General features: G+C 71.6%; 50 protein-coding genes, 1 tRNA gene and 2 pseudogenes (1 of these 53 only partly in view). 31 read left to right on the forward strand and 22 right to left on the reverse strand.

Annotated elements, in window-relative coordinates; translation table 11 throughout:
* A partial coding sequence (locus E0H26_RS02990; protein ID WP_131300554.1) for a metallophosphoesterase occupies window positions 1-1,781 on the reverse strand: 1,781 nt, incomplete at its 3' end.
* 125 nt (window positions 1,782-1,906) lie between these two features.
* Here E0H26_RS02990 and E0H26_RS02995 point away from each other — a divergent pair.
* A tRNA-Thr gene (locus tag E0H26_RS02995) sits at window positions 1,907-1,982 on the forward strand.
* 277 nt (window positions 1,983-2,259) lie between these two features.
* Window positions 2,260-2,382, forward strand: coding sequence for a hypothetical protein (locus tag E0H26_RS30260; RefSeq protein WP_276320374.1), 123 nt, complete (start codon window positions 2,260-2,262; stop codon window positions 2,380-2,382).
* Between the two features lie 82 nt (window positions 2,383-2,464).
* Here E0H26_RS30260 and E0H26_RS03000 read toward each other — a convergent pair whose 3' ends face one another.
* Window positions 2,465-4,669: a trypsin-like serine protease gene (locus E0H26_RS03000; RefSeq protein ID WP_131300556.1), complete on the reverse strand. Its 2,205-nt coding sequence runs from the start codon at window positions 4,667-4,669 to the stop codon at window positions 2,465-2,467.
* A gap of 161 nt (window positions 4,670-4,830) precedes the next feature.
* Window positions 4,831-6,357, reverse strand: a complete 1,527-nt coding sequence (locus E0H26_RS03005; RefSeq protein ID WP_131300558.1) for an FAD-binding protein — start codon at window positions 6,355-6,357, stop codon at window positions 4,831-4,833.
* A gap of 367 nt (window positions 6,358-6,724) precedes the next feature.
* Here E0H26_RS03005 and E0H26_RS03010 point away from each other — a divergent pair, with 367 nt between their 5' ends.
* The 3 genes from E0H26_RS03010 to E0H26_RS03020 are packed head-to-tail and all read left to right on the forward strand — an operon-like array spanning window position 6,725 to window position 8,872.
* A complete protein-coding gene (locus E0H26_RS03010) occupies window positions 6,725-7,228 on the forward strand; it encodes a DUF2231 domain-containing protein (protein WP_131300560.1) in 504 nt (167 codons plus the stop codon).
* Window positions 7,225-7,758: an Hsp20/alpha crystallin family protein gene (locus E0H26_RS03015; RefSeq protein ID WP_131300562.1), complete on the forward strand. Its 534-nt coding sequence runs from the start codon at window positions 7,225-7,227 to the stop codon at window positions 7,756-7,758. The genes E0H26_RS03010 and E0H26_RS03015 overlap by 4 nt, the downstream gene beginning before the upstream one ends.
* Before the next feature lie 7 nt (window positions 7,759-7,765).
* Complete coding sequence (locus E0H26_RS03020; RefSeq protein ID WP_131300564.1) at window positions 7,766-8,872, forward strand: glycosyltransferase family 9 protein; 1,107 nt, start codon at window positions 7,766-7,768, stop codon at window positions 8,870-8,872.
* Window positions 8,873-8,917: 45 nt separating this feature from the next.
* Here E0H26_RS03020 and E0H26_RS03025 read toward each other — a convergent pair whose 3' ends face one another.
* Both E0H26_RS03025 and rfaE2 read right to left on the reverse strand, forming a co-directional pair.
* A complete protein-coding gene (locus tag E0H26_RS03025) occupies window positions 8,918-9,793 on the reverse strand; it encodes a glycosyltransferase family 2 protein (protein ID WP_131300567.1) in 876 nt (291 codons plus the stop codon).
* A complete protein-coding gene (gene rfaE2, locus E0H26_RS03030) occupies window positions 9,790-11,685 on the reverse strand; it encodes a D-glycero-beta-D-manno-heptose 1-phosphate adenylyltransferase (RefSeq protein ID WP_131300569.1) in 1,896 nt (631 codons plus the stop codon). Before rfaE2 ends, E0H26_RS03025 begins: the two co-directional genes overlap by 4 nt.
* Before the next feature lie 176 nt (window positions 11,686-11,861).
* Here rfaE2 and E0H26_RS03035 point away from each other — a divergent pair, with 176 nt between their 5' ends.
* The gene (locus tag E0H26_RS03035) at window positions 11,862-12,410 is read left to right on the forward strand and encodes a type 1 glutamine amidotransferase domain-containing protein (RefSeq protein WP_131300571.1); all 549 of its coding nucleotides are present in this window, start codon (window positions 11,862-11,864) and stop codon (window positions 12,408-12,410) included.
* 119 nt (window positions 12,411-12,529) lie between these two features.
* Window positions 12,530-14,206, forward strand: coding sequence for an MDR family MFS transporter (locus tag E0H26_RS03040; RefSeq protein WP_131300573.1), 1,677 nt, complete (start codon window positions 12,530-12,532; stop codon window positions 14,204-14,206).
* 39 nt (window positions 14,207-14,245) lie between these two features.
* Here the strand turns inward: E0H26_RS03040 and E0H26_RS03045 are convergent, their stop codons facing one another.
* The 7 genes from E0H26_RS03045 to ku all read right to left on the reverse strand — a co-directional run bounded on the left by E0H26_RS03045 (window position 14,246) and on the right by ku (window position 21,239).
* On the reverse strand, window positions 14,246-14,737 hold the full coding sequence (locus E0H26_RS03045; protein WP_131300575.1) for an NUDIX domain-containing protein: 492 nt from the start codon (window positions 14,735-14,737) through the stop codon (window positions 14,246-14,248).
* A 287-nt stretch (window positions 14,738-15,024) separates the two neighbouring features.
* Window positions 15,025-16,035 (reverse strand): NADPH:quinone reductase, encoded by a 1,011-nt coding sequence (locus E0H26_RS03050; protein WP_131300577.1) that lies wholly within the window; start codon window positions 16,033-16,035, stop codon window positions 15,025-15,027.
* An 81-nt stretch (window positions 16,036-16,116) separates the two neighbouring features.
* Window positions 16,117-16,770, reverse strand: a complete 654-nt coding sequence (locus tag E0H26_RS03055) for an HAD family hydrolase (RefSeq protein ID WP_131301408.1) — start codon at window positions 16,768-16,770, stop codon at window positions 16,117-16,119.
* 119 nt (window positions 16,771-16,889) lie between these two features.
* Window positions 16,890-17,765 carry an SCO6745 family protein gene (locus tag E0H26_RS03060; RefSeq protein WP_206024882.1) on the reverse strand — a complete coding sequence of 292 codons (876 nt, stop codon included), beginning with the start codon at window positions 17,763-17,765 and terminating at the stop codon, window positions 16,890-16,892.
* Window positions 17,766-17,783: 18 nt separating this feature from the next.
* On the reverse strand, window positions 17,784-18,428 hold the full coding sequence (locus E0H26_RS03065) for an FKBP-type peptidyl-prolyl cis-trans isomerase (protein ID WP_131300581.1): 645 nt from the start codon (window positions 18,426-18,428) through the stop codon (window positions 17,784-17,786).
* A 214-nt stretch (window positions 18,429-18,642) separates the two neighbouring features.
* Entirely contained in the window at window positions 18,643-20,067 is a 1,425-nt protein-coding gene (locus E0H26_RS03070) for a M1 family metallopeptidase (RefSeq protein ID WP_131300583.1), read from the reverse strand.
* 161 nt (window positions 20,068-20,228) lie between these two features.
* A complete protein-coding gene (gene ku / locus E0H26_RS03075) occupies window positions 20,229-21,239 on the reverse strand; it encodes a non-homologous end joining protein Ku (protein WP_131300585.1) in 1,011 nt (336 codons plus the stop codon).
* Window positions 21,240-21,324: 85 nt separating this feature from the next.
* On the opposite strand from ku, the gene ligD (E0H26_RS03080) reads away from it, so the two are divergent.
* The 3 genes from ligD (E0H26_RS03080) (at window position 21,325) to E0H26_RS03090 (ending at window position 24,293) form a co-directional block, all read left to right on the forward strand.
* Complete coding sequence (gene ligD, locus E0H26_RS03080) at window positions 21,325-22,266, forward strand: non-homologous end-joining DNA ligase (protein ID WP_131300587.1); 942 nt, start codon at window positions 21,325-21,327, stop codon at window positions 22,264-22,266.
* Entirely contained in the window at window positions 22,256-23,170 is a 915-nt protein-coding gene (gene ligD, locus E0H26_RS03085; protein WP_131300589.1) for a non-homologous end-joining DNA ligase, read from the forward strand. The genes ligD (E0H26_RS03080) and ligD (E0H26_RS03085) overlap by 11 nt, the downstream gene beginning before the upstream one ends.
* Window positions 23,171-23,540: 370 nt before the next feature.
* A complete protein-coding gene (locus tag E0H26_RS03090; protein ID WP_131300591.1) occupies window positions 23,541-24,293 on the forward strand; it encodes a TIGR03089 family protein in 753 nt (250 codons plus the stop codon).
* Between the two features lie 101 nt (window positions 24,294-24,394).
* On the opposite strand, the gene E0H26_RS03095 is transcribed toward E0H26_RS03090, so the two are convergent.
* Complete coding sequence (locus E0H26_RS03095) at window positions 24,395-26,074, reverse strand: DNA repair helicase XPB (RefSeq protein WP_131300593.1); 1,680 nt, start codon at window positions 26,072-26,074, stop codon at window positions 24,395-24,397.
* Between the two features lie 431 nt (window positions 26,075-26,505).
* Here E0H26_RS03095 and E0H26_RS03100 point away from each other — a divergent pair, with 431 nt between their 5' ends.
* Window positions 26,506-26,745 carry a hypothetical protein gene (locus E0H26_RS03100; protein WP_131300595.1) on the forward strand — a complete coding sequence of 80 codons (240 nt, stop codon included), beginning with the start codon at window positions 26,506-26,508 and terminating at the stop codon, window positions 26,743-26,745.
* 10 nt (window positions 26,746-26,755) lie between these two features.
* Here the strand turns inward: E0H26_RS03100 and E0H26_RS03105 are convergent, their stop codons facing one another.
* Window positions 26,756-29,227, reverse strand: a complete 2,472-nt coding sequence (locus tag E0H26_RS03105; RefSeq protein ID WP_131300597.1) for a helicase-associated domain-containing protein — start codon at window positions 29,225-29,227, stop codon at window positions 26,756-26,758.
* 86 nt (window positions 29,228-29,313) lie between these two features.
* Here E0H26_RS03105 and E0H26_RS03110 point away from each other — a divergent pair, with 86 nt between their 5' ends.
* Together E0H26_RS03110 and E0H26_RS03115 are read left to right on the forward strand one after the other, a co-directional pair.
* The gene (locus E0H26_RS03110) at window positions 29,314-29,937 is read left to right on the forward strand and encodes an HAD family hydrolase (protein WP_131300599.1); all 624 of its coding nucleotides are present in this window, start codon (window positions 29,314-29,316) and stop codon (window positions 29,935-29,937) included.
* Window positions 29,938-29,965: 28 nt separating this feature from the next.
* A complete protein-coding gene (locus tag E0H26_RS03115) occupies window positions 29,966-30,352 on the forward strand; it encodes a cold-shock protein (RefSeq protein WP_013731110.1) in 387 nt (128 codons plus the stop codon).
* Here the strand turns inward: E0H26_RS03115 and E0H26_RS03120 are convergent.
* Complete coding sequence (locus tag E0H26_RS03120; protein ID WP_131300601.1) at window positions 30,313-31,161, reverse strand: 1,4-dihydroxy-6-naphtoate synthase; 849 nt, start codon at window positions 31,159-31,161, stop codon at window positions 30,313-30,315. The genes E0H26_RS03115 and E0H26_RS03120 overlap by 40 nt on opposite strands.
* Window positions 31,162-31,798: 637 nt before the next feature.
* Here E0H26_RS03120 and E0H26_RS03125 point away from each other — a divergent pair.
* Window positions 31,799-32,638 carry a GNAT family N-acetyltransferase gene (locus tag E0H26_RS03125; protein WP_240741993.1) on the forward strand — a complete coding sequence of 280 codons (840 nt, stop codon included), beginning with the start codon at window positions 31,799-31,801 and terminating at the stop codon, window positions 32,636-32,638.
* 11 nt (window positions 32,639-32,649) lie between these two features.
* On the opposite strand, the gene E0H26_RS03130 is transcribed toward E0H26_RS03125, so the two are convergent.
* Complete coding sequence (locus tag E0H26_RS03130) at window positions 32,650-33,300, reverse strand: futalosine hydrolase (RefSeq protein WP_131300603.1); 651 nt, start codon at window positions 33,298-33,300, stop codon at window positions 32,650-32,652.
* The gene (locus tag E0H26_RS03135) at window positions 33,297-34,934 is read right to left on the reverse strand and encodes an MFS transporter (protein WP_131300605.1); all 1,638 of its coding nucleotides are present in this window, start codon (window positions 34,932-34,934) and stop codon (window positions 33,297-33,299) included. Before E0H26_RS03135 ends, E0H26_RS03130 begins: the two co-directional genes overlap by 4 nt.
* An 87-nt stretch (window positions 34,935-35,021) precedes the next feature.
* Here E0H26_RS03135 and E0H26_RS03140 point away from each other — a divergent pair, with 87 nt between their 5' ends.
* Complete coding sequence (locus tag E0H26_RS03140) at window positions 35,022-35,858, forward strand: DUF3027 domain-containing protein (protein WP_131300607.1); 837 nt, start codon at window positions 35,022-35,024, stop codon at window positions 35,856-35,858.
* Window positions 35,859-35,887: 29 nt separating this feature from the next.
* On the opposite strand, the gene E0H26_RS03145 is transcribed toward E0H26_RS03140, so the two are convergent.
* Window positions 35,888-36,133: a DUF2530 domain-containing protein gene (locus E0H26_RS03145; RefSeq protein WP_206024860.1), complete on the reverse strand. Its 246-nt coding sequence runs from the start codon at window positions 36,131-36,133 to the stop codon at window positions 35,888-35,890.
* Between the two features lie 88 nt (window positions 36,134-36,221).
* Here E0H26_RS03145 and E0H26_RS03150 point away from each other — a divergent pair, with 88 nt between their 5' ends.
* The 5 genes from E0H26_RS03150 (at window position 36,222) to thpR (ending at window position 40,813) form a co-directional block, all read left to right on the forward strand.
* Window positions 36,222-37,700: an NCS2 family permease gene (locus tag E0H26_RS03150; RefSeq protein WP_131300609.1), complete on the forward strand. Its 1,479-nt coding sequence runs from the start codon at window positions 36,222-36,224 to the stop codon at window positions 37,698-37,700.
* A 130-nt stretch (window positions 37,701-37,830) separates the two neighbouring features.
* Window positions 37,831-38,280, forward strand: a complete 450-nt coding sequence (locus E0H26_RS03155) for a MarR family winged helix-turn-helix transcriptional regulator (RefSeq protein ID WP_131300611.1) — start codon at window positions 37,831-37,833, stop codon at window positions 38,278-38,280.
* A 77-nt stretch (window positions 38,281-38,357) separates the two neighbouring features.
* Window positions 38,358-39,635: an MFS transporter gene (locus E0H26_RS03160; RefSeq protein WP_131300613.1), complete on the forward strand. Its 1,278-nt coding sequence runs from the start codon at window positions 38,358-38,360 to the stop codon at window positions 39,633-39,635.
* A gap of 93 nt (window positions 39,636-39,728) precedes the next feature.
* Entirely contained in the window at window positions 39,729-40,226 is a 498-nt protein-coding gene (locus E0H26_RS03165; RefSeq protein ID WP_131300614.1) for a hypothetical protein, read from the forward strand.
* Between the two features lie 17 nt (window positions 40,227-40,243).
* Window positions 40,244-40,813, forward strand: a complete 570-nt coding sequence (gene thpR, locus E0H26_RS03170) for an RNA 2',3'-cyclic phosphodiesterase (protein WP_131300616.1) — start codon at window positions 40,244-40,246, stop codon at window positions 40,811-40,813.
* A 173-nt stretch (window positions 40,814-40,986) separates the two neighbouring features.
* On the opposite strand, the gene sepH is transcribed toward thpR, so the two are convergent.
* The 3 genes from sepH to E0H26_RS03185 form a co-directional block, all read right to left on the reverse strand.
* Window positions 40,987-42,069, reverse strand: a complete 1,083-nt coding sequence (gene sepH, locus E0H26_RS03175) for a septation protein SepH (protein ID WP_131300618.1) — start codon at window positions 42,067-42,069, stop codon at window positions 40,987-40,989.
* A gap of 304 nt (window positions 42,070-42,373) precedes the next feature.
* The gene (serC, locus tag E0H26_RS03180) at window positions 42,374-43,501 is read right to left on the reverse strand and encodes a phosphoserine transaminase (RefSeq protein ID WP_131300620.1); all 1,128 of its coding nucleotides are present in this window, start codon (window positions 43,499-43,501) and stop codon (window positions 42,374-42,376) included.
* 333 nt (window positions 43,502-43,834) lie between these two features.
* The gene (locus E0H26_RS03185) at window positions 43,835-44,941 is read right to left on the reverse strand and encodes a citrate synthase 2 (RefSeq protein ID WP_131300622.1); all 1,107 of its coding nucleotides are present in this window, start codon (window positions 44,939-44,941) and stop codon (window positions 43,835-43,837) included.
* Window positions 44,942-45,219: 278 nt separating this feature from the next.
* Here E0H26_RS03185 and pdxH point away from each other — a divergent pair, with 278 nt between their 5' ends.
* The 7 genes and pseudogenes from pdxH (at window position 45,220) to E0H26_RS03225 (ending at window position 51,402) form a co-directional block, all read left to right on the forward strand.
* Window positions 45,220-45,846, forward strand: coding sequence for a pyridoxamine 5'-phosphate oxidase (gene pdxH / locus E0H26_RS03190; protein ID WP_131301413.1), 627 nt, complete (start codon window positions 45,220-45,222; stop codon window positions 45,844-45,846).
* A pseudogene (locus E0H26_RS03195) lies at window positions 45,843-47,126 on the forward strand (MFS transporter); the annotation flags it as partial. The gene pdxH and the pseudogene E0H26_RS03195, both read left to right, overlap by 4 nt.
* Window positions 47,127-47,293: 167 nt before the next feature.
* Entirely contained in the window at window positions 47,294-48,223 is a 930-nt protein-coding gene (locus tag E0H26_RS03205) for an aldose 1-epimerase family protein (RefSeq protein WP_131300624.1), read from the forward strand.
* 22 nt (window positions 48,224-48,245) lie between these two features.
* Entirely contained in the window at window positions 48,246-48,848 is a 603-nt protein-coding gene (locus E0H26_RS03210; protein ID WP_131300626.1) for a nitroreductase family protein, read from the forward strand.
* A 189-nt stretch (window positions 48,849-49,037) separates the two neighbouring features.
* Entirely contained in the window at window positions 49,038-49,343 is a 306-nt protein-coding gene (locus E0H26_RS03215; protein ID WP_093404142.1) for a type II toxin-antitoxin system VapB family antitoxin, read from the forward strand.
* A gap of 37 nt (window positions 49,344-49,380) precedes the next feature.
* Window positions 49,381-50,541: an acyl-CoA dehydrogenase family protein gene (locus E0H26_RS03220; protein ID WP_131300628.1), complete on the forward strand. Its 1,161-nt coding sequence runs from the start codon at window positions 49,381-49,383 to the stop codon at window positions 50,539-50,541.
* Between the two features lie 117 nt (window positions 50,542-50,658).
* Window positions 50,659-51,402 carry a DUF4230 domain-containing protein gene (locus E0H26_RS03225; RefSeq protein WP_131300630.1) on the forward strand — a complete coding sequence of 248 codons (744 nt, stop codon included), beginning with the start codon at window positions 50,659-50,661 and terminating at the stop codon, window positions 51,400-51,402.
* A 96-nt stretch (window positions 51,403-51,498) separates the two neighbouring features.
* Here E0H26_RS03225 and E0H26_RS03230 read toward each other — a convergent pair whose 3' ends face one another.
* The gene (locus tag E0H26_RS03230; RefSeq protein ID WP_131300632.1) at window positions 51,499-51,705 is read right to left on the reverse strand and encodes a PspC domain-containing protein; all 207 of its coding nucleotides are present in this window, start codon (window positions 51,703-51,705) and stop codon (window positions 51,499-51,501) included.
* Between the two features lie 541 nt (window positions 51,706-52,246).
* Between E0H26_RS03230 and E0H26_RS03235 the strand changes: the two genes are divergently transcribed.
* From E0H26_RS03235 to E0H26_RS03250, 4 genes and pseudogenes are all read left to right on the forward strand, one after another.
* Complete coding sequence (locus tag E0H26_RS03235; RefSeq protein ID WP_131300634.1) at window positions 52,247-53,923, forward strand: L-serine ammonia-lyase; 1,677 nt, start codon at window positions 52,247-52,249, stop codon at window positions 53,921-53,923.
* 69 nt (window positions 53,924-53,992) lie between these two features.
* A complete protein-coding gene (locus E0H26_RS03240) occupies window positions 53,993-54,820 on the forward strand; it encodes an ABC transporter permease (protein WP_131300636.1) in 828 nt (275 codons plus the stop codon).
* Window positions 54,821-54,960: 140 nt separating this feature from the next.
* Window positions 54,961-55,566, forward strand: a pseudogene (locus E0H26_RS03245) (ABC transporter ATP-binding protein); the annotation flags it as partial.
* A protein-coding gene (locus E0H26_RS03250) for a DUF5941 domain-containing protein (protein ID WP_131300640.1) crosses the window boundary here: on the forward strand, window positions 55,563-57,051 show its 5' portion. It continues 503 nt past the right edge of the window; 1,489 of the gene's 1,992 nt are visible here — the first part of the coding sequence; it begins with the start codon at window positions 55,563-55,565; the stop codon falls past the right edge of the window. The pseudogene E0H26_RS03245 and the gene E0H26_RS03250, both read left to right, overlap by 4 nt.

Consider the following 57,051-nt stretch of genomic DNA (forward strand, 5'->3'; position numbering starts at 1 on the left):
GGGGTCAGCCAGGAGGCTTCGGGGGAGGAGTCGGGGTTGACCTGCCAACGGCGGGCCACCCGATCGACGACGATGGGATAGATGGTGAGAGTGCCGTCGGGGTCGATGCGCAGGCGTAGGAAACCCTTCGCGTCCTCGATGCCCTGACCGGCGAACAACTCGTTGACGTTGACCCCGAACGAGCTGGCGATCAGCAGGTACGTGGCCACCAGTTGACTGGCCACCAGGCCGATCACCGGCAGGTAGACCGCCACCGCGGCGGCCGCCGGCAGCGGCCACGGCCAGTCGTGGAAGGGCAGGGCCAGCCAGGCCCAGGTGCCGGCGGCGCCCAGCCCGACGTGGGCCAGGCCGTGCCCGACGCCGAGAATCCAGTGTCTTGCGTGCCGCTTGCCGGTGGAACTGGGTGGCTTGGCGAACAGCGCCGCCGCGAGCACGGTGACCAGCACCATCATCACCAGGGGCACGCTGAACAGCCGCTGCTCGGACGCCTCGGCCCGGAAGTCGGTCACGCCGGCCATGGAGAGCATCAGCAGGGTGTGCAGGATGCCGAGCAACGTCGCGAAGCCTGGGTTGCGCCGGGGTAGTCGGCTGAAGATTCCCCAGCCGTAGCGGCGGGAGCGGGCCGCGTCGGGGTAACGGCCGGCCAGCTCGTACGTGCGGGACGGGCTGGAGCGCCGGGCGAGGGTGTCCCGTGGGGGTACCTCGATCCGTTCGGGCAGCTTGTGCGTCGGATAGAGGTACGCGCCACCGCTGCCGCAGGTGATCAACTGGCGGTCGTCGGGGCCGGTGTAGCGGGCGTAATGGTGCAGGTCCCCGGAGATCAGCAGGCGGACCCGGGCCCCGGTGGGCGCGATGATGGTCCGGATGAAGTAGTCGATCGAGTCGTACGCCGAGGGTTCGTCGACGGCCTTGACCCAGGCCGGCGCCGGCACCGCCAGGATCACCTTGCTCTGCGGCCCCAACTGCTTGGCCACCGTGTCGAAGTAGGTCAACTGCGGGTCGTCGACGTACGAGCCGGACTGGTCGTCGAGGCCGAGCAGCCACCAGTCGGCGGGCAACTCGGCGGCGAAGTACGAGCGGGACTGGCCGGTCCGCCACCCGCCGAAGTGACGGTCGCGGGTCCGCACGAACAGCCGCAGGAAGGCGGTCAGCCCGTCGTACCAGTCGTGGTTGCCGGGGACCGCGAAGATCGTCGGCTGCTCCGCCGGGGTGGCCGGCAGCGCGGCCTGGTACGGGCCCTTGCACCGGTCCTCGTACGCCTCGTAGGCGGCCGACGGATACACCTGGTCCCCGCCCATCACCAGGGTCTGCGCCCGGGGCAGCCGGTGCCCGTCCACCGTCAGCTCCCGCTGGGCGAGCAGATAGGCCACCGAGTACGTAGCGTTGAAGCCATCACCCAGGTCGGCCACATAGTCGAGCCAGAGCCCACCGTCGGGCCCGACCTGCTTGGCGACCTCCGAGTCGAGCGCCTTCTGCAACTCCCGCTTGTCCAGGTACGCCCCGAACAACACCGCCAGCAGCGTACGCAGACCGGTGCTGATCAGCAGGAACGGCGCGAGCCACGGCACCGGCTTACGCGGCGTGAAGCCCAACTCCAGCGGATCGGTGCTGCGCGGCCGCCGCGACGCCCGCCCACCGGCCGCCTCATCGGCGTACGGGCCCAGGGGCGCGGCCCGGCCGGCGGCGGCCGGGTCGACCGGTGCCCCGTCGGACGAGGGCGGCAGCGTGCCGTCCGGCGGGCTATCGACCGGTTCGTCGCGAGGGATGTGATCGTCAGCCATCCATCGCAGCGTAGCGGGCAAGGAATCGAACCCGCCGAGCCGGAAGGGCCGGGCTGTCCGGCTTGCCGACTCGGGGAATCCCGCTCCGCCCGATGTCGCCGCGTGGCGTACACTTGGCGATCGTTGCCGCCTTAGCTCAGTCGGCAGAGCGACGCACTCGTAATGCGTAGGTCGACGGTTCGATTCCGTCAGGCGGCTCCAGATGAGCCCCTGAACAGCAGAAATGCTGGTCAGGGGCTCATATTCATCTATAAGGGCGGCTCGACGGCATCGCTTGACCGACCCGGCCCCGGGTGGCCACGAGCGGGACAGGCCACGGTTCCGGCTCGCGGCGCACCGGTCGCCGGAAGATTCGAGAAACTTCTGGCTGGCGGTAGCCTGCGGGCGGTGGATCGCATGTACCCGGATGTACGCAACGATCGCCACGATCCATAGGGGTCCGGAAATGTCTGCTCTCGGCCGTGATGGAGGAGGCCTGATGACCGACAACCTCGGACCGCTGCGTCAGGCCATGTCCGATCTGAGCGAGCACGGCGGCAGCGTCGACCTGTACGAGCGGTCCCTGCGCAAGTCACGGCAATCCAATCTGCGGGCAGGATGATGGGGACGCGCACCGCACCTGGCAATCCTCGCCCGTCCACGCCGGCCGGCGCCGCCGTGCCGGCTGTTTCTGATGCCGTCGGCTATCGACGTCGGCTGGAGTCGGGCCAGGAGTCGTACGGCTGGGCTGACAGGAGCGGATCCCAGCCGCTGCTGGCGGTGCCGGTCGGGGTGTACGCGGTCAGGTCGGCGCCGCTGCCGTCGAACGGGGAGGCGTCCAGGAACCCGGTCACCTCGCCGTTGCTGTTGCGTCGGTAGTAGAGACCCCCGCCGGGGGAGAAGAGCGAGGTGCTGCCCGCCCAGCCGGTGGAGGCCAGGTCGGTACGGCTCCAGTCGCCTGCGCCGACGGCCGTGTAGGCGATCAGCTTGCCGTCGGTGTGCGCCGCCAGCAGGTGACCCTTGCCGGTGGCGGCGAGCGTGGGCAGGCTGAAGCCACTGCTGACGATCTCGGTGCGGTTGATCAGGTCGGTGGCCGGGTCGACCGGCTTGGCCTTGGTCACCGTGTATCGCAGGAGCCTTGCGCCGGCCCGGCCGAAGAGCGAGCCGAACCCGTCGTACACCAGCAGGTCGTGTGTCCAGCCGCCACCGAGACGTTGGTCGGTGCGGGTGAAGGTGAGCGGTTGGGTGCCGGTGATGTCGACCCGGTAGAGGCTGCCGTCGGTGTTCGTCACCAGGAGGGTGTCGGAGTTGAGGGTGGCCAGTGCCCGCGGGGTGAAGCCGAGAGTCTGGGTCGACACCGTGCTGACCACCTTCTCCCCGCTCACCGGGTCGAGCGCGGTGTAGGAGATCCGGCCGTCGGGCTTGGCCCCGTAGACCGAGACGAGCCCGGTCCACGGACGCGCGGAGAGCAGCACCTGGTTCCAGCCGCTGGTGCTCACCGGGTCGTTCGGGAAGCTCTGGATGTCGGTGCCGCTGCCGTCGAAGGGGTTGACGTCGCGGTATCGGTCCAGCCGCCCGGTCGAACTGCGCGCGTAGTAGTGGCCACCGCCGGGCGAGAGCAGGTGCGTGGGCCCGGACCAGCCGGTGGTGGCCAGCACCCCGACGGACCAGCCCTCCGGACCACTTCCGTTGATCTTGTATGACAGTAGGCGGCCGTCGGTGACGTTGCCGAGGATCCGACCCGCGCCGGGCGACGTGATGGATTTCAGGCCGAAGCCGGTGGCGATCGTAGTGGCGCGCGAGAGGTGGGCGGAGCTGCTCGGCTTCTCGGTGGTCAACGTCCGTCGGTAGAGCTGGTTGTTGGTGGACACGATGCCGTACAGCGACCCGTATCCGTCATAGGTCAACCGGTCGTACGGGGACCAGCCCGTCATCACCACCGTGGTGGTGAAGGTCAGCGGGTCGAAGCCGGTGACGTCGACGCGGTGCATCGTGCCGTCGGTGGCGGTGACCAGAATCGTGTCCTCGTTCAACGTGGCCATCGCCTTCGGCGCGAAACCGAGACTGGTCGCCGACTGGCGGTTGGCCTGCAGGTCGCCGGTGGCCGAGTCGATCGCGCTGTAGGTCAGCCGACCATCGGCCAGGATGCCGAAGATCTGCACGTCGGCAGTCTGCTCGCGGATCCAACTGCCGAGGTCGTCCACCCGGGTGGCGGTGGCACCGTCGCGGGTCTCCGTCTCACCCAGGCAGCCCTTCTGCCAGGAGGTGTTGTTGATCGCGACCAGGCTCGGCGTGCCGGCGACATCGCGGAAGGCCGGGCCCCCGGCGTCGCCCTTGCAGATGGTTGCGCCGGCTGACACACCCGCCAGGTCGACGGTGGCCGGGTCGACACCCTGGATGGTGAGGGACGCGGCATGCAGCCGGTTAGGCACCCACTCGGTGGCCGTCCGGCCGTATCCGGCGACCCGCAGGGTCTCGTTCGCTGCCGGTGGCGCGCTGGCCAGCGCGATCGGCGTGATCGTGGTTACCGGCGTGGCGAGCCGCAGCAGCGCGAGGTTGCGGTCAGGGTGCGGCACGACGGAGACGCCCGCCCGCTCCTGCCCTGTCGTCCCGGTCAGCTCGGTGCGACCGACGAGCACCCGGGTGGGCTGGCCCGGCGCGCCCGCTGCGCTCGGCGTAGTGCCGTCACTCAGACAGTTCTTCGCCGTCACCACCCAGTCCGGGGCGATCAGCGCGCCCGTGCAGGCCCGCAGATCACCGAACTCGACCTTGGCGGTGAAGGCGTGCGTGCCGTCCGGGACCGGCTCGGCTCCGGCCACCGCGCGAGCCTCACCACCACCCAGCAGACCAGCCGCGAGCACTGCCCCGAGTAGGCCCGCTCCCCATCGCCGCAACCCGTGGACTGACACGACATCCCCCGTATTGCCCCCAAGCGAACCGGCGAGAACCGGATCGACCGTGCCTGATGTTATCCAGGGTCGGGTCCGCGCCGCGGCCCACGGGGGCGTACCAGCACAGGAGGGATGTAACGGATATCCGGCTGACTGCTGGGCTGGTCAGGCCGCTGGGGTCAGCACGACGCGGGCGGGATGCTCTGCTCGTACTGGAAGACGTTGCGCGGGTCGTACTTCGCCTTGATCTTGCGCAGTCGGTCGAAGTTGGCTCCCCAGTAGGCGGTCTCCCATTCCTGCATGCCGATGTTCGGGACGTTGACGTACGCGCCGTGTACGTAGGGTCGCAGCGCCTGGCTGAACTCGGCGATCCAGGCTTGGGCGACCGGGGTGAGCGGATCGCCGCTGTCCGGCACGCCACGGGTGCCCCAACCGGCGCCCGGCTCGGAGTAGAAGAGCACGTCGCGGTGCGGGAACGCCGAGCCGCCGGGTGGTTCCTGCGCTTGCGCCCCGGTGCCGAACGCCTGGGCGAAGAAGTTGCTGTCCTCGGTGGGTGCGTCCGCCATGAACGTACGGATCAGGCTGATCGCCTTCCGGGGGAACGGCTTGCGGGTGAATTGCGAGAAGAACTTCCAGTTCGCCGGCTCGTCCTCGGTCGGTATCTGGAATCCGGCGTAGATCTCGCCCCAGCCTCCGGTCTGCACGGTGATCTCGGGACTGCCGATCGACAGGATCGGTGCCAGCAGCTTGCGGGTCGCTGCCTCCGAGCCCTCGGCGAGTACCCCGAACAGCAGGATCTGAGACTTGTGGATCTCAAGCTGGGTACCGAGCCGGAAGTCGGTGAAGGGCGCCGTGCGCTGCCAGGTGTCGAAGATCCCATGCAGGTCGTCAAGGCCCGACCAGGTCGCCTGTAGGTAGGTGACCTTCCGCAGTCGAGCCACCTTGTAGGTGAGCGAGGTGACGATCCCGAAGTTACCGTTTCCCGCGCCGCGAAGCGCCCACAGCAGGTCCGGGTGGTCGTTCCGGTTCACCTGGATCGCCCGCGCGCCGTCGACCCCCGCCGGGACGACCACTTCGGCCCCGATCAGGTTGTCGCAGGCCATGCCGAGGTAACGGGTGAGGAAGCCGAAGCCGCCACCGAGGGTGGCGCCGGACAGGCCCACGCTTCCCTCCGTTCCGGTCGTCGCCGCGAGGTCCTGCTGCCCGAGCGTGGTCACCGCCTCCAACTGGTTGAGCCCGGCGCCGACCTTCGCGGTGAGGGTGGCGGCGTCGATGTCGGTCGACTTCAGCTCACTGACGTCGATCACGATGCCGTTGTCGACGTTCGACCAGCCCTCAAGGCTGTGCCGGCCGCTGCGCACCCGCAGCGCGACGTTGTGCTGCCGGGCCCAGGTGAGGGCGTTGACCACGTCGCTGGTCTCCTGGGCGAAGACGATGACCAGGGGATAGTGGACGAACAACTCGTCCCAGCCGAGGCTGGCCGTCGGGTAGTCGGGGTCTCCGGGCCGGACGACGCGTCCGGTGAGCTCGGCAGGTGGACTTTCCGCCCCTGGGTACGGCTCCTGACCGCCGTCGGGATGCGGTTGCGGGCGACCGTCGGCCGCAGCGCTCTGGGCGGCAGCGCCGACCAGGCCGGAGGCCAGAAGCGAACCGGCGCCCACGGCTGCCGTGGCCTTGAGCAGTTCGCGGCGAGAAACGTCGTGCATGGTCGTAGCCTCTCGGTCGGTTACGCCAGCAGTTCGACGAAAGGGAGGTAGGACTCCCACCTGGCGCGCGACCCACGGTAGATCCGAACAATTCGTCGGCTATCAAGAAACTTTGTCGCGAAACCCGCTCGGGTGACGCTGCTCCTTCTTTAGGACGATTCAGGTCGGACAAGCCCAAACGGGAGATCCGGTGATCTCCAGCGTCACTGGGGGCCTTCGGGTGATGTTGACCGTGGTGACGGACTGGGTGGAACTCCGGCGCGACTGGCGAATTGTGCCTACCGTCAGGTTTGTCCCACGGTGAGCCGGGTACCGCCTTCAGGCGCCCGAAGGTGCGCCGACGAGCTAGATGCAGTGGAGGACCGAGATGGAGAGTCGACTCAAGGTTCTGGGTCACCCCGTCCATCCCATGCTGGTGATGTTCCCGGTCGCCCTGTTCGTCACGGCGGTGCTGTTCGACATCATCGACACCGTCGGCGGCCCGGACTTCCTCGGCGAGGTGGCGTACTGGAACATCACCGTCGGGCTGGTCGGCGGTCTGCTGGCCGCGGCCGCCGGGCTGTTCGACCTGCTGGCCATCCCGGCCGGTACGCGGGCCAAGCGGGTCGGAGTCACCCACGCCGCCGCGAACCTGGCGGTGATCCTGCTCTTCGCCGCGGTCTGGGTGGTCCGGCTCAACGCCGAGTACCGCACCGCAGGTGGTGCGCTGATCGCCATCGAGGTGGTGGCGGTCGCCATCCTCGGCGTCAGTGCCTGGCTGGGTGGGGAGTTGGTCGACCGGCTCGGTGTCGGGGTCGATCGTGATGCCAACCTCGACGCGCCGAGTTCCCTGCGGGCATCGAGCAGCCATCGGACGGGAGGCCCGCGATGACCGGACCGGGACGGGGCTGGCGCGGCGGACAGCAGGGCTGGGACCCGCTGGGCGAGTTGCAGTCGCTGCGCGCCGAACTGAGCCGGCTGGTCGGCGGCCGGCCAGGGCCACCCGAGGTGGAGTTGGGCGAGACCGCCGACGGCTGGGAGGTGATCGTCCGGCTGCCCGGTGTCGCGCCCGAGGAGGTCGCGGTGGAGTTGGACGACCGTGAGCTGTGCGTACGCGCCCGGACGGAGGCCGAGGTCAACGCCGATCACGGCATCTCCGGTGGCTTCGAGACCCGGGGATTCGAGTATCGCGTGCAGTTGCCGGCGCGGGTGGACCCGGACGCGATCGACGCGGTGATGGATCACGGTCTGCTCCGGGTGCGGTTGCCGCGGCCGAGCCACCCCACCCCCCGCATCATCACCGTCGGCCGTACCGGGCCGCACCACACCGGCTCGGTCGAACACACGTCGAGAAGCATCGACCCGGCCGCCGACCGGGAACTGCACCAGCCGGACGTGGCCACCGGCGAACCCGGCCGGTAGCCGGACCGTGGTCGCCCCGGCCCTGCTCACCCCGGCCGCCGGGCGGGTACCCGACGTGGCCCGGATCGCCGTGCTGCGCGCCAACGCGCTCGGTGACTTCATCTTCGTCCTGCCGGCGTTGGACGCGCTGCGCTCCGCGTACCCACAGGCGGAGGTCGTGCTGCTCGGTGCGCCGTGGCACGCGCAGCTGTGGCGCGACCGGCCCGGCCCGGTGGACCGGGTGCTGGTGGTACCGGCGGCACCGGGGATCCGTGCGGCCGGCTCCGGCGAACCCGAGGCGAGCATGGTCGACTTCCTGGCCGCCGCCCGCGCCGAGCGTTTCGACCTGGCGTTGCAACTGCATGGCGGTGGCGCCAACTCCAACCCGCTGGTCGCCGCGCTCGGTGCCCGGGTCAGCGCCGGCCTGCGGGCCGAGGACGCCCCACCGCTGGACCGCTGGCTGCGCTACGTCTACTACCAGCCCGAGGTGATCCGCTACCTGGAGGCGGTGGCGCTGGTCGGCGCCCCGGCGACCACGATCACCCCGACGTTGGCGGTCACCGAGGCGGACCGGGCCGAGGCGGCAGCGGTGTTGGGCGAGCCGACCCGACCACGGGTGGCCCTGCACCCGGGAGCCACCGACACCCGCCGCCGGTGGCCCGCCGAACGCTTCGCCGAGGTGGCCCGCACGCTGCACGCTGACGGGTACGAGGTGCTGGTCACCGGCACCCCCGCCGAGCAGGACGTGGTGGACCGGGTGGTCGCTGCGGCCGGCGTACCGGTCCGGCCGCAGGTCGGCACGCTGAGCCTGGGCGGGCTGGTCGGCTGCTACGCCGACTGTGAACTGGTCATCTCCAACGACACCGGTCCGCTGCACCTGGCCGCCGCCGTGGGCACGCCCACGGTCGGCATCTTCTGGGTCGGCAACCTGATCACCACGGCCACCGCGCTGCGCGGCCGGCACCGGCCGATCACCTCGTGGACGGTGCACTGCCCGGTCTGCGGGGTGGACTGCACCCCCGGCATCTACCCGCACCGCCCCGGCGACGGCGAGTGCCCGCACCGGGACTCCTTCGTCACCGACGTACCGGTGGCCGAGGTCCTGGAAGCCGCCCGCGAACTGCTGTTCCGGTAAGGAAGGGCACCTTGTTAACGCCTCGGGTAGAGGAAGGGCCCCTGCTTAACAACCGACGTCGTCGGCGTCGGCGAGGACGACCTCCCACGCCTCCACGTCGCGTTCGGTGACGGTGGTGGGAGACTCCAGGTGGTACGCCCCGCTGGGCAGGACACCGGCGCCGCCGTGGCGCGCCAGCACGGCGAGTTGGGCGGCGACATCCTCGCCCTGGTGCCGCTGCGGCACCCGGCGCCAGAAGTCGAAACCGCCGGAATCGACCAGCTTGGCCCGGTCGTACAGCACGCAGCCGCCGATCCAGGAGATCCGGTACGCCCGCCAACTCCCCGAGGGCAGCGCCAGCGCCTCGGTCACGTGCAACAGGTTCGCCGCCGAGTGGATCTGCGCCCGGTCCCACTCGGGAGTGTCCGGGTGGATGCGCTCCGGCACCGGCCTCCCGGCCCACTCCTGGTAGTGCCGGTGTGTCTGCGGTCGTACGTCGGGCAGGTAGGACAGCCCGTGCACCGCGTTGCCGACGAACCCGCAGCCCAACTCCTCGATCGCGGTGACCAGGCGGCGCAGGGTGCCCGGCTCCAGCCAGACGTCGTCGTCGAGGTAGAGCACGTACCGGGCGGCGGACGCGGCGAGCAGGAAGGCGCGGTGTTCGGCGAGGCCACGGCGGGGCAGCCGGCGGGTCAGCAGCACCGGGTGGCCCCGGTACCGCAGCGCCCGGACCATGGTGGCCGCCGCCGGGTGGGCGTACCCGGGCTGGCTGTCGGACTGGTCGCTGATCACCACGCCGAACCCCGGCACCCCCTCCTGGGCGGCGAGTCCGGAGAGGGTGACGGCCAGTTCGGCGGGCCGGTCGCGGGTCGGGATCAGCACGTCGAGCAGCCGGTCGGCGCGGAAGTCCGGGTGCGTGCCGGTGTCGAGGGGTCGATTCACGGCGCCTTGCCGGTCACCGACGTCGAACCGGTCACGGGCGCAGCACCGGTCACCGGCGTGGTGTCGTCCGCTGCCGGGTCGGGTGTGGCCGCCGCGACGGCCCCATCCCCGTCCGGGTCGGGCCGCGACGGCGGGCCGCCGGCCACCAACTCCGGCGAGCCCTCCTGGGCGTACGCCCGGATCCGGTCGATGATCGCGGAGGTGGACCGGTCCGGCACGTAGCCGAGGGTGCGTACCTGCCCGCCCAGCCGCTGCACCAGCGGCGCCTCCGGCACCAGTTCGGGCGGGTAGTCGCCGCCCTTGACGTAGATGTCCGGGCGGATCGTCTCGATCAGCGCGGCTGGGGAGTCCTCCTCGAAGACCACCACGTGGTCCACGCAGGACAGTGCGGCGAGCAGGGCGGTGCGATCCTCGACCGGGTTTACCGGGCGGTCGGGTCCCTTGAGCCGCCGTACGCTGCCGTCGGAGTTGACCGCCACCACCAGCAGGTCGCCGAGGGCACGGGCCTGTTCCAGGTACCGCACGTGTCCCCGGTGCAGCACGTCGAAGCAGCCGTTGGTGAAGACGACCGAGCGGCCGGCCCGGCGGTGCTCGGCGACGATTTCGCCCAGTCCTTCGGTGCCGACCAGCACCTGCCGACCGTCCGCGCCACCGGCGGGTTGCCCGAGCGCGGCCAGGAGGTCGTCGCGGCGACACACGCAGGTGCCGGTACCGGTGACGGTGCTCGTGGCGGCGAGTTGCGCCAGTTGGGCGGCGGTGGACAGCGGTGCGTCGGCGGCCAACGCGAGCGTCATGGCCGCCAGGTACGCGTCACCGGCGCCGACCGTGTGGCTGGCCGGTACGGGTGTGCTGTGGCTGCGGCTGGGCTGCCCGTCCGCGCCCCCGACCACCGCCCCGTCGGTGTCCAGGGTCACCGCGACCACGTCCGCGCCGGTGTGCGCCCGCAACTCGGCCAGCCGGGACTCGGCCAGCACCGCCCGATCCACCCCGGCGCCGGCGTCGGCGTTCACGGTCACGCCGGTGCCGGTGACGCTGAGCCCGTCGTGGGTCATCGCCACCCGGCCCTCGCCCGGGGTCGGCTCACCGGTCGGCCCGTCGGTACGCCGCAGGCCGGCCCCGCCCGGTGCGGTACCCACGGTCAGCTCGGACGGCCCGTCGCCCGGGTCGACCTCCGGATGCGCCAGGTGCAGTTGGCCTCCTGCGGCACCGGCGCGGGCGAGCAGCCGGGTCGCCTCCGCGAAGCTGGGGGTCACCACGGTCGGGGCGAGGCCGCGCCAGTCGGCGAGGTCGTGCGCGTCGAGCGCGACCGTGGCGTACCGGTCCCGCTGGGCGACCAGCCAGGCGCGTACCCGCGCGGGCAGGGCGCCCAGGCCGTAGTCGCAGACCACCAGGGTCGGCGCCGCACCGCCAACGGCGGCCTGCAACTCGCTGGTCGCGCAGTCCAGGGCGGTGAGCAGCCGGTCCACCCCGTCGTCGCTGAGCGGGTCGTCGGGGTCGCCGGAGTCCTCCCGCAGCAGGATCTGGTCGCCGGCCAGCATCCGGCGCTTGACCGGGGTGTGCCGGCCGGACTGGCTGACCGTACGGTCCCAGACGCCGGCCCGGTCCAGACAGTCGTGCAGTTCGTCACCGGCCACGTCAGCGCCGACCGGTGCCACCAGCACCGAACGGCCGCCCAGGGCGGCGATGTTGACTGCGGTGTTGGCCGCCCCGCCCGCTGCGGAGATGCGGCGGCGCAGGGTGAGAACGGGGGCCGGGGCCTCCCGGCACAGCCGGTCCGAGTCGGCGAACCGCCACTCGTCCAGCATGGCGTCGCCGATCACCAGGACCGGGCGCCCGAGCCAGCTCTGCACGACCTCGGCGAGCCGGAGCTGTTCCGCTGCTGCTCGTGCCATGCCGGCGGATCCCCCGGGCCAGCGGGGTCAAACCTGTCGCGGCGGGACCCGGCGACGGCGCAACGGTGACGGCGGTCGCCGATGCCGCCGGTGCGGCGTGGACCACCAGAAGGGCGCGTTTCGGTGCTGCCGGGTCGGGAAGGGATCCGATGGAACCCCGGAGAGGAGAAAAGAGCATGGCAGCCACGTTGCAGGGCAAGCGAATCGCCTTCCTGGCCACCGATGGCGTGGAGGAGGTCGAGTACGTCCAGCCGCGTCAAGCGGTCGAGCAGGCCGGCGCCACGGCCGAGTTGGTGTCGATCAAGCCTGGGAAGATCACGTCCTTCGAGCACCTGGACCCGTCGCAGTCGTACGACGTCGATGTGAGCGCCGCCGACGCGGATCCCGACCGGTACGACGCGCTGGTGCTGCCGGGTGGGGTGGCCAACCCGGACTTCCTGCGTACCGACCCGGACGCGGTGCGGTTCGTCCGGTCGTTCTTCGATGCCGGTAAGCCGGTGGGCGTGATCTGCCACGGCCCCTGGACGCTGGTCGAGGCGGACGTGGTGCGCGGTCGCCGGCTGACGAGTTGGCCGAGCCTGCGTACCGACCTGGTGAACGCCGGGGCGGACTGGGTCGACGAGCAGGTCGTGACCGACAACGGGCTGGTCAGCAGCCGCAAGCCGGACGATCTGCCGGCGTTCTGCGCCAAGATCGTCGAGGAGTTCGCCGAGGGGCGGCACTGAGCGCACCCGCTGCCCGATCGCGAGTTAAGAAGGGCCCCTTCCAGTACGCCAGGCGTTAGGAAGGGGCCCTTCCTTACATCGGGGCGGCATGTTTTCGGTGGTCCGGGAATGTAGGCGCAATGACCACGGATGCCCCTTCGGCGCCGGTGCTGAACAAGCGGCAGCTCCGGCTGCTGATGTTCGGTCTGATGACCGGCATGCTGCTGGCCGCGCTCGACCAGACCATCGTCGGGACCGCCCTGCCGACCATCGTCGGCGAGCTGGGCGGCATCAGCCACTACTCGTGGGTGGTGACCGCGTACCTGCTGGCCTCGACGGCCTCGACGCCGCTGTACGGCAAGATGGCCGACCTGTACGGGCGCCGGCCGGTGTTCCTCTTCTCCATCGGGACGTTCCTGCTCGGCTCGCTGTTGGCCGGGCTGTCCCAGGACATGACCCAGCTGATCGTGACCCGGGGCGTGCAGGGACTCGGCGCGGGTGGCCTGATCACGCTGGCCTTCACCATCATCTCGGACGTGGTATCGCCCCGGGAGCGCGGCCGGTACCAGGGCACCTTCGGCGCGGTGTTCGGGATCGCCTCGGTGGCCGGCCCGCTGGTCGGCGGCTATTTCGCGGAGACGAACTGGCGCTGGATCTTCTACGTCAACGTGCCGCTGGCGATCCTCGCCATCGTGGTCTGTTCGCGGGTGATGCGGCTGGTGCCGTTCACCCGGCGTAACCACGCGATCGACTGGCTCGGCGCGATGCTGCTGGTGGCCGGGGTGAGCTGCCTGTTGCTCGCGTTGAGCTGGGGCGGCAACACCTACCCCTGGGGTTCCGGGTTGATCATCGGGCTGTTCGTCGCCGGGGCGGTGCTGGGGGTGCTCTTCGTGCTCCAGGAGTCCCGGGTCGCCGAGCCGATCCTGCCGTTGCGGTTGTTCCGCAGTGCCACCTTCGCCCTGGCCAACAGCGCCGGTTTCGTGCTCGGCCTGGTGATGTTCGGGTCGATCATCTTCATCCCGCTCTACCTCCAGATCGTCAAGGGTGCCTCGCCGACCCGCAGTGGTCTGCTGATGCTGCCGATGATGGCCGGCATCATCGTCACCTCGGTGCTGACCGGCCGGGCGATGAGCCGGATCGGCCGGTACAAGTGGTTCCCGGTGGCCGGGGCGGCGACGCTGCTGGTCGGGATGCTGCTGTTCACCCGGCTGCGGGTGGACACCTCGCTCTGGGTGGCGTTCGGCTTCATGGTGGTGATCGGTGTGGGGCTGGGGCTGTGCATGCAGTCGCTGGTCCTGGCCGTGCAGAACGCCGTGTCCATGCGGGACCTGGGTGCCGGCACCTCCTCGGCGACCTTCTTCCGGTCACTCGGTGGGTCGTTCGGGGTGGCCATCCTCGGCGCGGTGCTCTCCTCCCGGCTCAGTGCCGAGATGGCCGACCGGCTGCCCGGTGCGCTCGCCCAACTGACGCCCGAGGAGCGGGCCGGGGCCGGAGCGACCGGTGGCGTGGGAGTCTCGATCAACGACCCGGCGACCATCCTGGCGCTGCCCGGACCGGTGCGGGCGGCGGTCCAGGCCGCGTTCGTCGAGTCGCTGCACCTGGTGTTCCTGACCACCGGGCTGATCGCGATCGTGGCGTTGCTGGTCACCCTGGCGCTGCCCAACGAGAAGCTGCGCGGCGCCGGTCCGCAGGGGGCCACCGGCGGCACGGACGGGCTCGGCGGGGATGGCCCGTCTCCGGGCGGCAAGCCACTGGACCGCGAGTCGAAGGCGGAGGCCGCCGCCGAGATGGAGGCGAAGTCGCAGACGATGCTGTAGACCGTCGAGCTAACTCCGCGTTCCGGTCAGCGGGCCCGGTCACTTGAGGATCAGGCGGTTGGTCTGCTCGAAGACGTCCAGGTCGGCGAGGGTTTCCAGGACGCTGCTGGAGAGCGGGTGCGGCATCGCCTCGCGGTGGAAGAAGCCGGCGTCGGTGGTCTCTTCGGTGACCCGGGCGAGCTGACCGTCCCACTCCTCGACGCGGAACGCGGTGGTGAAGATCTGGTAGGTGTGGCCGTACATGTTGGTGTGGGTGCGGTCCGGGCCGGTGTAGAGGGCGAAGGCGCTGACCCGCAGGGCGCGCAGGCCGGTCTCCTCGCGGACCTCCCGTACGGCGCAGTCGGCGATGGACTCGCCCAACTCCATCGCCCCGGCCGGCATCGCCCACTGCCCGTTGTCGGAGCGTCGGATCAGCAGGATCCGCGCCGAGTTGTCGCGGACCACGGCGCGGGCGCCGACGAACATCAGCGTCCGGTCACCGGCCAGGGCGCGGAGCTGCCCGACGTACGAATCAGCCCAGGAAATGCTCACCCGGACAATTTACGGGGGCTTCCGCCGGGCGGTCGCCGACACGAGCTTGTTACCGGTGCGTAGGTGGTGATGTTCGGGAACCAGCCCCGCCGTAACACTTTTCGGCGCATCATCGCCGTTAGGGATAGCGGGCTCGCGTAGACCACTCTCCCGGTGGGCGGCCCCGGCGTTCGCACCGCGCCGGGGCCGCCCGTTTCTTTGCGGGGTGACCCGCACCGTCAGTATTGCGAGAGTTGTTCGCATCTGTCCTGCTGATGGGGAAACCCGCCCAGATCGGGCCTCCGCGCTCACTCGGTGGCGCTGATCAGCACCTTCCCCACGACGGAGTCCTCCACCGCCTGATGCGCGGCGGCGGCCGCCGACAGGGGGTAGTGGTGCAGCGGCAGACCGGCCTCCTCGCCCACCCGGATGCCGCCCTGCGAAGCGGCTGCCCCGACGTCCACCACCGCCTGCGCCTTGGCCGCCTTCGGCAGCGTGTACACCAGCACGAACTGCCAGCGCGCGTTCGGCATCATCAGCTGCCTGATCGGCAGCGTCACCTCCGCGCCGCCGTCGTCGGCGTAGACGCAGACCACCCCGCCCGGATGCAGGAGTTGCACGTCGGTGGCGGCGTTGCGGGCGGCGGACACCTCGACGATCCCGTGTACCCCGTCGGGCGCGACCTTGCGGACCTCGGTCAGCACGTCCTGTTCCCGGTAGTTGATCACGACGGAGGCGCCGGCCGCCGCCGCCAGCTGCGCCTTCTCCGCGCTGCTCACGGTGGCGATGACGCAGGCATCCGCCCAGGCCGCGAGCTGGATCGCCGCGTTGCCCACCGCGCCCGCCCCGCCCTGCACCAGCACGGTGTGATCGCTCAGCGCACCCGGCCGCAGGCTGTCCGGTAGGTACTCCCCGGCGGTCAGGCACCGGTGCGCCGTCAGGAACGGGATGCCCAGGGCGGCGCCCAGCTCGAAGGAGGCGTCACCGAGGCGTACCACCTGGCGGACCGGGACCACGGTGTACTCGGCGGCGGTGCCCCACGGCCGCTGCCAGGCGGCCTCCCAGACCCAGACCCGCTCGCCGACCAGGTCCCGGTCGACGCCCTCGCCGACCGCCTCGACCACCCCGGCACCGTCCTGGCCGGGCGTCTGCCAACCGGCCGGCAACGGCCCCTGCCGGCGCGCCTTCCAGTCGGTCGGGTTCACGCCGGAGAACGCGATCCGCACCAGCACCTCGCCCGCCCCGGGCTCCGGCACCGGCCGGTCGACCAGTTGCAGCACCGTGGGATCACCGCTGCGTTCGTACACGATGGCCTTCATCGCCCCGCCCCTCCCGCTCAGCTCGTTGGCTGGCCGTCATGTCACCGACCGTAGGCGGGCCGGTGGCCGGGTGGTAGCGGTTCAGGCCAGCCCGTCCACCAGCTGCGGGGTCAGTTCGTCGATCGAGTCCAGCACCGTCGCCGCCAGCCGCTGCGCGTCCGGGTCCAGCGGGTACGACCCGTGCGGCACCGCCACCACCGTCATCCCCGCGGCGGCGGCCGACCGTACCCCGTTGGACGAATCCTCGACCGCGACGCAGCGCGCCGGGTCCACGCCGAGCTGACGGGCCACGGTCAGGTAGACGTCCGGCGCCGGCTTGCCGCGCTCGGTCTGCTCGGTCGACAGCGTGGCCCGGAACGCGTCGGTCAGGTCGGTGGCGGCCAGCGCCGCCGCGATCAGCCGGGTCGGTGACGAACTGGCCAGCCCCAGCGGCCACCGTGCCGCCAACCGGCGCACCACCTGGTCCGCCCCGTCGATCACCGGTACGCGCTCCGCGTACCGCCGGGTCATCTCCTCGACCACCTCGGCGGCGACCTGCTCGGCAGTACGTCGTACGCCCAGTTCGCCGCTGAGGTAGCGGGCCCACTCCCCGGTGCTCATCCCCATCAGCCGGCGCTGGGTGTCCGCCTGCCAGGTGCCGCCGTGCGTCGTCACGTACGCCCGGCGTACCTCCTCCCAGACCGGCTCCGAATCCACGATCACGCCATCAAGATCGAAAACCACCGCACCCACCATCACCCTCCCATCCTCCCCCACCCCCACCCCCACCCACCCCCTGCCCACTCCCTGCCCGGCCCCGATGATCAAGAGGTTTTGGTCGGGGCGAGCGCCGGAACCAGACCAAAACTTCTTGATCAACCCTGCGGGGTGGGGAGGCCGATCGGGTTGTCGGCGGGGATGACGCGGTGGGCGGCGTGGGCGATGGGGGTGAGGAGAGTACGGAGGCGGTCGAGGGATTCGGGGGCCAGCGACTGCCAGGGGCGGGCGGCGGCGGTGTCGGTGGCGTCCTCGATCGCCTGGAAGGCTGCTCGGCCGCGTGCGGTGGGGGTGCCGGGCAGGTCGGTCGCGGGCTGCTGGGTGAGCCAGCCACGGGCGGTCAGGCGGTCGCGGGCCTGCGCCCACTCCTGCTCCGACCAGCCCCGGCCGAGCAGGTTCTGCGCCGGCATGCCGGTCGCGACCCGCCAGGCCAGGGTCTCCACCGGATCGAGATCGGCGGCGACCAGCGCCGCCACGTGCCCGTCGCCGCGATGCTCGCGCAGCGTGGTCGCGGCCTGCCAGAGCCGGGCCAGCGGGTAGTCGCCGCGCGGCAGGGCGGCGTTGGCCGCGCCGAGCACCCGGCCGGGAGCGGTGCCGACCGCCTCGGCGGCGGCCTCAAGCAACTCGGCGGCCTCCGCCAGGTGCCGCTCGGGCAGTTCGTACGTCAACTCGGCGAGCGCCTGCACCGCACCGGTCAGCCGGGCCCGCAACGCCTGCTCGGGGCTGGCCAACTGCCAGACGGCGGGCAGCGCCCGGTTCACCATGTGCGGGGCGAAGGTGAAGAAGGCGGCGAGCACCGGGGCGGGGCCGACCGGCCCGAGCGGGGCGGCCCGGCCGGCGAAGTAGCCCCGCCAGTACCCGCGCAGCCCGGTCGCCTCGTACGCGGCCCGGGCGCGCGGGTGGAAGTAGGTGACGGCGTGCACCGGCTCGTAGCAGGTCCAGACCAGCCGGGCGACCTGCCCGGGGGCGTCCAGCGCCGTCACCCGTACCCCCTACTGAGCGGCGAGAATGTCGACCACGAAGCGCAGCGGGCCACCCGGGCGGCCACCGGCGCCGTCGCCGTACGCCTGCTCGGCCGGGATGTCCAGCTGCACCCGGCTGCCCACGGTCACCCCGACCAGGCCCTTGTCCCAGCCCTCGATGACCTGCCCGACGCCGATCGGGAAGGTGGCCGTCTGGCCCCGGTCCCACGAGGAGTCGAACTGCTCACCGTTCTCGTAGAACACCCCGACATAGTTGGTGGTGATCGACTGGCCCTCCTCGACCTTCGGGCCGGTGCCCTCGATCAGCGGGGTGACGGTGAGCTTGCTCAGCTCGCCCTCGCCAGCGGCGACGGTCGGCTTGCTACCCAGGGCCGGGTCGGACCCCTCCGGCAACTGCGGAGCGGGCGGCGCGTCCTGCGGCGTCGTCTCGGTCGGCGCGGCCGAGGGCGCGCTGGCCACCTGATCGGAGGGGTCGTCGCCCCGCTGGCCGATGATCACGAACACGGTGATCAGCACTCCGGCCACGGCGATGGCGGCGAACGCGCCGGCCCACGCCTGCCGGCGGCGTTTGGCCTCGGCCGCCTTCTGTTCGGCCAATTGCTCGGCCAGTCGCCGCCGTGCCTTGCTCTCCTGACCGCCCGCGTGCTCGCTCACGTCCTCGACTCCCTGCGCAGAGGTGGATGCGTCCGGCCACGGACGCCGTCGCCGACACACGGTACCTGGTGGTCGGCGCAGTTCCGACCATCGATCGTGACGTGGGGGAATCGTGGGACCAATGAGACGGGTGCGGGGCCCGGAACGCCTCCGGGCCCCGCATTCGAACGACTACTTTCGGTGATATTCCGTTGGGTCGGTCGGCCTGGGTCGATCACCAGGAGGTCGGCTTGCCCTTCTGGAACAGCCACACGTCGAAGAAGGCGGTCAGGTCCTGCCCGGACTCCCGCTCGGCCAGCCCGATGAAGTCCGCCGTGGCGGCGTGGCTGTACTGGTGGATCGCCGCCCACTGCCGCAGGATGCGGAAGAACGTCTCCTCACCGACCTTGCCGCGCAGCGCGTGCAGGGTCATCGCGCCCCGGTTGTACGGGATGTTGCTGAACATGTCCATCGGTCCCGGGTCGGCCAGGACGATCTGCCAGAACGACGAGGAGGCGGCACGGCCGTAGTTGCTGCTGCTGTTGAAGGTCTGGCTGACCGTCGCCCCACCGTTGAACTCGGTGTACATCCACTGGCCGTAGGTGGCGAAGCCCTCGTTGAGCCAGATGTCCTTCCAGCGCTCCGGCGACACACTGTTGCCGTACCACTGGTGGGCGATCTCGTGCGCCATGGTGCCGACGCTCGCCGTGTTCGAGAAGATCGGCTTGGTCTGGGTCTCCAGCGCGTAGCCGACCTGCGGGGCGTAGTCGACGATCGCCCCGGTCGAGGCGAACGGGTACGGCCCGAACAACCCGGTGAAGAACTCCATCATCTTCGGGATCTGCGACACCGCGTTGGCCGAGCCGTTGACCAGGCGCGGGTCGATCGCCACGTACGACGGGATGCCGCTGGGCGTGACCGACTCGGTGACCACGAACCGCCCGATGGTGATCGTCGCCAGGTAGGTCGCCATCGGCTCGGTGTTGTCCCAGACGAAGGTCGTCCAGCCGTCCCGGGTCTCCTGGGACAGGAGTTGGCCGTTGCCGACGGCGGTGAGCCCTTCGGGCACCTTCGCGGTGAACGTGAAGGTCGCCTTGTCGGTCGGGGTGTCGTTGCTCGGCAACCAGGCGGGCGTGCCCTGCGGCTCGCCGACGACGAAGGCGCCGTCGTCGGTCGGGATCCAGCCTTCGATCGACCCGTCCGGGTCGGTCACCGGGCCGGGTACACCGGCGTACTTCACCACCACCGTGAACGTCTGCCCGGTCTTCGGCTTCGGGCGCGGGGTGACGATCAGCTCCTGGCCGTCGCGGACGAAGTCGTTGCTCTTGCCGTTCACCGTCAGCGCGGTGATCTCCGGTCCACGGAAGTCCAGGTTGAACTGGTCGAGATCCTGGGTGGCCCGCGCGGTGATCGTCGCGGTGGCGTCCATCTGCCGGGTCGCCGGGTCGTACGAGAAGTTCAGGTCGTAGTGCTGGACGTCGTACCCGCCGTTGCCCTGGTCAGGGAAGTACGGGTCGCCGATGCTCGGTGCGCCGGGCGTGTAGCGGGGTGCACCGGGGTTGCCGGGTGCGGCGCTGGCAGCGGGTGACACCACCAGCGAGCCGGTCGCCATCAGGGCGGCCGTGGCCAGGGCGGCACCACGCAGGCGAGGAGTGGTCATGTGAATCCTCTCGGTGGGGATGCCGAGGCAGCGTAAGATTCACGAAATGCCTGGTCAATGGCCTGACGGCGGAAGTTGTCCGCCTACTGGCCGGTCGCCGGCCCAACGACCCACGTCGGGGCGGGTCAGGCCCGGCCGTGGTGAATGCGGCGGGCACCGCGTCAGGCGGTCTTGCGCGGGGCCTTCTTCGGGGCGGCCTTCTTGGTGGTCGCCTTCTTCTCGACCTTGGCGGCGGCCTTCTTCGTACCCTCGGTCTTCTTGGCGGCCTCGGCCTTCTTCGGGGCGGCCTTCTTGGCGGCGGCCTTCTTCGCCGGGGCCTTGGCTGCCTTCTGCTGGGCCGAACGCGCCGAGGTGATCGGGGTCGGCTCGCCGGCACCGCCGGCCGGCGCCTCGCCCCGGGCCGCGCGGGCCCGCTCGACCGACGCCTTGAGCGCGGCCATCAGGTCGACGGCGGCGGCCGGAGCCTCCTCGACCTCCTCCGGCTGGACCACCTCGCGGCCTTCCACCTTGGCGTCGATGACCTCCTGCAACGCCGCCCGGTAGTCGTCGGTGAACTCGTCCGGGTGGAAGTCGCCGGCCATCGAGTCGATCAGTGAGGTCGCCATGGCCAGTTCCGGCGGGCGGGCCTTCAGGTCCTCGTCGAGGAAGCCGAAGTCCGGCTTACGGATCTCGTCGGGCCAGAGCATGGTGTTCAGCAGCAGCACGCCCTCGCGGACCCGCAGGGTGGCCAACTGCTCGCGCTGGCGCAGCGCCACCTTGACGATCGCCACCCGCTCCGAGTCGGTCAGCGCGTCCCGCAGCAGCAGGTACGGCTTGGTCGCGGTGCCCTCCGGCTCCAGGAAGTACGCCTTGTTGTACAGGATCGGGTCGACCTGCTCGGCCGGGACGAACTCCAGCACGTCGATCGCGTGCGAGGTGCTCAACGGCAGGTCGGCGAAGTCGGAGTCGGTGAGGATCACCATCTCCCCACCGCCGATGTCGTAGCCCTTGGCGATGTCGTCGTAGCTGACCTCCTCGCCGCAGACCTGGCAGGTGCGCTTGTACCGGATCCGTCCGCCGTCCTCCCGGTGCACCTGGTGGAACCGGATGTCCTTTTCCTCGGTCGCGGAGTACAGCTTCACCGCGATCGAGACCAGACCGAACGACACGGCTCCCTTCCAGATGGCCCGCATCCCGCACTCCCTTCCCCGATATCGACCATGCTCGCACCGAAGCGAACCGGACGCGAGGTGTTCGGCCTGGTACTACAGTCGGGACGTGCCCGGCGCGCCGCTCAAGCCGATGCTCGCGATGACCGGGCAGCTCCCGGCCGGTGCCGGCTGGGCGTACGAGTTCAAGTGGGACGGCGTACGCGCCCTGGCCGACATCGGGGCCGGGCGCCAACACCTCTATGCCCGTTCCGGCGTGGAGATCACCACCGCTTACCCGGAACTGATCCCGCTCGCCGAGCAGGTCGACGACGCGCTGCTCGACGGCGAGGTGGTGCTCTTCGACCCCAGCGGGCGGCCGTCGTTCACCGCCCTGGCCGAACGGATGCACGTACGGGACCCGGCGAAGGCGGCCCGGCTGGCGGCGAGCGTCCCGGTCACGTACATGATCTTCGACCTGCTCCGGCTGCGCGGTGAGGACCTGACCGGCTGGCCGTACGCCCGGCGTCGGGAAGCCCTCGACGGCCTGGGGTTGGGTGCGGCGCGATGGGCGGTGCCCCCGGTCTTCTTCGACGGCCCGGCGACCTACGAGGCCGCCGGTGAGCACGGCCTGGAGGGGGTGATGGCCAAACGGGTCGACTCGGCCTACCGGCCCGGCGTACGCACGCCGGACTGGGTGAAGGTCAAGTTGGAGGTGACCGGCGACTTCGTGGTCGGTGGTTGGCGGCCCGGCGCCCGGAAGATCGGCGGCCTGCTGGTGGGGGTGCCCGGTGCCGGCGGGCGGCTTACCTACCGGGGCCGGGTCGGCGGCGGCATCGGCGCGGCCCTGGAACGGGAACTGCTGCGCGAACTTGAGCCGCTGAGAAGCCCCGCCTCGCCGTTCGCCGCCGGAGTGCCACGCGAGGATGCCCGGGGCGCGATCTGGGTAACGCCTCGGGTGGTGGTGGAGGTGAAGTACGGCCAGCGCACCCCGGACGGACGGCTGCGCTTCCCCCGGATCCTGCGGCTGCGGCCGGACAAACCGGCCGAGGAGGTCGACGATGCCAGCTGACCGGCTCCGCGTCGAGGTCGACGGCCGCACTCTGGAGCTGTCCAACCTGGACAAGGTGCTCTACCCGAGTGCCGGCTTCACCAAGGGTGAGGTGATCGACTACTACACCCGGATCGCACCGGTGCTGCTGCCGCACCTGACCGACCGGGCGTTGACCCGGATCCGCTTCCCGAACGGGGTGGAGGGCAACTCGTTCTTCGAGAAGAACGCCCCCGCCGCCACCCCCGACTGGGTACGCGTCGAGACGCTGCCGGCGCCCGGCTCCACCAAGGGCCGGGAGACCATCGACTACGTGGTCGCCGACGACCTGCCGACCCTGGTCTGGCTGGCCAACCTGGCAGCACTGGAGCTGCACACCCCACAGTGGAAGATCGGCGAACACCCGGACCTGATGGTGGTCGACCTGGACCCGGGATCACCGGCGACCCTGCGGCAGTGCTGCCAGGTGGCGCTGCTGCTGCGCGATCGGCTGGCCGCCGACGGGGTGGACGCCTACCCGAAGACCTCCGGCAAGAAGGGCATGCAGCTCTGCTGCCCGATCGCCGGGACGCAGTCCTCCGACGACGTGTCGGCCTACGCCCGGCGGATCGCCCAGGAGCTGGAACACGAGCATCCGAAGCTGATCGTTTCGAGGATGGCGAAGAACCTGCGGCCCGGGAAGATCTTCATCGACTGGAGCCAGAACAACGCGGCGAAGACCACGGTGGCGCCGTACTCGCTGCGCGCCCAACCGGTGCCGGCCGTCTCCGCCCCGCTGACCTGGGACGAGGTCGCCGCCGGTGCGGCCGGCAGACGACCGTCGTCGCGGCCGTACACCGCCGGCGAGGTGCTGAGTCGGGTCGACGAGCACGGCGACCTGCTCGCCCCCCTCCTCGACCTCGGCCCTCCGCTGCCCGAGCGGTAAGGAAGGGCACCCTGTTAACGCCTCCGGTAGAGCAAGGGCCCCCTGTTAACACTGCCGACGGAGTCGCGCGTAAGCCCCGGCGAGCAGGGCGACCACGATCACGCTGATGAGCACGTCGCTGAACAGGTCCTGGCCGGGTGATGCCGCCGCGTACGGCGGCACGAGGTACGCCAAGGCCGCCGCGCCGATCAGTGGCCCCGCACACTGGCCTGCTGCCGCCCCGCCTGCGTCATGCCTCGACTGTCCCGCCACGATGAGGCACGGCACCAGTGCCGATGGTTTACCCCGCCATCGACTATCGGCTAGCCGAGGTGTCACCCCGGGCGGGGCGGCCTGGACAGGTCGGGGTGGCAGGAGTAGGACGTACGGTATGTCCGCGACGTTGCCCATGCTCTCCGCCGTCGGCCTCGCCGAGCGGGACCAGCCGCTGATCACGTACCTCGACCACCAGACCGGGCACCGCCACCAGTTGACCGCCGCCGAGCTGGGCGAGTGGTCGGCGCGGGCCGCCGGCCTGCTGCGGGACGGCTGCGGCCTGACGCCGGGCAGCCGGGTGGCGGTGCTGCTGCCGCCGCACTGGCGTACCGCCGCGGTTCTGCTGGGCGCCTGGGCGGTCGGGTTGGAGGTGTCGTTCCGGCCGCGCGCCACCGCCGGGCTGCCGGTGCTGGAGCCCGGCGGCGACCGACCGTACGACGCCGTGCTGGTCACCCCGGAACGGCTCGACGACTGGTTGGAGGACGTACCGGACGGCCTGCACCGCTACCTCGTCGGCACCGGCCCGGACCCGCTGGCCGACGTGCCGGCCGGCTGGCTCGACTGGTCGGTGGAGGTGCTGCGGCATGGTGCCGCCCCGGCCGATCGCCCCACGCTGCACGCCACCGACCCGGCCAGCCCGGACGGCACCACCTACGACGAGTGGGGCAGAGTGGCCAGGGCAGTGGCCGACCAACTCGACCTGCGGGTCGGTGACCGCCTCCTGGTCGACGTCGCCGAGCACGACCACCATCTGAAGTGGCTGCTCGCCCCGCTGTCGGCCGGCGCCACCGTGCTGCTCTGCGCCGACCTCGACCCCGCCGACCGGGACGCCGTGGCCGCCGCCGAGCAGGTCACCCGGATCCTCTGAGCCGGCGCTGCGATCGACTCCGTTCCGGCGGTGTGGGGGGTGTCGAGGTGGCTTGGATACCGCGACTTCAGCGGAACGGAGTGGATCAACGGCGTCGCCGGTCAGTCGACCGTGGGGAGGGGTGGGCCTAGGACGTCGTCGGCGTCGACGATGGTGTACGCGTAGCCCTGCTCGGCGAGGAAGCGCTGGCGGTGGGCGGCGTACTCGGTGTCGATGGTGTCGCGGGAGACGACCGTGTAGAAGTGGGCCTGGCGGCCGTCGGACTTCGGGCGGAGCACCCGGCCCAGGCGTTGTGCCTCCTCCTGGCGGGAGCCGAAGGTGCCGGAGACCTGGATCGCCACCGCCGCCTCGGGCAGGTCGATGGAGAAGTTGCCGACCTTCGAGATGACCAAGGTGCGGATCTCGCCGGAGCGGAACGCGTCGAAGAGGCGCTCGCGTTCCTTGTTGGTGGTCGAGCCCTGCACGATCGGGGCGTCCAGGTATTCGCCGAGCTGGTGCAGCTGGTCGATGTACGCGCCGATGACCAGCGTCTGCTCGTCCGGGTGCCGCTGCACCAGGGCGCGGATCACCGGCAGCTTGGTGCGGGCGGTGGCCGCCATCCGGTAACGCTCCTCGGCCTCCGCCGTCGCGTACGCCATCCGCTCGGCGTCGGTCAGGGTGACCCTGACCTCGGTGCACTGGGCGGGGGCGATCCAGCCCTGCGACTCGATGTCCTTCCAGGGTGCGTCGTACCGCTTCGGGCCGATCAGGCTGAACACGTCGCCCTCCCGGCCGTCCTCCCGGACCAGGGTGGCGGTCAGGCCCAGCCGGCGGCGGGCCTGGAGGTCGGCGGTGAAGCGGAAGATCGGCGCGGGCAGCAGGTGCACCTCGTCGTAGACGACCAGGCCCCAGTCGCGGGCGCCGAACAGGTCCAGGTGGGTGAAGGCGCCACCGCGCCGCGAGGTGAGCACCTGGTACGTGGCGATGGTGACCGGCCGGATCTCCTTGCGTTCGCCCGAGTACTCGCCGATCTCCTCCTCGGTCAGCGAGGTGCGGGCGATCAACTCCCGTTTCCACTGCCGGCCGGCGACGGTGTTGGTGACCAGGATCAGCGTGGTGGCCTTCGCCTCGGCCATCGCCGCCGCACCGACCAGCGTCTTACCGGCGCCGCAGGGCAGCACCACCACACCCGAGCCGCCGGCCCAGAACGCCTCGACGGCCTCCCGCTGGTACGACCGCAGCGTCCACGGCTTGCGGCCGTCCTTACCGGCCTCGGCCAGCTCGATCGGGTGCGCCTCACCGTCGACGTAGCCGGCCAGGTCCTCCGCCGGCCAGCCGAGCTTGAGCAGGGCCTGCTTGAGCCGGCCGCGTTCGGACGGATGCACCGCGATGGTGTCGTCGTCGAGCTTCGCGCCGAGCATGCCGGCGAGCTTCTTGCTCTTGGCCACCTCGACCAGCACCACCCGGTCCAGGGCCCGCAGCACCAGGCCGTGCACCGGGTCGTTGGCGAGTTGCAGCCGGCCGTACCGGTCCATGGTCTCGGCCACGTCGACCAGCAGGGCGTGCGGCACCGGGTAGCGGGAGTATTTGATCAGCGCGTCCACCACGCCCTCGGCGTCGTGGCCGGCGGCCCGGGCGTTCCACAGCCCGAGCGGGGTCAGCCGGTAGGTGTGCACGTGCTCGGGCGAGCGCTCCAGCTCGGCGAAGGGCGCGATGGCCATCCGGCAGGCCTGCGCGTCGGGGTGGTCGATCTCCAGCAGCAGGGTCTTGTCCGACTGCACGATCAGGGGTCCACCGCTCACGCCGAATCTCCTCCTCCGTACGGCTGATCGGGTCGGCGGGGTAGGCGCCTGACCTGCCAGCGGGCGACCATCCAGTGTTGCACGACCCGGCGGGTATCAAAGATTTAGTTCACCGGCCGCAACCGTCTCCGTGCCAAATTGCGTCTAGATAGTGGGGAGACGATTCTCGCGGCCGGTCCGTGCGCTCGTCTCCCGGTCGGCGCGGTGCGTGCGCGTTCGATCCGCGCTCAGGCGGGCCAGGAAGCGGGGGCCCTTCCCGTCATCGCGGACAGCCAACGGGGGCGGGCGGCGCGCCCCGGGCCGGCCTCCGACGGATTTCCCGTACTCAACGCTGGGTAGAAGTGACCTCGACCGGTCGGCCGGGTGACTGGCCGGTTGCCGTCCGGAGTGACACTCTGGATGACAGCGCCGGACCGTACGGGGGAGGGCACATGTCCGTCGACCAGGAACTGATCCCCGAGCGCGACAGGGTCGAGTCGGCAGAACCGGTCTCCACGGCGACGGTGGTGGCGTACGTGGTGGTCGGCGCACTCCTGTTCGGCTGGTTCCTGTTCGGCTGGCTCGTGCTTCAGCAGGGCTTCATCGATTCGGTCGGCGAGGCCGCCGGCACCGGCTTCGCCCTGCTGCTGATCGTGGCGATCATCGGGTCGGTGCGGCGCAGCCGACGCTGAGCGGGCACCCTCACGTTTCCAGCACCGCCGCGGTGATCCGGTGCAGCGCGAAGGTGTGCAGCATCTCCGTCCGCTCGTCCTCGGCGCGCAGGTAACCGGCGCCCAGGGAGACCGGCCGGACCAGCCGGGACGCGGTCGCCCCGTGCGCGTCGACGTAGCCGACCCAGACCAGCGCCTTGTCGCGTACCGCCTGTTGGAGCACGGCCAGGGCGTCGCTGTGGGTGTGTACGGGCGCCGGCCCGGTCGACGGCGTGCCGCGTACCGCCGCCGGGGCCCGCCGGGCCGCCCGCGCCGTGGCATCCCCCCGGCGGATCTGCTCGACCACCCCGAGCAGGCGGGGCAGGGGCAGACGCGGGGTGGCGAGTGGGTCGAGCGCCCGGGTGGCCACCGACACGCGGGCCGCCGCCCGCCGCGCCCTCGGTCGGGTCAGCACCGCCGAGCCGGTGGCGTCCTCGGCCACCGGCGCGTAGCCGGCCTCCCGCAGCACCGCCAGCATCCGGCCGGTCTGGTACGGGGTGACCAGTACCGTCGGCGCCAGTCGACGCAACGCCAACTCCCCGACCCGCCGGTCGGCCAGCAGCTCAGCCAGCAACGCCTCGTCGTCGCTGCGCAGGTACGCCCCGGCGGAGCCGACCCGCAGGCCGCCGTGCCTACGGGCCACATCGTCGATCAGATAGGTCAACCCCTGCGGGATCGGGGTACGGGAGCGGCGCCGGAACAGGTCGTGCAGGTCGTCGGCCGAGTAGCCGGCATCCAGCGCCCGGCGCACGCTGCCCGAGGTCACCCGGTACACGCTCGCCCCACCGGCCGACTCGGGCTCGGCGACCATCTCCAGTTCGGCGGCGAGCGCCGGCTCCGGGGGGCCCGGAACCACCACGGTCAGGTCGGCCTGCACCAGGAAGTGATCCACCGGGGCGGGCAGCAGGGCGTCCAGCGCCCGCACCGCGGTGCTGGCGGCGTCCTCGGTCTCGGTGCGTACCCCGAGCGGGTCGTCGGTGTCCCGCTCCTCGGTCGCGGTCGCCTCGGCCAGCAGCAGCCGCCCGTACGAGGTGAGCGCCCCCAGCCCGGTCACGCCCAGCGTGGCCGCCTCGGCGAGCACCTCCCGGTGGGCGGCCTCCCGGCCCCGGCTGCGGCGCGGCGCCCGCCAGTCGAGCAGCGCCAGCACCTCCTCGGGGGTGGGCACGGCGGCCGGTTCCAGGTCGGCGAGCACCCCGAGCACCGCTCGCCGGGCGGCCGGCGCACCGGCCCGTTCCGCCTCGGCGGAGAGCACCGTGATCGGCCGGTCCCGGTCGTCGCGTTGGCCGACCAGCCCGACCTGGCGGGTCATGGTCAGCCACGCCCGGGCCAACTGCTCCCAGCGCTGGGCCAGCGAACCGGCCCGCCACAGTTCGTACCCGGCCGTGGGGAGCACCTGCTGGTCCGCGCCGTACCGGCCGGCGCTGCCGGGCAACTCGACCTCGCCGGTCAGGCCGGCCGCGTACGCCACCTCCAGCAGCAGCGCCGCCGTCGACTCGTCCAGCCCGGCGACGCGGGCCAGCCGGCGCAGGTCACGTACGCCGATACCGCCGGAGCGCAGCACCGGAGCCGGCTCGGCGGCCAGTTGCTCCAGCAGCGCCTCGGTGTGGCGTACCACCTCCATGGTCTGCCCGGCCCCGGCGGAGTCGACGGCCTTCGGCTCGCGTGGCGTGCCGGCCACCGGCGGCGGGCTGGTACGCAGCGGACCCAGCGGGCCGGTGTCACGGCGCAGCAGCAGCCCGATTTCCCGGGGCAACTCCACCATGCCGGTGGTGCCGCCCTTGCCGCCGGCGACCCGGACCAACAGCCGGTGGTCGACCAGCCAGCGAACCGGGGAGCCGGTCGGTGCCCCGCCGTTGGTCTCGTCCGGGGGGATGTCGTCGTCGGTGCCGGTCGCCGGGGCCTGCAACGCACCGGGCGGCACGCTGCCGACCGGTGGCCCGGCCGCCAGCCGGTCCAGGATCGCCCGCGCCGACGGCGGTGCGGCCAGCAGGGTCCGCCGCAACTTTGCCGGGTCCGCGCAGAGCGCGGCGGTGCGGGCGTCCAGCTCCGCCGCCGGGCGGCCCAGCCCCGCCGGGTACGGCGAGATCTCGTCGATGCCACCGACCAGTTGCAACCGATGCTCGGGGCCGTACACCAGGAAACGGGCGCGCAGCCGGTCGAGGGCGGCCCGGACGGAGGTCGGTGCGGGCGGGTGCGGGCCGGCGGTGGCCACCGCGAGGACCCCGTCGACCGAGGTGGTGCCGTCGGCCGGATCACGGGTCAACCGGGCGGCGTCCATGATCTGGAGCGTGAACTGGTCCAGCCCGTCCAGGGCACGCGACACCGAGACCCGCGACTGGGCCCGGATGGCCAGCGCGGCGACGTCGGCGGGGACCGGCACGACGAGGTCGGGCCGCAGTTGCAGCAACGCGGCGAGGGACTCGTCGGGCAACGCCCGCAGGTGGTCGGCGAGTGAGGTGCTCATCGTCGTTCCACGCTAGCCCGGCCGGCCCCGCCTTCGCCCACCGGACGACCGGGCTGGTCTGGGCGCCGGCCGGGTAGCTTTCCAGGATGCCCCTACTGACGGTCGGGTTCGACCTCGACATGACCCTGGTCGACTCGCGTCCCGGCATCGCCGCGGCCTTTCGGGCGTTGACCGAGCGGACCGGCGTGCCCGTCGACGCCGAGGCGGCGGTGTCCCGGCTCGGCCCACCGCTACGCACCGAGATCGCCCGCTGGTTCCCGGCCGAGCAGGTCGACGAGGCGGTCCGCGTCTACCGGGAGCTCTACCCGGCGTACGCGATCACCCCGGCGATCCCGCTGCCCGGCGCCCAGGCGGCCATCGACGCGGTGCGCGAGCGGGGTGGCCGGGTGGTCGTGGTCACGGCAAAGCTCGGCCGGCTGGCCCGGCTGCACCTGGATCACTTGGGCCTGGTGGTGGACGAGCTGGTCGGGGACGTGTTCGCCGAGGAGAAGGCGACGGCGCTGCGCGCCCACGGCGCGACCCACTATGTGGGAGATCACGTGGCGGACATGGTGGCCGCCAGGACTGCGGCCGTGCCCGGGATCGCGGTCGCCACCGGGCCGTGTTCCGTCGATGAACTCCGGGCGGCCGGCGCGGCGGTGGTGCTGACCGATCTCACCGGATTCCCGGCGGCGCTCGACGGCATGATCCGGCTAGCCTTGACGCAGTAGACGGTTCAAGCGAAGCAGGGGATCTCAGGTGCCTACGGGTCGAGTGAAGTGGTACGACGCGACCAAGGGATACGGGTTCGTCACCAGTGACGAGGGTGGCGACGTGTTCCTGCCAAAGGCCGCGCTACCGGCGGGTGTCACCGACCTGAAGGGCGGCCAGCGCATCGACTTCAGCGTGGTGGACAGCCGGCGGGGAACGCAGGCGATGGGCGTGAAGCTGTTGGAGGCCCCGCCGTCCGTGGCGGAGCTGCGCCGCCGGCCGGCCGAGGAGCTACACGGACTGGTCGAAGACATGATCAAGGTGCTGGAGGCGAAGGTGCAGCCGGACCTGCGTCGGGGTCGCTTCCCAGACCGCAAGACGGCCCAGAAGATCGCTCAGCTGGTCCACGCGGTGGCCCGCGAGCTGGAGGTCTGAGGCACGAGCCCGGCGTCGGCGGCCCGGCCGAGCAACGCCTCGACGGCAGCGAAGCCGGCCTCGCCCAGGTCGGCGGTGAACTCGTTGACGTAGAGGCCGATGTGCCGGTCCACCACGTCGGGCTCCATCTCCTGGGCGTGCGCCAGCACGTACGCCCGGCTGGCCGCCGGATCGGCCCAGGCCCGCTGGACCGAGTCCCGAATCCACCCGGCGGCCTGCTGCGGGTCGACCGCGTCGCGCCGGGCCAGGATGGCGCCGAGCGGGATCGGCAGTCCGGTGTCGCCCTCCCACCACTCGCCCAGGTCGACCAGCGCGGTCAGCCCGTGGCGCGGGTAGGTGAACCGCGCTTCGTGGATCACCAGTCCGGCGTCGTACCGCCCAGCGGCGACGCCGGGCATGATCTCGTGGAACGGCACCACCTCGATACGCCGGGGCGTCCGGCCGGCCGCCCAGAGCCGGAAGAGTAGGTACGCCGTGGTCCGGTCACCGGGCACCGCCACGGTGGCGTCGCGCAGATCGCTGCGATCCGGCCCCCCGTCGCGATCCGCCCGGGTCAACACCAGCGGCCCGCAGCCGCGCCCCAGCGCGCCGCCGCAGGGCAGCAGGTGGTAGTCCTCCAGCAGCCACGGCAACGCCGCGTAACTCACCTTCACCAGGTCGAACGCGCCGCGCTCGGCGGCGGTGTTGGTCACGTCCACGTCGGCGTACGTCACCTCGACCGCCGGCGCACCGGGCACCTGCCCATGCACCAGGGCGTGGAAGACGAAGGTGTCGTTGGGGCAGGGCGAGATCGCCAACGAGAGCGCCACACCCCCACCGTAACCCCGCCACCGTGGGCAGCAGCGGACGGCCTCCACTGGCGTCGGCCAGACCACACCACCCACCTCCGGGCTTCCGCTCGGGCAGCGTCGCATCCTGCCGTGGACGGGCGGTCCGCCTGCTGCGCCCCGAACTGTGTCTGACCGCTGGGACCTCTCTCGACCTGCCTACCGCAGGGGCGCCGCACGAGGAGCGGCTAGGGGCGATGGCCCCTGTCGAGCTGAGAGCGAAAACGAATCGGCCCGGCCGACGGCCGGCCAGGGCCGGCCGTCGGCCGGGCTTGGGGTGGTCTGGGCCGGGCTTGGGTGGCGTCGGTGGTCCCGCCTATCTACCGGGTCACTCGATCCCGAGATGAGCGTGCGTGAGGTTGGGCGAGGTGGGCGGCGGGCCGTGATAGCCCAAACGGCTCAGCTCGACAGGGGCACAGGTGAGACCGGGGTGCGTCTCGGGTGGCGAGTTGATCGAGGGCAGGCGGCTGGCGCCGGGTGTGTCGGTGGCAGGGCCACCCGCATCACTCCGGATGCTCCACCTCGTCCGGGGTGCGCCGCCCGCTGGTTGTCCACAGGGTTGTCCACAGGTTGTCGATCGTGGTTGAGCTGGTGTGGAAGCTGGAGAAGCATTGTTGGTATGGGGGACGGAACTGCGGACGGCTTCGGTGATCTTGGCTCGATGCTGCGGGCGCTGCGTCGGCAGGCTGACCTGAGCCAACGCGAGTTGGCGGTGCGGGCCGGGGTGCCACAGTCAACGGTGGCGCGGATCGAGGCGGGGCGGGCCACCGATCCCCGTTTCCAGACCATCCGGCGACTGGTGGCAGCGGCCGGCGGGTCGCTGCGGCTGGCCGCCGCTGGCGACCGAGGACCGGCAGCTTCGGCACAGCTTGCCGGCAGCGACATCCAGGGCGACGTTCGACGGGACGAGGCGGGTCGTCGCTATCCGGCCCACCTCGACGTACGCAAGGTTCGGACGCTCAAGGACTGGCCAGGGGCCTGGTGGGCACACTCGTACACGTTGCCGCCCGAGCGGTGGCCGTTGCGCGTGCCCGAGGTGACCTTCGACCTCGATCGTGGCCGCCGCGATGAACGGCGCGTGCGGGAGCGGATCCGCGATGCGGTGCGGATCCGACGGATCAGTGATGGCGTGCCGCAGGGGTGCTGGCGCCTGGTGGCGGAGCTACCCGACGGTGATCTGGTCGGCGAGCTGCGGGCTCACGAACGCAGCCTCGACCTGCTGTACGGCGAGGAATTGGGTGACCGGCGGGAGGTGGTGCTGGACGGAGTCCTGGTGGCACCAGCGCTTCGACTGCTGGGCATCGGGCGGCGGCTGGTGACCCGTCTCGCCGAGGAGACCCAGCGTGTGGGGCTGCCTGCCGTGTGCGCCACGGCGGAGTTCGGCGGCATCCAGTTCCTGCTGGCCTGCGGCTACCGGATCGACTGGCGTCGGCCGGCGAAACTTCGTCGGGATCAGTGATGATCGGCAGGTCAGCGCAGGGCGGTGGCGGCGGTGGTGAGGGCGGCGAGGGCGTCGCGCAGGCGCCAGGCGTCGCGGTCGCGCGGGCCGATCGGGTTCGAGATGGTCCGCAACTCGGCGAAGGGCAGGCCGGCGTGCCGGGCGGCGACCGCCACCCCGTACCCCTCCATGGCCTCAGCCACCGCGTCGGGGTGACGTCGGCGTAGCGCCTCGGTGCTGGCCTCGGTGCCGGTCACGGTGTTGACGGTCAGCACCGGGCCCACGGTGGCGGCCGGCAGCGCCGTACTCAGGGCGGCCAGCAGCCCTGGGTCGGCGGGTACGGCGGGGCCGCCGCCGAGCAGTTCGGGCGGCATGCCCAGCTCGTCGATGGGGATGAAGCCCTCGGGTGACTCGGCGCCCAGGTCGGCGGCGACGGCCCGGGTGCCGAGCACGATGCCGCCGACCGCCACCCGGTCGGCGAAACCGCCGGCCACTCCCGCGCTGACCACGGCCCGGTACGGCCGACCGGCGGCCTCGGCGAGCGCCAGCAGCCGGGCCGTCGCCGCCCCGGCGACGGCCGGTCCCACACCGACCGGGACCACCGCGACGGTCGGGTCGGCGAGACCGGCCTGGATCGCCTGGGCCTCGGCCGGCACTGCGGTGACCACGAGCAGATCGGTCACGGAATCGAACCCGGGGAGCTGCGTCGCGGCTCGTCCTCGCTGCCGCCCGATCCGGTCACCGCCGACGAGGGCCGGTAGATGTGGAAGCCCGGCGGCGCCAGGTTCGGATCCTCGGGGGCCGAACCGCCCTGGACGGGGGCGGGGGAGGTGGGCGTGCTCGCCTCGGTGGTCTCCTGGTCCCGGTCGGCCGGCTCGTCGGCGGCCGGCGGGTCGGCGTCCCGTTCCGTTGCGGTCAGCTCCTCGTCGGTCAGCGGTCGGCCACAGAGTCGCTCGCCGCGCAACCGGTGGGCCATCACCACTCCCCGGACGGCGGCCAGCACCCCGACCCCGGCGGCGACGGCGATGCCGACCCGGCCGTGGAAGGGGACAAGCCCCAATCCGCCGCCGGCCACGAAGGCGAGCATCAGCACCGTCTCGGAGTGGGCGAAGGAGCTGGCTCGCAGCCGTTCCGCGATGCGTTCCTGGATCGAGGCGTCCACGGCCAGCTTCGCGATGCCGCTCATCATGGCGGTGACCACGCAGAGCAGGGCGACCATCGGCAGGGAGAAGTTCAGTGCGGTGAGCACGGCCACCCCGGCCACGATGACCATGCCGCTGGACTGGAGGGCAGTCGGCCGGTGGATGCGCAGCCGGGTGCCGATCGCGGTGGCCAGGAAGGTGCCGACGGCCAGCGCACCACCGACCAGGCCCAGCGCGCCCTCGTCACTCAGGTCACGACCGAACACCACCGTGGTCAGGTCACCGGCCTTGATCGTGAACGCCAGGAAGAGCAGCAGGAAGCCGTAGACGGCGCGTAGGGTCGCCGCTCCGATCAAGTTGGAGATCACCAGTCGGCCGGCCGGGCGGCCCCGGCCCAACGGACGGTCACCGGTGGACCGTCGCAGCGCCCGCAGCGGTCGGGGTACCCGCTCGGGTGGTTCGGAGTCGGCCCTGGGCGGCAGCCGGAGAGCGATCACCATGCCGACGAGGAAGATCACCGAGGCGACCCGTAACGGCCACTGCGGCCCGAACCAGAAGGCGGCCAGCCCGATCGGGGCGACCAGGGCGCCGGCGACCGTGCCGTACACGCTGGCCCGCGCGCCGACCTGGGACAGGCCGAGCCCATCGGGCAGTAACCGGGGGACCGCCGCGGAGCGGGCCACCCCGTACGCCCGGGACAGCGCCAGCACGCCGAAGGCCGCCGGATACAGCCCGAAGCCGTGGATGTAGTCGGAGATCAGCCAGGCCAGGAACGCCCGGCCCAGCATGGTCGTCGCCAGGGCGTACCGCCGGCCGTGCCGGAAGTGGTCGAGCAGCGGCCCGACCACCGGGGCGAGCATGGCGAACGGCACCATGGTCACCAGCAGGTAGAGCGCCACCTTGCTGCGGGCCTCGCCGAGCGGGACGTTGAAGAAGATCGTCCCGGCCAGACCGATGGCGATCAGCGTGTCCCCGGCGCAGGAGACCGCGTGCAGATCGAACAGGCGGACCATGCCGGTCTCGCCGCCGGCACCCCGGGCCCGAGCGCGAGCGGCGCTGCGGGTCATCCAGCGGCCACCGCTGAGCGAGCCGCGCAGCAGCAGCCGAGTGGTGCGGATGCCGGTGCCGACGGTTCGCCCGAGGAGGGACCGCTCGGAGCGGGAGAACAGCGGCATGGCACCCATCCTGACCCATCGGCTCGCCGGATGCCGCGCCACCGTCGGAGAACACCTCTGGGGAGTGCCTCACAGTCGACCCCACCCATGGGGAACAATGGTCGGGTGACCAGGCCCGCCTCCGCCCGCGCCGCTCGTCTTGACCAGGTCTGCGCCGCCGCCGTCGAGGTGGCGCGTGCCGGCATCACCGAGGTGGACGCCACCGAAGTCGGTGAGCACCTCCAGGTTGTCGCCGAGGGTGATCGACTCGTCACCCACTATTTCGAGTGCCGGCTGGCCGGCTACCGCGGTTGGCGGTGGGCGGTGACCGTCACCCGGGTGCCGCGCAGCCGTACCGTGACGATCTGCGAAACGGTGCTGCTGCCGGGGCCGGACGCGCTGCTCGCGCCGGGTTGGCTGCCGTGGCAGGACCGGCTCAAGCCGGGTGACCTCGGTCCGGGTGATCTGCTGCCCACCCCGGCCGACGACGAGCGGCTCCAGCCCGGCTACCTGCTCTCCGACGACCCGGCGGTGGAGGAAACCGCCTGGGAGTTGGGTCTGGGCCGGCCCCGGGTGTTGTCGCGGGAGGGGCGCGCCGAGGCGGCCCAGCGCTGGTACGACGGCGACCACGGGCCGTCGGCGCCCATCTCCACCTCCGCGCCGGCCGCCGCCCGCTGCGGCTCCTGCGGCTTCTACCTCCCGCTCGCCGGGCAGTTGCGGCAGTGCTTCGGCGTCTGCGGCAACTTCTACGCCCCGGACGACGGCCGGGTGGTCAGCACCGACCACGGCTGTGGCGCGCACTCGGAGACGTTGGTCGAGGCCGAGACGGCGGTGGACGAGATGCCCACCGTCTACGACGACAGCGCGGTGGAGCCGATGTCGGTCTCCCGGGCGCCCGGGTCGATCGAGTCGGGCGAGCCGGCGGAGCCGTACGGGCACCCCTGATCGTCGGCCGGCGACCGGTCCGACAGCCGTCAGCCGGCGGCGGAGCGGCGGCGGCGCCGATTGGCGTCGTGCCGCATCATCACGGCCAGCCCCGGAAAGCCCCACAGGAAACCGGCCAGGCAGATCCAGAGCCAATTCTCGTGCCCGCTCGCGACCAGCCGGTCGCGGAAGAGCAGCAGCACCAGACCAGCGATCGCCCACGCCACCATGCCGGCCAGCGCGAACGGCACCATCGGCGGGTCGAGCGGCTCGGGTCGCGGCTGCTGCTTCGGCACCCGGCCAGGGTACGCGACCCACTTTTCGGGTCGCCGGTGATCTGCGACGATGCGCGCGACGACCTGACCATTCGCTGTGAGGTTCCTGATGGCAGTAGCGCCGCCCGACAACGGCACACCCCCTGACCCCAGCCGGCCGCTCAACCGCTTCGACCGTTATTTCGAGGTCACCGCCCGTGGCTCGACGCTGAGCCGCGAGGTACGGGGTGGTCTCGCCACCTTCTTCACGATGGCGTACATCGTGGTGCTCAACCCGCTCATCCTCGGCAGCGCCGTCGACGGTGACGGCAACACCCTCCCGATTCCCGCGATCGCCGCGGCCACCGCCCTGGTCGCCGGCCTGATGACCATCCTGATGGGCGTGGTCGGCCGGTTCCCGCTGGCGGTCGCCGCCGGTCTCGGCGTCAACGCCCTGGTGGCGTACGAGATCGCGCCGGAGATGACCTGGGCCGACGCGATGGGCCTGGTGGTGATCGAAGGCGTGATCATCGCGATCCTGGTGCTGACGGGTCTGCGTACCGCCGTGTTCCGCTCGGTGCCGACGCAGATGAAGACGGCGATCGGGGTCGGTATCGGCCTGTTCCTGACCATCATCGGTCTGGTGGATGCCGGCTTCGTCCGGCGGGTTCCGGACGAGGCGAACACCACCGTGCCGGTCGGACTGGGCATCGGCGGCAAGCTGGTCAGTTGGCCGACGCTGGTCTTCGTGTTGGGCCTGCTGCTGACCCTGGTGCTGGTGGTACGCCGGGTCAAGGGCGCGATCCTGATCGGCATTCTCGGCTCGACCCTGCTGGCCATGGTGGTGGAGGCGCTCGGCAACGTCGGCCCGTCCTTCGTCAACGGTGTGCCGAACCCGAAGGGCTGGTCGCTGAACGTGCCGACCCTGCCCAGCAACCCGATCGACATGCCGGACCTGTCGCTGCTCGGCAAGTTCAACGTGTTGGGCTCCTGGGAGCGGGCCGGCTGGCTGGTCGTGTTGATGTTCATCTTCACGCTGCTGATCACCGACTTCTTCGACACGATGGGCACGATGGTGGCCGTCGGTCAGGAGGGCGGCATGCTCGACGAGCAGGGCACCCCGCCACGGGCGAAGGAGATCCTGCTGGTCGACTCGATCGGTGCGGCGGCCGGCGGCGCGGCCAGCGTCTCCAGCAACACGGCGTACATCGAGAGTGCCGCCGGTGTCGCGGAGGGCGCCCGGACCGGGCTGGCCAACCTGGTCACCGGCGCGCTGTTCCTGCTGGCCATGTTCCTCGCGCCGCTGGTCGTGGTGGTGCCGTTCGAGGCGGCGTCCGTCGCGCTGGTGGTGGTCGGCTTCCTGATGATGACCGCGGTGCGGACCATCGACTGGTCCGACTACGAGATCGCCATTCCGGCGTTCCTCACCATCGTGCTCATGCCGTTCACCTACTCGATTTCCAACGGCATCGGTGCCGGCCTGATCGTGTACGTGGTGGTCAAGCTGGCCAAGGGCAAGTCCCGCGAGATCCATCCGTTGCTGTACGCGGTCGCGGCACTGTTCGTGGTGTACTTCCTGCGCGGTCCGATCGAGGCGCTGATGTTCTGACGTCCGGCTGGGCCGGGTGGGTGACCCTGGGTGACCAGCGTTGCTCACCCGGCCCGAGCAGGGCGGAAGTCGGGGTGAGCGTGGTCATATTCGCTGCGACCCGGTCGGCTTATTAGTTAGGCTAACTATCGTGACGGAGCGAACGGTGACGGCTCAGAGCATGCCACCGGCGCAGCTGGCCCATCAGCTGCGTGATGCGATCACCCGGCTGAACCGGCGGGTCCGCCAGGCCCGACCGGTCGGTGACCTGACGGTCACCCAGTTGTCCGCGCTCACCAGCATCCGGCTGGGGGGCGCGCTCACGCCGCGGGAACTCGCCGACCTCGAACGGGTGCAGCCACCGACGATGACCAAGATCGTCGCGAAGCTGGAGGAGCGCGGCCTGGTGCAGCGCACCCCCCACCCGACCGACGGCCGGCAGGTCATCCTCGCGGTGACCGAAGGGGGCCAGACCGTGCTCGACCAGTTCGAGCGGGTCCGGGACGAATGGCTGGCCCGCCGGCTGGCCGAACTGAGCGATGCCGACCGGGAGACCCTGCACCACGCCGCGGAGATCCTCCAGCGACTCTCCCGCGCCTGACGCCGCACATCCGGTGTGCTCCGCGCCGCGCCGTCCGTCGTTGACGACGCGTACGACCGCGAGGAGGCGCACCAAGAGTGCAGGCACGGCTGAGCACGATGTTCCAGTCCCTACAGGTCCGCAACTACCGGCTCTTCGCATCTGGGCAACTGCTCAAGCTCATCGGCGTCTGGATGATGTTCATCGCCCAGGACTGGCTGGTCCTCGAGCTTTCCGGCGACTCGGCAACCGCGCTCGGCGTGGTGGTCGCCCTCCAGTTCACCCCGGTACTGCTGCTCACGCTCCTCTCCGGCCGACTCGCCGACCGGTACGACAAGCGGATGCTGCTCTTCGTCGCCAACGCCTTCTGGACCGTGCTGTCCCTGGCGATGAGCCTGCTCGTACTCACCGGCCTGGTTGCGCTCTGGCACGTCTTCGTCTTCGCCGCCCTGCTCGGCGTGGCCAACGCGGTGGAGACCCCGGTTCGGCAGGCGTTCGTCTCCGAACTGGTCGGCACCCGGCTGCTGCCCAACGCGCTCTCGCTCAACGCGGCCGTGTTCAACTCGGCCCGCATCGTCGGGCCCGCCGTTGCCGGCCTGGCCATCGCCCTCTTCGACGTGGGGCCGGTCTTCCTGGTCACCGCGCTCAGCTCGATCGCACCCCTGGTCACCGTGATCCAGATGCGCCCGGCCGAACTGCACCGCGCACCGCTGCCACCGCGCGACGAACGGGCCGCCGCGACCGTGCTGGACGGGCTGCGTTACGTCGGCCGCCGCCCCGACCTGCTGCTGCCGATGGTGGTGATGTCGGTGATCGGGATGTCGCTGTTCAACTTCCAGCTCACCCTGGCGGCGCTGGCGAAGACCGTGTTCAACACCGGTGCGGCCTCGTTCGGCCTGTTCAGCACCACCCTCGCGGTCGGTGCGCTGGTCGGGGCGCTGGCCGGGACCAGCCGGCGCAGCCGCCCATCGGTCTGGCTGGTGCTCGGTGCCGCGATCGCCTGCGCCGTCTTCGGCACGCTTGTCGGCCTGGCGCCGGCGTACTGGATGGTGGTGGCCCTGCTGCCGCCGACCGGCTTCTTCATGGTCTACTTCGCCCAGGCCGCCAACCAGCGGGTCCAACTCGGCACCGACGCCGCGTTCCGGGGACGGGTGATGGCGCTGTGGGTGCTGGTGTTCCTGGGCACCAACCCGGTCGGTGCGCCGGTGATCGGCTGGATCGCGGAAACCTACGGTGCGGGCGTCAGTATCTGGGCCGGCGGCCTGCTCTCCCTCGCCACCGCCCTGCTCGCGCTGGCCTGGCAGCTGCGCCGCGACGGCGCCCGGCTGCGGTTCCGGATCCTGCCGATGCCCCGCTTCTACGTCACCGAAGTGTGAGCTGAGAGGAATGCCCGGATGGCACCGGCGCCCGTACGCCCGGATGCCGGAAAATCGGTAACGTCACGCTCCGCAGCGGCATAGTTTCGTTGGGTGGAGGTCTTACGTGTGCTGCTGCTCTCCCTGGCGCTGGCCGCCGTGGTCTTCGTACCGGTGCTGATCGCGCTCGTGATCTGCGCCGACGAGGTCCTCGACCGGTTCGCCTGCGGATACGCCGAATGGCGAAAACGGCGACGGGAACGACACCTGATAAACCGGCTGAACCAGGCAGCCGACGGGCTGGCCGACCCGGACGCCCTCGACGCCCTGGACCGACCCGACCGGCGCCCGTTGGAGCAGCTCGCGGCGGACCTGCGCTGCCTGCGCCGGGATCGGGTCGGCGGCGCGGCCGTGGTGTGGCACAGCAGCGTGCTCGACGCGTACGACGACCGGCTCCGACTGGCCTGCCGGGCGCTGGGCATCACCGAACACCTGGCGGAGCTGACCGGCATCGACCGGCAGATCGAGCGGGTCCGGATCGAGGGCGAGCTGGACGCCGCCGGCCTGCGCCTGCCGGCCACCCGACCCGGTCAGCACCAGCGCCATCGCTAGTTGACATCCTGGGTCAGGTGCGACTCTTCACCGCGGTCTACCCGCCGGCCGAGGCGATCGAGCACCTGTACGCCCAGATGGCCGGGCTGCGGGTCGGTGCGGCGGCAGCCGCCGGAACGAACGTACGGCTGGTGGATCCGACCCGGGCGCACCTCACGCTCGCCTTCCTCGGTGAGGTCGACCCGGCCCGGTTGCCCGCCGTGCGAGAGGCTCTCGAACTCGTCGCCGAGACCGCCCGCGCCGGGACCGTACCGTCGGTGCTGCGGTTGGGGGGTGGTGGCCGGTTCGGTTGGGGTCGTGGCACCGTGCTCTGGGCCGACGTACGCGGCGACGTCGCCCGCCTGGTCGCGCTGGCCGACGCGGTCCGGGCCGGGCTGAACGCGATCGGGGTGCCCGGTGACGAGAAGCCGTTCCGGCCTCACCTGACCATCGCCCGTCCCGGCGACCGGATGTCGCACGCCGACATCGAGTCGGACCTGAGCGCCCTCGACGACTACCTCGGCCCGCCCTGGCCGGCCAGCGAGCTGCTGCTGATGCAGAGCGGACCCGACCCCGGCTACCACCCCCTCACCACCTGGCCGCTCTAACCCAACAGCGGCACCGATGCCCGCCACCCCTGCCGCCGCCGATCTTGCACTTCTGGTCGCTGAAAAGTCCACGATCGAGGCTTTTGTGCCGACAGAAAGTGCAAGATCGACGGCGGTAGGGGGTGCGGGTGACGTGGCGCGGGTTAGGGGTGGGGGTGGGGGTGGGGGTGGGGCTAGGAGGATTCGCGGGCGGCGGGGCCGCTGCCGAAGAGGACGTCGTCCCAGCTGGGCAGGCGCTTGCGCGGCTTGCCGCCGGCCTCGGTCGACTCGGCGGCACCCGCGGCGGGCGCGTTGGTGCGCCGGGGCCGCAGCACCGCCAGCGACGGCACGGCCGGCACCTCCTTCGGCGCGTCCGCGTCGTCGTCGAAGGCCGAACCCTGACCACCGCCGAGCAGCGCCGCCGCGCCCCCGGAGACCGCCCGCTGCCGGGGCGAGTCCTGGCCGCCGGCCAGCGCGGCCGGGGTCCGAGGTTCGAGACCACGGCCCGACGTCGAGCCGAGCGGCCGATCGAGCGAGGCGAGCAGGGCATCCCGGCCGGCGCGGATGGGGTCACGACCGGAGCGGCCCGACTCGGCCGGCGCCGGCAGGCCGTGGCCACCCCGGCTGGGCTCGCCGCGCGACGGACCGGGCAGCGCGTGGCCGCCCCGCTCCGGCGCCGGCTCCTGGCCGAGGATCGGCGTCGGGCGCTCGGCGCAGAGGTACTGCGCCATGTCGTCGTGCGGCGCCACCGACTGGCGGGTCTTGTCCAGATCCCAGACCGCCTGCGCGGTGGCCTTGCCGGACGGCCAGGTCGCGACGATCCGCCAGGTGCCGTCGTCGCGGCGCCACGCGTCCCAGGAGATCTTCTCGGTGTCGATGCCGTGCTGGGCGAGTCGCCCGTTGACCACCTCGGCCAGCGGGGTCGGCTTCTCGGCGCCCTTGAGTCGGGTGCGCCGGGCATGCTGGGCGAGCATCGCCCGCTCCTGGAGCACCGGACCGGCGTAGCGGAGCACCCGGTCGACCGGGACACCGGCAATCCGGGCGACGTCCTCGGCGGACTCGCCGGAGCGGATCCGGGCCTGGATGTCCCGAGGGGACAGGGACGGGACGGGATCGGCGGTGGTCGGTGCCACCGCGAGCGTCGGTGCACCCGGCTCGGCGTGCAGCACTCCGGCGACGCGCTCGTCTATGGGCAGGGCGAGCAGCCGCCCGACCTCGTCGGCGAGCACCAGGGCCTGGCCGTCCTCGGAGAGGGCGACGAAGCGTACTGGGCGCATCGCGTTGCCTCCGTCCCGCTTCGCTGGCCGTACGCCACGAGCCGGCCACCCGGGGCGTTGAGGACCACGGTACGCCCATCCGCGTCCAGGTGGGAGACGCCACGCCCGGGCAAGTCGAGCTGCGCAGCTGTGTTCGGTGCTGGTGAGCGCTGTGCCGCCGGTCAGTCGACAAAGGCCGACAGTGAAGTTGATCGCAGCGGTGGACAGGGTGGTCGGCACTGCCCGGAAGCGGACCGCCTTGCTTACCGTAGCGGGCCCGGTGACCGCAAACCGGGTCGACCGGGCCCGCTACGTCAGCGTCGGCTCAGAGCCGCTCGACCACGTAGTCGATGGACGCGGTCAGCGCCTCCACATCGGCCGGCTCGACGGCCGGGAAGAGTGCGACCCGCAGCTGGTTGCGGCCCAGCTTCCGGTACGGCTCGGTGTCCACGATGCCGTTGGCGCGCAACGCCTTGGCGACCGCCGTGGCATCCACCCCGTCGGCGAAGTCGATGGTGGCGACCACGTTGGACCGCAGCGCCGGGTCGGTGACGAACGGGGTGGCGACGGTGGAACGCTCGGCCCAGCCGTACACGATCCCGGCGCTCTCGGCCGTGCGCTTGGCCGCCCAGGCCAGCCCACCCTGGGAGTTCATCCAGTCGGTCTGCTCGGCGGCCAGGAAGATGGTGGCCAGCGCGGGGGTGTTGTACGTCTGCTCCAGCCGCGAGTTGTCGATCGCGGTGACCAGGTCCAGGAAGGCGGGGATGTACCGGCCGGAGCCCTTGACCTCGGCGGCCCGCTCCAGCGCGGCCGGCGACATCAGGGCCAGCCACAGGCCGCCGTCGGAGCCGAAGCACTTCTGCGGGGCGAAGTAGTAGACGTCGGTCTCGCCGACGTTGACCTCCAGGCCACCGGCACCGGAGGTGGCGTCCACCAGCAGCAGCGAGCCCGGGTCCGCGCCCGCCACCCGGCTGATCGGTACGGCGACACCGGTCGAGGTTTCGTTCTGCGGGGTGGCGTAGACGTCCACGCCGGCCTCGGCGACCAGGCTCGGCGCGCTACCCGCGTCCGACTTGCGGATGGTCGGCTCGCCCAGGAAGGGCGCGTCCTTGACGGACTTGGCGAACTTGGCGCCGAACTCGCCGAAGCTGGCGAACTGGGCCCGGTCGCGGATCAGGCCGAAGGTGGCGACCTCCCAGAACGCGGTGGTGCCCCCGTTGCCGATGATCACCTCGTAGCCCTCGGGCAGGGAGAAGAACTCGGTGATGCCGGAGCGCAGCCGGGCCACCTGGTCGCGTACGGTCTTCTGCCGGTGCGAGGTGCCCAGGTAGCTGGTAGCCACCTCGGCGAGCGCGGATACCGCCGCCGGACGGACCTTGGACGGCCCGCAGCCGAATCGGCCGTCGGCGGGCTTGATCTCGTCGGGAATCCGGATGGTCGGTGCGTCAGCCACGGTTTTCAAGATCCTTCCGCATGGGTCGGGGCCCGGGTGAGCGAACGGGCGGACCGACGGCGCGTGCGGATGCACGTGGAGCCGGGGTCTCAGCCCTTCGGCGGCGCTGCCGGACTTCATCCTCGCACCCGTCGCGGTCAGTCCGGGCGCTGGTCCCAGCCCCAACCGTGAGGCGTCCGCCACAGCGGGTGGCGTCGCCCACACCACCGCCATTCGCTGTCCGCGCTGCCGCCCCGCCCCGCCCGCGTGCTGCCGGGTCCGAGCCGGGGGGCGGGCGTTAAGAAGGGGCCCTTCCTCTACCGGAGGCGTTAAGAAGGGCCCCTTCCTTACATCTCAGACGCCGTGGGGGACGGCGTCCCAGCCGTCTACCTCGTGCGGCTTGCGCGGGGCCGGGCCGATGTAGCGGGCCGAGGGCCGGACGAGGCGCTGGAGCTTCTTCTGCTCCAGGATGTGCGCGCTCCAACCGCCCATCCGGGCGCAGGTGAACATGGAGGTGAACATGTGCGCCGGCACCTCGGCGAAGTCGAGCACCACGGCCGACCAGAACTCGACGTTGGTGGCGAGCACCCGGTCCGGCCGGCGGGCCTGCAACTCGGTGAGGGCCGCCTTCTCCAGCGCCTCGGCGACCTCGAAGCGCGGCGCGCCCAACTCCTTGGCGGTGCGGCGGAGCACCCGGGCCCGCGGGTCCTCGGCCCGGTACACCCGGTGGCCGAAGCCCATCAGCCGCTCGCCCCGGTCAAGTACGCCCTTGACGTAGCTTTCGGCGTCACCGCTGCGCTCGACCGCCTCCAGCATGCTGAGCACCCGCGACGGGGCGCCGCCGTGCAGCGGGCCGGAGAGCGCGCCGATGCCCGACGAGATGCAGGCGGCGGCGTCCGCGCCGGTGGAGGCGACGATCCGGGCGGTGAAGGTGGAGGCGTTCAGGCCGTGCTCGGCGGCCGAGATGAAGTACGCGTCGACGGCCTTGACGTGCCGGGGATCCGGCTCGCCGCGCCACCGCTTCATGAAGCGCTCGACCACCGTCGAGGCCTTGTCGATCTCCTTCTGCGGCACGGCCGGCAGGCCGAGCCCTCGGGCGGACTGGGCGACGAAGGAGAGCGCGGTGACCGAGACCCGGGCCAGATCCTCGCGGGCCTGCTCGTCGGAGATGTCCAGCATCTGCTGCAACCCCCAGTACGGGGCGAGCATCGCCACGGCGGACTGCACGTCCACCCGAATGTCGCCGGAGTGCACCGGCACCGGGAACGGCTCGGCCGGCGGCAGGCCGGGGCCGAACCGGCCGTCGACCAGCAGGGCCCAGACGTTGCCGAAGGAGACCTGGCCGATCAGATCCTCGATGTCGACCCCGCGATAGCGCAGCGCACCGCCCTCGCGGTCAGGCTCGGCGATCTCCGTTTCGAACGCTACGACGCCCTCGAGTCCGGGTTTGAAATCGGCCATCTCACTACTCCTGGTGTGTGGTCGGTGCGCCCGCCCGGGCTCGGTGTCCCGGCCCCGGCCGGGTGAGCGCCTTAGGCGACCCTCAGGGATGTGTTCGTGACATCTTGCCTGCTGGTAACCGGGTACGCGACCCACTGTCGATGTGCTGCACACGACATCCCCGGATGCGGCGGCCGGGTGCGGTTCGGCGAGACTGGACCGTACGGGCTGGTCGGGCGCGGATCGGCCGGACGGACAGGGGAGGGCACGTGACGGGGGACACACCACCGCCAGCGGGCATGCGCCACGAGTACACAGCCGGGTCCGGGTTGATCGAGGTCGATCTGGCCGACGACTGGTGCACCCAGTTCGACCGCTGGTTCGCCGAGGCGGTGGCCGCCGGGCTGCCCGAGCCGAACGCCATGGTGGTGGGCACCGCCGACGCCGCCGGGCGGCCGAGCGCGCGGACCGTGCTGCTCAAGGGGTACGACCCGGAGGGCTTCGTCTTCTTCACCAACTACCGGTCCCGCAAGGGCACCGAACTGGCCGCCAACCCGTACGCCAGTCTGGTGTTCCCCTGGTTTCCGATGCACCGGCAGGTGATCGTGGCCGGGCCGGTGGAGCGGGTCGACCGGGCGGAGACCGAGGCGTACTTCGCCAGCCGGCCACGCGGCTCGCAGCTCGGCGCGTGGGCCAGCACCCAGTCGTCGGTGCTGCCGGATCGGCCAGCGCTGGACGACGCCTACCGGGCGGCGGCGCAGCGGTTCGCCGAGGTGGACCCGCTCCCGGCCCCGGAGAACTGGGGTGGGCTGCGGGTGCGGCCCGAATCGGTGGAGTTCTGGCAGGGGCGGGCCAGCCGGTTGCACGACCGGCTGCGGTTCCGTCGTACCGACGCCGGCTGGGTTGTGGAGCGGCTGGCCCCGTGACCGCGACCGGCACCTCCCGGCCGCGCGGGCAGCGCCGCTGGGCGATCGATCTACGCCCGCTGCGGGTGCTGGCGTACCGGCGGCTCTGGGTCGGCAACGCCATCGCGATGTTCGGCTTCCAGTTCACCGCGGTCGCCGTCCCGGTGGAGATGTACGCGCTGACCAAGGACTCGCTCTGGGTCGGGCTGCTCGGCGTGGCCGCCTTCGTACCGCTGCTGGTTTTCGGGTTGTGGGGCGGCGCGGTGGCCGACGCCCTCGACCGGCGCCGGGTGCTGCTGGGCGGTTCGGTGCTGCTCTGGTTTTCCGTGCTGGCCCTGCTGGCCCAGGCCCTGCTGGACGTCGGCAGCCCGGTGCTGCTGCTGGCCCTGGTGGCGCTGAGTTCGGTGTCGTTCGCGATCAGCGGGCCGGCCCGCGCGGCGCTGGTGGGTCGGCTGGTACCGGCCGAGTTGGTGCCGGCAGCCACCACGCTGAACTTCACCACGGCGATGGCCACCTCGGTGCTCGGGCCGTTGGCCGCCGGTCTGATCCTCGCCACCTTCGACCTCGGGGTCGCGCTGCCGCTCGCGTACGGCCTGGATGCCGCGTTGCTCGTCGCCCTGGTCTGGGCGGCGCTGCGGTTGCCCGCGATGCCGCCCGAGCCGGACCCGGACGGCGGGCCCCGGCAGGCCGGGCTGCGCAGCATCATCGACGGGGTGCGCTACCTGGCCGGCGCTCCGGTGCTGCTGCTCTCCTTCGCGATCGACCTGATCGCGATGGTGTTCGCCTTTCCCCGGGCACTCTTTCCCGAGGTGGCGACCGAGCGGTTCGGTGGCGGCGCGGCGGTCGGCTGGCTGTACAGCTCGATCGCGATCGGCTCGCTGCTCGCCGGGCTGCTGTCCGGCTGGATCGGCCGGGTCCGCCGGCAGGGACTGGTGCTGGTGGTGGCGGTTGTCGGCTGGGGCGTCGCGGTCGCGCTGGCCGGGCTGGCCCGGCAACTCTGGCTGGTCGTCGCGCTGCTGGTGCTCGCTGGCGCGGCCGACCTGGTCAGTTCGGTGGTACGGCAGTCCATGCTGATCGTGTACGCACCGGACCGGATGCGGGGACGGCTCCAGGGGGTCAACACGGTCGTGGTGGCCGGTGGGCCGCGCCTGGGTGACCTGCGGGCCGGCGGCATGGCGGCCGGCTTCGGCAGCGGGGTGGCCTGGGTGGGTGGCGGTCTGGTGGCGGCGGCGCTCGCCGTGCTGCTCGCCGTGGCGTTCCCGGCGCTGGTCCGCTACCGGGCGGCGACCCCACCGCGCGAGGCGACCGAAGCAACCGGGCCGATCGAAGCGACCGACGCGATCGAAGCGACCGACGCGATCGGAGCGACCGAGGCGACCGGAGCGACCGAGGCGACCGGGCCGAGCGGGCCTGGTGATCGTCGACCGGAGCGAGCGAACAGCGGTCCCGAGAGCTAGGGTCTGGCGACATGGATACCCGCGAGCCGCGTCCCCTGTCCGGGGCACAGTGGACCATTTCCGCCGCCGGCCACGAGGCGGTCGTCGTCGAGGTAGGCGGCGGGCTGCGAACGTACCGGCAGGACGGGGTCGAGCACCTCGACGGGTACGCCACCGACGAGTTGTGCCCCGGTTCGGCGGGTCAGGTGCTGGCGCCCTGGCCGAACCGGATCCGGGACGGCGTCTATTCCTTTGCCGGACGGTCGTGGCAGCTCAACATCACCGAACCAGAGCGGTACACCGCCCTGCACGGCCTGGTCAACTGGGCGAAGTGGGAGCTGATCGAGCAGCGGCCGGACGAGGTCATCGTCGGTTTCGACCTGCCGCCGCAGCCCGGATATCCGTGGCCGCTGCGGCTGCGGACCCGGTGGAGCGTGGGCCCGGACGGGTTGCGGGGCGACCACGACGTCACCAACATCGGCACCGAACCGGCACCCTTCGGCTTCTCGGTGCATCCGTACCTGCGGCTGCCCGGCGTACCGGTGGCGGACATCGCCATGCAGGTGCCGGGGCAGACCCGGCTGGTGCTGGACGGGCGGCTGCTGCCGGTCGGCGTGACCCCGGTGGCCGGCACAGAGTACGACTACACCGAGCCGCGCCGAATCGGCGACGCCGTGCTGGACCTCGCCTTCGGGCAGGTGGCCCGGGATGCCGACGGTGGATCCGCGGTGACGCTGCGCGGGCCGGACTCCTCAACCGGGCTGTCGATCTGGGCCGACGCCCAGTTCGGTTGGTGGCAGGTCTACACCGGGGACACGCTGACCGGTGAGCGGTACCGGCGGTCGGTGGCGGTGGAACCGATGACCTGCCCGCCGGACGCGTTCCGGTCCGGCCGGGATCTGATCATCCTGGCCCCGGGCGACACCTGGCGGGGCAGCTGGGGAATTCGGCCCGGGGTCTGAGCGGACGCGACAGGAGAGACAGGTGGAGTTCGCGGAGGTCGTCCGGCGGCGCCGGATGGTGCGCAACTACGACCCGGACCGCCCGGTCCCGCCGGCGGTGGTGGAGCGGTTGCTGGAGCACGCCGTGCGGGCCCCGTCGGCCGGGTTCTCCCAGGGCTGGGGGTTCCTGGTGTTGGAGGAGCCGGCGGACCGGGAACGCTTCTGGGCGGCCAGTACCCCGGAGGGCGGGGGCATGGAACGCTGGCTGACCGGGATGCGTCGGGCTCCGCTGATCGTGGTGCCGCACGCCAACCGCTCGGTCTACCTCGAGCGCTACGCGGAACCGGACAAGGGCTGGGCGGACCGCTCGACGGACCGCTGGCCGGTGCCGTACTGGTATGTCGACGCGGGCTTCGCTTCGCTGCTGATGATGCTGACGGCGGTCGACGAGGGGTTGGGCTCCTGCTTCTTCGGCATCCCGCCGCAGCGGCTGGATTCCTACCGGGAGGCGTTCGGCGTGCCGGAGGCGTACCACCCGATCGGTGCCCTCACCATCGGTTATCGGGCACCCGACCATCGGTCACCCTCGCTGCGTCGGGGGCGCCGTCCGGTGGACGAGGTGGTCCGCCGGGGGCGGTGGAGCTGACCCGAACTGGTGGTTTCGTCCGGTTGAGAACCGGACGGCCGGTAGCGAAACTGGCATCAGGGAGCAGAACGTGGGGTGCGGGGTGCGGCTACGCTGGCACGGACATCGGCGCCGCAGGTCGTGGCGCCATGCCGCGACCCGCGTCGGCGTCGCGGTGCGGCCCGGCCAGGGGGAGGGGAGCGTGCCGTCGTGATCTTCAGAGCGGTCCGGGACGGGCGTCCCTACCCGGAGCACAACCTGACACTCAAGCAGTGGGCGGAGATCCCGCCCCGCCCGCTGCGTCTCGACCAGCTCATCACCACCAAGCGTGAGCTGGCGCTGGACAAGCTCCTCGCGGAGGATTCCACCTTCTACGGCGACCTCTTCCCGCACGTGGTGCAGTGGAACGGTGGCCTCTACCTGGAGGACGGCCTGCACCGGGCGCTGCGCGCCGCGTTGCAGCAGCGCAACCAGATCCATGCCCGGGTGTTCGTGCTCGCCGAAGCGGTCGAGTGACGCGCAGCGCGCACTGAGCGTTCGTTAAGGTGCTGGCATGAGCCCTCTGGACCTGCTCGACCTGGACTCGTCGCTGTCCGAGGAGGAACGGCAGATCCGCGCCGTCGTGCGCCAGGTGGTCGACGACCGGGTACGCCCGCACGTCGCCGGCTGGTACGAGGCCGGTCAGGTGCCGGCCCGGGAACTCGCCCGCGAGTTCGGCAAGCTCGGGCTGCTCGGCATGCACCTGACCGGGTACGGCTGCGCCGGCTCGTCGGCCGTGGCGTACGGGCTGGCCTGCCTGGAACTGGAGGCCGGTGACTCCGGCGTCCGGTCCCTGGTGTCGGTGCAGGGATCGCTGGCCATGTACGCCATCTGGCGCTACGGCAGCGAGGCGCAGAAGCAGCACTGGCTGCCGGCGATGGCGGCCGGTGAGGCGATCGGCTGCTTCGGGCTGACCGAGCCGGACCACGGCTCCGACCCGGCGTCGATGACCACCCGGGCCCGCCGCGACGGCGACGACTGGGTGCTCACCGGCAGCAAGATGTGGATCACCAACGCGCCGATCGCGGAGGTCGGGGTGATCTGGGCGCGTACCGACGAGGGGGTGCGGGGTTTCGTCGTACCGATGGATGCGCCGGGGGTGACGGCGCGGGAGATCGGCCGCAAGATGTCGCTGCGCGCCTCGGTGACCGGTGAGATCGCGCTCGACGACGTCCGGCTGCCGGCGGACGCCCAACTGCCCGGCGCGATCGGGCTGAAGGCGCCGCTGAGCTGCCTGACCGAGGCCCGGCACGGCATCGTCTGGGGCGCCCTCGGCGCGGCCCGCGACTGCCTGGAAACCACCCTGGCGTACGCGACCACCCGCACCCAGTTCGGCCGGCCGCTGGCCGCCTTCCAACTCACCCAGGCCAAGCTCGCCGACCTGGCCGTCGAGTGGAACAAGGGCTATCTGCTGGCGCTGCAACTCGGCCGGCTGGCCGACGCCGGACGGCTGCGCCCCGAGCAGGTGAGCGTGGGCAAGCTCAACAACGTACGGGAGGCACTCGCCATCGCCCGGCAGTGCCGCACCATCCTCGGCGCCAACGGGGTCTCCGGCGACTATCCGGTCATGCGGCACGCCAACAACCTGGAGAGCGTGCTGACCTACGAGGGCACCTCGGAGATCCACCAGCTGGTGATCGGGCAGAAGCTCACCGGCATCTCCGCCTTCAGCTGACCGGATTCACGCCTCTGAGCTGCGAGAACGTCCGACTTGCCGGCTCGGCGAGCGGGTGTCGTACCGGGGGCTTACCGTCATCAACAGACAACGCGTCTGACGAGGACGGTGAGGGCGATGGCACGCGACGGCGACATCAACGAGCCCACCAGCAGGTTTCCCGACACTGACCTGCGCACGGACGACCGGTCCGACGTCCCACCCACACCACCACCGAGCGGCGGCGCGGTGCGGGCCCTGCTCTGGGTGCTCGGCGCGGCGGCGCTGGCCGTGGTGGTGCTGCTCGGCGTGCAGACCACCGGGATCCTGCCCGAGTTCCGCAACCCGTTCAGCAAGGAGCAGACCGACCGCAGCCAGCCGGCGCTGCTGGAGTCGATGCAGGACCTCAGCCGCTACGTGGCCGCCGAGGGCAACTTCCAGGTCGTGGTCGACCTCCAGAACGACCGCCGCCACGTGCCGGACTGGCTGCTCAACCAGCGCACGCTGTTCGTCGGTGCGGGCAGCGTCGAGGCGTACGTCGACTTCGGCACCCTCACCGAGGGCGCGATCGTGCAATCGGCCGACGGCAAGTCCGTCGAGATAAAGCTGCCGGCGCCGCAACTCGCCGAGACCAATCTCGACCTGGACAAGAGTTACGTGTTCGCCGAGGAGCGCGGCCTGCTCAACCGGGTCGGTGACCTGGTTGCCGGCGACCCGAACCGGCAGCAGCAGGTCTACCGGCTGGCCGAGGACCGGATCACCGCCGCGGCGCGGGAGAGCGGGTTGGCCGCCCGAGCCGAGGGGAACACCCGCAAGATGCTGGAGGGCCTGCTCACCTCCCTCGGCTTCGAGCGGGTGAGCGTCACCTACGTGGCTCCCTGATTCCGCCCGCTGCCCGGTACCGCCCGACCGACAGGTTCGGGCGGTACCGGCAGCATGCTGCCCGACGGGTCCACCGGGCCGCTCGCGCGGGCACGGTCAGTGGCCGGCGACCAGGTAACGGTCCTCGTTCGGCATGATGATCCAGAGCGCCAGGTAGATGATCACCTGGGTGCCGGGCAGCAGCAACGACAGCAGGAACAGCAGTCGGACGAGCCCCGCCGACATGCCGAAACGCTGGGCCAGGCCGGCGCAGACGCCGGCGAACATGCGCCCCTGTCGGGGCCGGACAAGCTTGCGACTCATCGTGCTACTTCCCCTCTGCGGCGACCCGCCGCTACTGCGTTCAACGCTAGGCGCCGGACCTGCCCTCACCCTCGGTCCTGAGAACGATTCCACGTCCCGCCCACCCGTAGGTACTTACCCGCCCCCCACCCACCCCACCCCTGTCTCCCCTCACCCCCTCATGCCCCACCCCCTCGCCCTCGCGCGGCCCCGGCCCCGCGTCGCCTCGCCCCGCCTCGCCCCGCCTCGCCCCGCCTCGTCGATCATGGAGTTGTCGTCGGCACACAAGGGATGCACGCGGCGAATCGCCGCCCATGGTCGAGAGAGGCGGAGGGCTTGCGGATCTTGGTGCCAAAGCGCCCCTCTGGGGGCTGTTTCGTACCAAGATCGGCGGCTGAGGTAGGGGCGAGGCGGGACGGGACGGTGGGGTGGGTGGGCGGGGGTAGGCTCGGCGGGTTGGGCGTCCTTACCTGGGCGTGCCAGGCCGGCCGCGCGACCAGGGCGGGCAGGATCGGATCGGCCGCTGACCGGCAACCCCGGCGCAGGGCGAGAAGGTGCAGTCATGATCAGTGTGTTCGACCTGTTCAGTGTGGGTATCGGGCCGTCCAGCTCGCATACCGTGGGGCCGATGCGGGCGGCGCGTACGTTCGTCGCCGGGCTGAAGGCCGACGGGCTGCTCAGCGACGTGGTCCGGGTCCGGGGCGAGCTGTTCGGGTCGCTCGGTGCCACCGGGCACGGGCACGGCAGTGACCGGGCGGTGCTGCTCGGCCTGGCCGGAGAGGTGCCGGAGTCGGTGGACACCGACACCGTCGATGGGCGGGTGGCGCAGATCCGGGCGCAGCGGCGGCTGGCGCTGCTCGGCACACACGAGATCGACTTCGACCCGGATCGTGATCTTCTGCTGCATCGTCGCCGGTCGCTGCCGTACCACCCGAACGGGATGATCTTCTCGGCGTACGACGCGAGGGGGGCCGAGGTCAGGGCGCGCACCTACTACTCGGTCGGCGGTGGGTTCGTGGTCGACGAGGCGGCGGCCGGCGCCGACCGGATCAAGCCGGACAGCACCCGGGTCCGCTATCCGTTCCTCACCGGCGCCCAACTGCTCGACGTGACCGCCTCGACCGGGCTGTCCATCAGCGAAGTGATGCTGGCCAACGAGCTGTCCTGGCGGGCCGAGGGGGATGTCCGGGCGGGGCTGCTGGACATCTGGCGGGTGATGCAGGAGTGCGTCGAGCGCGGCTGCACCCGCGACGGCACGCTGCCGGGCGGGCTGAAGGTCCGCCGCCGCGCCGCCGAGCTGCGCCGCAGCCTGGAAGCCGACGCCGCCGCCGGCCCGGGCGTCGCCGTCGGGCCGGGCGCTGCTGCTGCGTCGGGCGGTGCCGTCGCCGGGTCGGGTGCTGCTGCCGCGCCGAGTGCGGTGATGCCGTCGGGCGCTGCTGCCGCGTCGGGTGCTGCTGTCGGGTCGGGCGCTGGTGCCGCGTCGGGTGCCGTCGCCGGGTCGGGTGCTGCTGCCGCGCCGAGTGCGGTGATGCCGTCGGGCGTCGCCGCCGCGTCGGGTGCTGCTGTCGGGTCGGGCGTCGCTGTCGGGTCGGGTGCGGTGATGGCGTCGGGGGTCGCTGTTCAGTCGGGTGTCGCTGGGGATCCGCTGCACGTGATGGACTGGGTCACGCTGTTCGCCCTGGCCGTCAACGAGGAGAACGCGGCCGGCGGGCGGGTGGTGACCGCGCCGACCAACGGCGCGGCCGGGATCATTCCTGCGGTGCTGCACTACTACACGAGGTTCGTGCCGGGGGCGTCTGCCGACGGGGTGGTGCGGTTCCTGCTCGCGGCCGGCGCGATCGGGGTGTTGTTCAAGGAGAATGCCTCGATCTCCGGGGCGGAGGTGGGCTGCCAGGGCGAGGTCGGGTCGGCCTGCTCGATGGCCGCCGCCGGGCTGGCCGAGGCGCTGGGCGGCACGCCGGCCCAGGTGGAGAACGCCGCGGAGATCGGCATGGAGCACAATCTCGGGCTGACCTGCGACCCGGTGGGCGGCCTGGTGCAGATACCGTGCATCGAGCGCAACGCGGTGGCTAGCATCAAGGCGATCACCGCCGCCCGGCTGGCGCTGCGCGGTGACGGGGTGCACGCCGTCTCGCTCGACAAGGTCATCAAGACCATGCGGGAGACCGGCGCCGACATGAAGGTCAAGTACAAGGAGACGGCGCGCGGCGGCCTGGCCGTCAACGTGATCGAGTGCTGAGCGTACGGCGCATCGGCGCGCGTTCACCGGCTGCTAACCTGTCGTCCGTTCAGTAGGCGGGAGACGACGGTGACCTCTGGCGTGGGGGCGTTGTGGTCGCACCGCAACTCGCTGCGCATCCTGGTCCGGCGCGACCTGGCCGTCAAGTATCAGCAGTCGGTGCTGGGCTACCTCTGGTCGTTGATCGAGCCGCTCGGCATGGGGGCGATCTACTGGTTCGTCTTCGGCGTGCTGTACTCCCGGGACACCAATCGGCACCTGGGCGAGGCCGCCGGGTCGTATCCGCTGTTCCTGATCACCGGGATCTTCGCCTGGATGTGGACCAGTTCGGCGTTGAGCGAGGCGACCAACGCGCTGACCGGCCAGTCCCGGCTGATCACCACGATGAACGTGCCCCGGCAGGTGTTCCCGATCGGCCGGGTGGTCGGCCGGTTCGCGGAGTACGCCGCCGGCCTGCCGATCCTGGGCGGCATCGCGATCTGGTACGCCGCCGACGGGAAGGTCGAACTGGGTTGGTCGCTGCTGGCCCTGCCACTCGCCGTGCTGGTGCAGGCCACCCTGCTGATCGGGGTGGCGCTGCTGTTGTCGGCGTGGAACGTGCTGATGCGGGACGTGGAGCGGTTCATGCGGCTGGTCATCCGGGTGCTGTTCTACGCCACGCCGATCATCTACCCGCTGAGTCTGGTCCGTGACTCCGGCCTGCCGGGCTGGCTCAAACTGGGCTACGAACTCAACCCGCTGGTCGGCATCTTCCAACTGCACCACGCGGTGTGGTACCCGGACGAGTTCCCGGGGGCCCGGATGCTGGCCACCACCATCGGTCTCAGCCTGCTGCTGCTGGCCGCCGGCTGGTGGTCGTTCCGTCGGCTCGAACCCGCCGTGCTGAAGGAACTCTGATGGGCGAACCGATCATCGAGGCGGAGGATCTCGGCATCCGGTTCGTCCGCAACCGTCGCCGCCAGCTGCGGCTGCGGGAACTGCTCATCCACCGGGGCCGGCGTAGCGCGGCCGACGGCCAGTTCTGGCCGCTGCGCGACGTGTCCTTCTCGATGGCGCCGGGCGAGACCGTCGGCGTGATCGGCCGCAACGGCACCGGCAAGAGCACCCTGCTGCGGCTGATCGCCGGGGTGCTGATCCCCGACGAGGGCCGGATCCGGGTTTCCGGTGACGTCGCGCCGCTGCTGGAACTCTCCGCCGGCTTCTCCAACGACCTCACCGGGCGGGAGAACCTGTACCTGGTGGGTGGGCTGCACGGGCTGTCGTCGGACTACCTGAAACGGCACTTCGACGAGATCGTCTCGTTCGCCGGTGAGCAGGTGGAGCGGGCCATCGACACCTCGGTACGGCATTACTCGTCCGGTATGAAGGTGCGGCTCGGGTTCGCCATCATCTCCCACCTGCCGCACCCGATCCTGCTGATGGACGAGGTGACGGCGGTCGGGGACGCCGAGTTCCGCGCGAAGTGCTACACGACCATCGACCGTCTGCTCGGGGAGGGGCGCACTCTGGTGCTGGTGTCACACAACGAAAAGGACCTGACCCGGTTCTGCCGTCGAGGGCTGTACCTCGACGCGGGCCGGCTGAGCGTCGACGGCACGATCGCCGAGGCGCTGGCCGCGTACCACGACGCGGTTCCCCGGTGACGCTCGCGATCGTGCTCGCCGCCGGCTCGCCGGCCGTGAGCGGTACGGCGCTGGCCGACCGGCTGGCCGCCCAGTGGCGTACGGCCGGCGTCGCCGACGTGCGGTTCGCCGCGAGCCTGGACGAGTTGGCGGACCTGGCCGGCACGGCCGAGGGTCCGGTGGTGGTCAGTGGCGTCGACCTGGTCGCGCACACCGCCGTACTGCGGCATCTGGTGACCAGCCCGGTGGGGCCGACGGTGGCGTTGGTGCTCACCGACCCACCGGCGGGCGGGCGGGCGACCGTGCGCGAGGAGCGCGGCCAGGTGGTCGACGCGGGGCCCGCGCAGCGCCTGGACGGCGAGGCCACCGGCATCTTCGGTGGCGCGGTGCGGGTCGGTCGGGACGACGTACCGGCGTTGGTCGCCGCCGCCCGGGCCGCCGCGACCGGCCGGCTGGCCGACGTGGCCTCGGGCCACGCGGAGGCCGGCGGCCTGCGAGCCGAGCCCCCGGGGCCCGCCGTGGACCAGGTCTTCACCGGGCTCACCGCCCAGGGGGTGCTGGTTTTCGCCCACCGGGTACGCCTGCTGGTCGCCCGTCGGGTGGACGACGCGGACGCGCTGTCCGGGGCGGAGGCGGCCGTTGCCGCCGTGGACGAGGACCGGGCCGAGCTGCGGCTGTCGGTGAAGGAGAAGGACGACTTCTTCACCACGTACTTCGTCAGCACCTGGTCCCCGTACGTCACCAAGGCGGCGGCCCGGCTGGGGTTGAGCCCGACCGGGGTGACCATGCTGTCGGTGGGGTTCGCGGTGGCCGCGGCGGCGTTGTTCGCCAGCGGCGGCCGGCTTGCCCTGGTCACCGGCGGGGTGCTGCTCTATCTCGGGTTCGTGCTGGACTGCGTGGACGGTCAACTGGCCCGCTACACCCGCAACTTCAGCGCCTGGGGCGGCTGGCTGGACACCATGGCCGACCGGGCCAAGGAGTATCTGGTCTACGCCGGTCTCGGCTGGGGTGCCACGGCCGCCGGATTCCGGTACGGCTGGGCCCTCGCGATCGCCGCGATGACGTTGCAGACCGTGCGGCACATGACCGACGCGTGGTACGGCGTACTGCACGACGAGGCGGCCCGGCGGCCGAAGACCGTCGGTACGGGTGGCGGCGGCATCGGTGACCGGCTGAATGCCGCGTCCACGAAGGTGCAGGCGGACACCGGCTCGGTGTCGTACTGGCTCAAGCGCACGGTGGTCTTCCCGATCGGGGAACGGTGGGCGCTGATCGCGCTGGCCGCGGCGCTGTTCGACCAGCGGGTCGCGCTGCTGGCCGTGCTGACCTGGGGTGTGTTGGCGTTCGCGTACACCGGGGCGCTGCGTACGCTGCGGGCCCGCTGGATGTGGGTGCCGGTGCTGGACACGCTCGACGCCACCCTGCACCGCGACGACGGCCCCCTTGCCGCTCGGTTCCCGGTGGCCCGCCGACCGGGGCCGCTGGTGCTGGCGGTGCTGGCCACGT

This window comes from Micromonospora zingiberis, from assembly GCF_004331455.1.
Lineage (GTDB): Bacteria > Actinomycetota > Actinomycetes > Mycobacteriales > Micromonosporaceae > Micromonospora > Micromonospora zingiberis.

Bases quoted from the DNA above. Each gene is read 5' to 3' on its own strand.
- E0H26_RS30260 (WP_276320374.1), top strand. From the start codon at position 2,260: ATGACCGACAACCTCGGACCGCTGCGTCAGGCCATGTCCGATCTGAGC.
- E0H26_RS03005 (WP_131300558.1), bottom strand. From the start codon at position 6,357: ATGCACGACGTTTCTCGCCGCGAACTGCTCAAGGCCACGGCAGCCGTG.
- E0H26_RS03010 (WP_131300560.1), top strand. From the start codon at position 6,725: ATGGAGAGTCGACTCAAGGTTCTGGGTCACCCCGTCCATCCCATGCTG.
- E0H26_RS03015 (WP_131300562.1), top strand. From the start codon at position 7,225: ATGACCGGACCGGGACGGGGCTGGCGCGGCGGACAGCAGGGCTGGGAC.
- rfaE2 (WP_131300569.1), bottom strand. From the start codon at position 11,685: ATGGCACGAGCAGCAGCGGAACAGCTCCGGCTCGCCGAGGTCGTGCAG.
- E0H26_RS03035 (WP_131300571.1), top strand. From the start codon at position 11,862: ATGGCAGCCACGTTGCAGGGCAAGCGAATCGCCTTCCTGGCCACCGAT.
- E0H26_RS03040 (WP_131300573.1), top strand. From the start codon at position 12,530: ATGACCACGGATGCCCCTTCGGCGCCGGTGCTGAACAAGCGGCAGCTC.
- E0H26_RS03050 (WP_131300577.1), bottom strand. From the start codon at position 16,035: ATGAAGGCCATCGTGTACGAACGCAGCGGTGATCCCACGGTGCTGCAA.
- E0H26_RS03055 (WP_131301408.1), bottom strand. From the start codon at position 16,770: ATGGTGGGTGCGGTGGTTTTCGATCTTGATGGCGTGATCGTGGATTCG.
- E0H26_RS03070 (WP_131300583.1), bottom strand. From the start codon at position 20,067: ATGACCACTCCTCGCCTGCGTGGTGCCGCCCTGGCCACGGCCGCCCTG.
- ku (WP_131300585.1), bottom strand. From the start codon at position 21,239: ATGCGGGCCATCTGGAAGGGAGCCGTGTCGTTCGGTCTGGTCTCGATC.
- ligD (WP_131300589.1), top strand. From the start codon at position 22,256: ATGCCAGCTGACCGGCTCCGCGTCGAGGTCGACGGCCGCACTCTGGAG.
- E0H26_RS03090 (WP_131300591.1), top strand. From the start codon at position 23,541: ATGTCCGCGACGTTGCCCATGCTCTCCGCCGTCGGCCTCGCCGAGCGG.
- E0H26_RS03100 (WP_131300595.1), top strand. From the start codon at position 26,506: ATGTCCGTCGACCAGGAACTGATCCCCGAGCGCGACAGGGTCGAGTCG.
- E0H26_RS03105 (WP_131300597.1), bottom strand. From the start codon at position 29,227: ATGAGCACCTCACTCGCCGACCACCTGCGGGCGTTGCCCGACGAGTCC.
- E0H26_RS03110 (WP_131300599.1), top strand. From the start codon at position 29,314: ATGCCCCTACTGACGGTCGGGTTCGACCTCGACATGACCCTGGTCGAC.
- E0H26_RS03125 (WP_240741993.1), top strand. From the start codon at position 31,799: ATGGGGGACGGAACTGCGGACGGCTTCGGTGATCTTGGCTCGATGCTG.
- E0H26_RS03135 (WP_131300605.1), bottom strand. From the start codon at position 34,934: ATGCCGCTGTTCTCCCGCTCCGAGCGGTCCCTCCTCGGGCGAACCGTC.
- E0H26_RS03140 (WP_131300607.1), top strand. From the start codon at position 35,022: ATGGGGAACAATGGTCGGGTGACCAGGCCCGCCTCCGCCCGCGCCGCT.
- E0H26_RS03150 (WP_131300609.1), top strand. From the start codon at position 36,222: ATGGCAGTAGCGCCGCCCGACAACGGCACACCCCCTGACCCCAGCCGG.
- sepH (WP_131300618.1), bottom strand. From the start codon at position 42,069: ATGCGCCCAGTACGCTTCGTCGCCCTCTCCGAGGACGGCCAGGCCCTG.
- E0H26_RS03185 (WP_131300622.1), bottom strand. From the start codon at position 44,941: ATGGCCGATTTCAAACCCGGACTCGAGGGCGTCGTAGCGTTCGAAACG.
- pdxH (WP_131301413.1), top strand. From the start codon at position 45,220: ATGCGCCACGAGTACACAGCCGGGTCCGGGTTGATCGAGGTCGATCTG.
- E0H26_RS03205 (WP_131300624.1), top strand. From the start codon at position 47,294: ATGGATACCCGCGAGCCGCGTCCCCTGTCCGGGGCACAGTGGACCATT.
- E0H26_RS03220 (WP_131300628.1), top strand. From the start codon at position 49,381: ATGAGCCCTCTGGACCTGCTCGACCTGGACTCGTCGCTGTCCGAGGAG.
- E0H26_RS03225 (WP_131300630.1), top strand. From the start codon at position 50,659: ATGGCACGCGACGGCGACATCAACGAGCCCACCAGCAGGTTTCCCGAC.
- E0H26_RS03230 (WP_131300632.1), bottom strand. From the start codon at position 51,705: ATGAGTCGCAAGCTTGTCCGGCCCCGACAGGGGCGCATGTTCGCCGGC.
- E0H26_RS03235 (WP_131300634.1), top strand. From the start codon at position 52,247: ATGATCAGTGTGTTCGACCTGTTCAGTGTGGGTATCGGGCCGTCCAGC.